Raw genomic sequence first — 57,671 nt, 5'->3', positions numbered from 1 at the left:
TCACAGGGGTGAATAATGGCGATGCAGAGTCAGGAATAATAATGGACCGATTTTTAGCGCTTAACGTTTTTATCCGCGTGGTCGAAGCTAACAGTTTTACGCGTGCCGCCGACTCGCTGAATATGCCCAACGCGACAATTAGCAAAACGATTCAACAGCTGGAATCGCACCTGGGCATTCGCCTGCTGCAACGGACGACACGGCGTATTACGGTCACGCCTGAAGGTGAGGCGTATTATGAAAAAGCGAGGGAGATCCTTAATGCGCTGGAAGAGGTCGATGCCGCATTTAAGACATCGACAAACAATATTAAAGGTCATCTGCGAATTGCTATTGGCGGCTCCACCGCCCGGGATGTCCTGATTCCGCTGCTGGCCGATTTTATGGCGACCTATCCCGATATTCGCATTGACCTGGTCGTGGCGGATAAACCCTCAGATCTTATTAGCGGTAATATTGACTGCGCAATCCGGGGCGGCGCGCTGGAAGACTCAACGCTGATCGCCCGTAAAATAGGTGAAGCGACGTTGATCACCTGCGCCACACCCGATTACCTTCGGCGCTACGGCACGCCTGCCTATCCTGATGAACTCAAAAACGGGCATCGCCTGATTAGCTACCTTTCCCCCGCCAGCGGCCGCGCATTTCCTTTTCGCTTTAAGCACAACGACATCTTGACCGAGATGAAAACGGAGCATCACCTGGGCATCAACGAAAGCAACGCGCACATTGCCGCCGTCGAGGCGGGGTTAGGCATTATCCAGACGTTCACCTATTCACTGAGAAATCAGCTCGCCAGCGGTGAAGTCGTGGAGATCCTCCGTCCCTGGCGACCCGCTTCGTATCCCTTTTATGTGGTGTATGCGCAAAACCGGCACCTTCCTCATCGGCTGCGGGTGTTTGTCGAGTGGCTGAATGACGCGTTTCCGGGGGCGGTAAAGGAATAGATCACTCGATCACACCGAGCAAACCACCAACAATTACCGAATAATCAGCATAGTGAGTAAATAAATCAGACATTCGTCGAGTTTTTGTGGGCAAAAAAGATAGTTTAGCCGCGCAATTACCCCTATCATCCCCGATGATACATTCAGACAAATTATGAAACACTTTGTCAGTGTTAAGGGAAGCGAATGAGTACACACACCACAACACCAGGGAACGGGGCCGGTGAAAGCCGTCTGATGAGCGGTTTCCTCAATGCGATTGAACGCGCCGGGAATAAACTTCCTGAACCGGCGCTGATCTTTTTCTACTTTTTACTGGTCGTGATGGGGCTGTCAGCCGTCCTGTCGTTAATGACCTTTGATGTCGTCAATCCCATGACGCAGGAGACCGTTCAGGTCAACAACCTGCTCTCTGCCGAAGCACTCACCAACACGCTGGCCAATATGGTGACGACGTTCACCACCTTCGCCCCGCTCGGTATTGTGCTGGTGGCGATGCTCGGCGTCGGCGTAGCGGAAAGCTCCGGCTTTATTAACGTGGGCCTGAAGAAGATGCTGCGCGTAACGCCAAAGAAACTGCTGACGCCGATGCTGATTTTTGTCGCGATGTTCAGCCACGTGGCGGCGGATGCGGGCTATGTGCTGGTGATCCCACTGGGCGCAATTATCTTTATGTCCGCCGGGCGTCACCCGCTGGTCGGGATCGCCGCAGCGTTCTCGGGCGTCTCGGGCGGGTTTGCCGCTAACATGGTGCCCACCGGAAACGATGCGCTGTTGCAGGGCTTTACCCAGGCCGCAGCACAACTGCTCGACAGCACCTATACCGTCAACACCCTGTGTAACCTCTTCTTCGGGATTGCCTCTTCGATTCTGATTACCCTGGTCGGCTGGTGGGTCACCGAGCGCATCGTTGAGCCGCGCGTCAGCAAAATGACCATCGACGGCGATTATAAACATGAAGAAGATATGTCCAGCGTCTCAGAAAAAGAGAGCCGCGCCTTTAATCGCGCGTCGCTGGTGATGCTGCTGGGCCTCGCGGCGCTGGCGGCAGCGGCCTGGCCGGAAGGCTCGATGCTGCGCGGGACCGACGGATCGCTCACCTCTTACAGCGCGCCCATTATGAAATCCATCGTGCCGCTGATTTTCCTTATCTTCATTCTGCCGGGGATTGTGTACGGCTTTGCATCCGGCACCTTTAAAACCGGGAAAGATGTCATCGCGTCGATGAATGACTCGATGAGTAAAATGGGCTCATACATGGTGATGGCGTTCTTCTGCGCCATGTTTATTAAAGCGTTCAGCGACTCGAACATTGGCACACTGCTGGCGCTGGTCGGCGCGGATGGCCTGAAAGCGATGGAGCTGCCGGGCGAAGCGACGATTATCGGCATGATCCTGCTGACCGCCGCCGTGAACCTGCTGATTGGTTCCGCCTCGGCCAAATGGGGCCTGTTATCACCGATTATGGTGCCGATGCTGATGGCCGTGGGGATCTCACCGGAACTGACCCAGGCAGCGTTTCGTATCGGCGATTCCAGCACCAATATTATCACCCCGCTGATGGTCTTCTTCCCGCTGGTGGTGGTCTATTGCCAGCGCTATGTGAAAGGCGCGGGCGTCGGCACGCTGGTATCAATGATGATGCCTTACTCCATCGCCTTCTTTATTAGCTGGAGCTTGTTCCTGCTGGCCTGGTGGGGGCTGGGGATGCCGCTCGGCGTCGCCGCGCCGTATACCTGGAGCGCCGGTTAACCGCAACATTGCCTGATGCGCTGCGCTTATCAGGCCTACAAGGTTTCTGCAACACACTGAGTTTCAGCGATTTTGTAGGTCGGATAAGGCGTTTACGCCGCATCCGGCAAGAACAAAGCGCACGCTGTCAGCAATCTGAAGGGCGCATTGTGCGCCCTTTTTAATGTCCCTGTTGTCTATTTTCCTCTCTTACTCACATAAGCTCATTTTTCTCTAAGTTAATCTTAATTATGACTTTACGGGAAAATAGTCTCGGCGCTAAGGTGGCGGGATAACATCATAAAATACGTTTTCACAGGGATTGATCATGGTTAAAAAATTACTGCCACTGCTGGTGCTGACTGCACTGACCGCCAACGTTCACGCCGCTACGCCACCCGATACGCTGATTGTGGCGCAAGGGCTGGATGATATTGTCAGCCTTGATCCGGCAGAAGCGAACGAGCTTTCCAGCATCCAAACCGTGCCGAGTATTTATCAACGTCTGGTGCAGCCAGACCGCGATAACCCGGAAAAAGTAACCCCCGTTCTGGCCGAAAGCTGGCAGGCCGATCCGGCAGCGAAAACGCTGACCATCAAGCTGAAAAGCGACGCTAAGTTTGCATCCGGCAACCCGGTTCGCCCGGAAGATATTATTTTCTCCTACAGCCGCGCGGTGACTCTCAATAAATCCCCGGCATTTATCCTCAATGTACTGGGCTGGCAGGCGGACAATATTGCCAGCCAGGTGAAAAAAGTGGATGACCACACGGTGCTACTGCACTGGACGGCAGATGTCAGCCCGGCAGTAGCACTGAATATTATCTCTACACCAATCGCTTCAATCGTCGATGAAAAGCTGGTGTCTGCCAATGTGAAAGACGGTGATTTCGGTAACGCCTGGCTGAAAATGCACTCTGCGGGCAGCGGCGCGTACAAAATGCGCGTCTATCAACCACATCAGGCCATTGTGCTGGCGGCGAACCCGGGCTCACCTGCCGGGGCGCCAAAACTGGCGAACGTGATTATCAAAAACGTGCCGGACCCCGCGTCGCGTCGCCTGCTTATCCAGCAGGGTGATGCGGATATCGCTCGCGATCTCGGGGCGGATAACATTAACGCGCTGTCAGGCAAACCAGGCGTCAAAATTATCAGTATCCCGTCCGCTGAACAGAACTATCTGGCGTTTAACACCGCCAACAGCGCCAATCCGCTGCTTAACAACCCGGCGCTGTGGGAAGCATCACGCTGGCTGGTCGATTACGAAGGTATCACCAAAGATCTGCTTAAAGGACAGTACTTTATTCACCAGAGCTTCCTGCCTGTCGGCTTCCCGGGCGCACTGGAAACGCAGCCGTTCAAATTTGACCCGGCAAAAGCGAAAGCGATCCTTGCCAAAGCAGGGATCAAAGACGCCCACTTCACGCTGGATGTAGAGAACAAGCCGCCGTTTATTACCATCGCCCAGTCCATGCAGGCAAGCTTTGCGCAGGGCGGCATTAAGATTGACCTGCTACCTGCCGCAGGCAGCCAGGTTTACGCCCGCGTGCGTGCGCATCAGCATCAGGCCGCCATCCGCATGTGGCTACCTGACTACTTTGATGCGCACTCCAATGCCAGCTCCTTCGCCTGGAATGACGGTAAATCGAGCACCGTAGCAGGCCTGAATGGCTGGAAAAATCCCGAACTAAACAAAGCCACGCTGGCTGCGGTAGCGGAACCCGACCCGGCTAAACGTCTTGATCTGTATAAAAAAATGCAGGAAGAGCTGCAACATAACTCCCCTTATGTTTTCGTCGATCAGGGGAAAACGCAGATTGTGGTACGGGATAACGTGAAAGGCTATCAGCAGGGTCTGAACGCCGATATGGTCTGGTACGATCGCATTACCAAGTAACAACCTGTCCTGATGCGGGCCCGGTGGCCGTGAATCTGCCGGGCCTTCTGCTGATGAATTACAATACGGAATCGTCATGTCTGTCGTTTCTCCCAACAGAACAAAAAGCGCGCTGATTGCGTTATCTCAGGGGCTTCTCACCCTGTGCCTGACGCTCTTCGGTTTACTGCTGATCACTTTCGCCCTGTCGGCCCTTTCGCCGGTGGATCGGGTTTTGCAAATCGTCGGCGATCACGCCAGCCAGTCAACGTACGATCAAATGCGCCACCAGCTCGGGCTCGATCAACCTTTAGTGATCCAGTTCTGGCACTACCTGGTGAATCTGGCTCATGGCGACCTTGGCATCGCCAGTTCAACCGGGCAACCGGTATTGCACGATTTGCTCTCGGTTTTCCCCGCCACGCTTGAGCTGGCCACACTGGCGCTGATTGTTGGCGCCCTACTCGGCGTGGTCGCGGGCGTGCTTTGCGCCCGCTATGCCGGTTCACCGTGGGACCTGGCGGTTCGCACCTTCACCCTGCTGGGGAATTCTGTACCCATTTTTTGGCTCGGCCTGCTGATGCTGGCGTTGTTTTATGCGCGGCTACAGTGGAGCGTCGGGCCGGGACGGCTGGACGATATTTATCAATATACCGTTGAGCCTCGTACCGGGTTCGCGCTCATTGACACTGCTCTTTCCGGCGATGCAGGCGCGTTTAAAAATGCATTAAGCCACCTGGTGTTGCCGGTCTTGCTGCTGGCCTATTACGCGCTGGCAAGCATTACGCGTTTAACCCGCTCCGCCTGTCTTAGCGAAATGAACAAAGAGTACATTTTGCTGGCGCGCGCAAAAGGTGCGGGTGAGATGACCATTTTACTGCGCCACGTTCTGCCCAATATTCGCGGGACATTGCTGACCGTTATCGCCCTCGCCTGGACCAGCATGCTGGAAGGTGCCGTGTTAACTGAGACGGTTTTCTCCTGGCCAGGTATTGGTCGCTATCTCACCACTGCACTTTTCGCGGGCGACGCCACGGCGATTATGGGCGGTACGCTGCTGATTGGCGTCTGCTTTGTGTTAATTAACAATCTTACGGACCTGCTGGTGCGCCTGACTGACCCGAGGATTCGCTAATGCCGCTGACTCGTTTTTTGCGCCGTCTGCGCCGTTCGCCTGCCGCTTTTGCCGGGCTGATTATTATCGTTTTACTACTGCTAACGGCGCTATTTGCCCCGTGGCTGGCACCTTTCGATCCAAACTGGCAGGATGCCGCCGCACGCTTACAGGCGCCGTCCGCGCAGCACTGGCTGGGAACGGACAGTTACGGGCGCGATCTCCTTTCGCGCCTGATTTACGGTAGCCGCCCTGCGCTGGGCCTGGTGGCGCTGGTTACCGCCATTACGCTTCCGCTTGGGTTGTTGGTGGGCATTCTTTCCGGCTATTACGGCGGCTGGCTGGAGCGTATTCTGATGCGCATTACGGACATCGTTATGTCAATGCCGAGGCTGATTCTGGCTTTTGCGTTCGTCGCCATGCTGGGGCCGGGGCTGGTGAATGGCGCACTGGCGCTGGCGCTCACCACCTGGCCGGCTTACGCGCGTCAGGCACGAACGGAAATACAGCGTCTGCGTCACAGTGATTACCTCGCCGCCGCCGAAATGATGGGCATTCGCGGCGGACGCTTGCTGTTTGGCCATATCCTGCCACTGTGTCTTCCTTCCGCGATTGTGCGTCTGGCCCTTGATTTAGCCGGGATAATTTTGGCCGCAGCGGGGTTAGGTTTCCTCGGGCTGGGCGCTCGCCCGCCCATGTCGGAATGGGGAGCCATGATTGCCGACGGCATGCAGGTTATTTTCGACCAGTGGTGGGTTGCCGCCGCGCCCGGTGCCATTATTTTACTGGCAAGCCTGGCGTTTAATCTGCTGGGTGATGGATTACGCGATATTCTGGAGCCGCAACATGATTGAACAACGCCTGAATGTTCAGGGATTAACCATCGACTACCCCGGTGCCCGCGTGTTGAATAACGTCAGTTTTTCCGTTGGTAATGAACGCCTTGCACTGGTGGGCGAGTCGGGTTCCGGTAAATCGATGACCGCCCGCGCGCTGATGGGGCTGGTGCGCCAGCCGGGGCGAATTCAGGCGGATACGTTACATGTGCTCGGGCATAATCTGCTGGATCTCAACGCGCGCGGTTGGCGACATCTGCGCGGCAATGACATTGCGATGGTGCTTCAGGATCCGCGCTACGCGCTGAATCCGGTAAAAACGATTTATGCTCAAGTTGAAGAAGCGCTAACCCTGCATCAATCACTCAGCCGACGTCTGCGGCGTGAGAAAATCCATGAGGCCATCCGCGCGGTGGGGCTGGATGACAGCGTACTCAACCGTTATCCCGGAGAGCTTTCCGGCGGAATGGGTCAGCGCGTCATGATTGCTATTGCCTTAATTAATGACCCCAAGGTCCTGATTGCCGATGAACCTACCTCTGCGCTGGATGCGCGCCTGCGCAATCAAATCCTCGAGCTTCTGGTGGAACAGTGTGAACAACGGCAAATGGCGATGCTACTGATTAGCCACGATCTGCCGCTGGTGGCTGAACATTGCCAGCGTGTGTTGGTGATGTATCAGGGCGAAAAAATAGATGAGCTGGAAGCCAGAGAGCTCCCGCATGCGACGCATCCCTATACCCGTACGCTCTGGACCTGTCGCCCGAATGCGCAGACCTATGGCCAGATGTTACCCACGCTGGATCGCAGCGCTTTGCTGAAGGAACAGACCCATGTCGATCGTTGATATTCACGATGTTCAGGTGAAATTTAGCGCAAAAACCGCCGTTAGCGCCGCCACTTTCAGCGTCGAGGCCGGTGAAACCTTCAGCCTGATTGGCGAGTCGGGCTGCGGGAAATCCACTCTTCTGCGCGTCATTGCCGGGTTGCAACGCGAATGGCACGGTCGCGTCTCGTTATTCGAAACCACCATCACGCCAGGACAACTTTTTCAGGGGATATTGCGGCGTAATGTCCAAATGGTTTTTCAGGACCCTTACGCCTCGTTACATCCCAACCACACAATCTATCGCACGCTTGCCGAACCATTGCAAATCCACGGTGAAACGCAACCAGACACGCAGGTCAGCACCGCGCTGATGCAGGTGGGTTTACCCGCCGATGCAGCTACGCGCTATCCGCATCAACTTTCTGGAGGCCAGCGCCAGCGTGTCGCCATCGCACGCGCCCTGTTACTTCGTCCACAGCTTCTCCTGCTGGATGAACCTACTTCGGCGCTGGATATGTCGATTCAGGCGGAGATCCTCAATCTGCTGAATCGCCTGAAAAAAGCGCATGGGTTAACCTATTTACTGGTGAGCCACGATGCCGATGTAATAGCGCATATGTCCGATCGCGCGGCGTTTATGGCGGACGGTGTGATTCAGCGATTTTACGATCGCCCGGCCCTGCAAAACGGCGAACACAGAATGTAAAGGTCAGCCAGGCGCAAGATTTTTCGCCACCTATACTAAAGGCACCAGTCACCACCGTGAGACGACTATGCCTTTACCTGACTTTCATGTTTCTGCGCCTTTTACGCTCGGCATTGAGCTCGAGCTTCAGGTCATTAACCCGCCAGGTTACGATCTTTGCCAGGACTCTTCCGCCCTGATTGCCGCCGCCAGTCGCGGTGTGACGCAGGGGGAAATCAAGCATGACATCACTAATAGCATGCTGGAGGTGGCAACGGGCGTGTGCGACGATATCCACCAGGCCGCCACCCAGCTTGCCGCCATCCAGCGCGCCGTGCTACGCGCGGCGTCAGAACAGCATGTCAAAATTTGCGGCGGTGGGACGCATCCGTTCCAGCGCTGGCAAAGTCAGGAAGTCGGGGATAATCCCCGTTATCAACATACCCTGGAAGCCTATGGGTACCTTGCCCGCCAGGCGACGGTGTTTGGTCAACACGTGCATATTGGCTGCACCAACGGTGACGACGCGCTTTATCTGCTGCATGGCCTTTCGCGGTACGTTCCACATCTGATTGCGCTCAGCGCCGCATCGCCCTATCTGCAGGGTGCCGACAGCAGCTTCGCCTGCGCGCGGCTCAATATTTTCTCGGCTTTTCCCGATAACGGCCCCATGCCCTGGGCAGCAAACTGGCAGGAGTTTACCCGGCTGTTTCGCCAGCTCAGCTATACCAGCATGGTCGAAAGAATTAAAGATTTGCACTGGGATATTCGCCCCAGCCCGCATTTTGGCACGGTGGAGGTGCGCGTCATGGATACGCCGCTCACTCTCGGCCATGCGGTCAACATGGCCGGTCTGATTCAGGCGCTGGCGCACTGGTTACTTGAAAAACGGCCACATAAACCTGGCCCGCAGGATTACCTGCTGTATAAATTCAATCGCTTCCAGGCCTGCCGTTATGGTCTACAGGGTGTGGTCACCGACGTGACCAGCGGCGAGCAACACACCATCGCCCATGAACTGGAGACGCTGCTGGAACAGTTGCAACCGTATGCCGATCAACACCGTGGCGGAAGCGCGCTCGAAGAACTGGCGCTGATGGTGAAACATGGGAAAAGCGAAGCCCAGCGCATGCGCGAGTTCATCGCCGGTGGCGGCTCGCTGATAACCCTGGTACAACAGCACTGCGACACCTGGGCGGCGTAAGCACAGAAAGCCTTTGCATGAGCGGGATTACGCGCTATTTTGCCCTCCCGCTCATCGCACAAGGAAAGAAGATATGATGCGTCTTTGGCTGTTGTCCGCCCTGCTGCTTCCACTTACGCCTTTCGCCCACGCCGCCTGCACGCTGACCGACCCATCTCTTCAGGTACAAAGCTATGAAGTCGATCTACAGCAAGAAAACATCACCCTGCGCTGGAAAAAACCGGACGGCAAAGCCTGGGGCTCGCTCTATTCGCTGCTGGCAGATATCAACGGCAACGGGCAGGTGCTGATGGCGATGAACGGCGGGATTTATGGCAAAGATTATGCGCCGCTGGGGCTCTATATCGAAAAGGGAAAAAAGCTCGCGCCGATTAATCGCGCATCCGGCGGCGGCAACTTCTTTATTCGCCCGGGCGGCGTGTTTTATCTCAAGGATCGGAAAGCGGGCATTGTGACCCTCGATGCGCTGAAAAGCACCAAAGGCATGGATTACGCAGTGCAGTCCGGCCCGATGCTGATTGATAACGGCACTATCAACTGGCGTCTGAAACCGTCGGCCAGTTCGAGAAAATTACGTAATGCGGTGGGCATTAACCGTCAGGGTCGCGTGGTGTTTATGCTGAGCGCCAAAGAAACCAATTTTTATGATTTCGCCTGCTATGCCCGGTCGAAACTGGATATCCGGCAGATGCTGTACCTTGATGGCACCATTTCGAAGATGTATCAGAAGGGAAGTTCGGTACCGTGGCAGTATCATCCGTTTGTCACGATGATTACGGTGGAGAGGAAAACGTCGTCCTGAAAGATGCCGGATGGCGGCTACGCCTTATCCGGCCTACAAGTGAGTAGGCCCGGTAAGCGAAGCGCCACCGGGCATTTTTTCAATTAAGCAGCTTTGCGGAATCTGCGCGTCAGGCGCTTCTCAATCTCGACGATGAAGAACATCACCGCACCCATTGCCAACGTCACGAACCAGTAGCGAGCAGGCAGCGCTTCGGTACCGAACATCATCTGCATCACCGGCAGATAGATAATCGCCAGCTGGAGCAGCAACAGAACCCCCGTCACCATCCAGATACCTTTGTTCTTCAGCAGGCCGCGGTTGATAGAGAAACCGTCGGTGTTACGGCAGTTAATCATGTACAGCCACTGCGCGGTCACCAGCATCTGCAACAGCACGGTGCGGACAAACTCTGCACTGTGGCCGCGTGGCGCCAGCCAGGCCTCAAGAATGAAGGCGCTGATGGCAATCATCGAGCCGACAAACGCCACACGCCAGACCGCAAACGCATCCATGACGTGCTGGCCAGTTTTACGCGGCGGGCGATTCATCACGTTACGCTCGGCGGCTTCGAAGGCCAGGCCGAAGGAAAGCGTCGTGGAGGTCGCCATGTTCATCCACAAAATCAGCACCGGCGTCAGCGGGATCATATTCCCTGCCAGCAGGGCAATCACCACCAGCAGACCCTGCGCCAGGTTGGTTGGCATAATAAAGAGGATCGTTTTCTTCAGGTTGTCATACACCCGACGCCCCTCTTTGACCGAACTGGCGATGGTCGCGAAGTTATCGTCGGTCAACACCATGTCCGCCGCCTCTTTGGTGACTTCGGTGCCTTTAATCCCCATCGCAATGCCGACGTCAGCCTGACGCAGCGCTGGCGCGTCGTTTACGCCATCACCGGTCATCCCGACCACTTCGCCGTTTTTCTGCAACGCCTTAACCAGACGCAGTTTATGCTCCGGGCTGGTACGGGCAAAGATGTCATACTCCACGGCTGCTTTTGCCAGCTCGTCATCATCCATGTGCTCCAGCTGGTAGCCGGTCATCGCTTCGGTGCTGTTGTGAATGCCCAGCATCTGGCCAATACTCATCGCCGTTTGCGGGTGATCGCCGGTGATCATTTTCACGCGGATCCCCGCCGTCTGGCAGGTGTGGATCGCATCCACCGCTTCCGGGCGCGGCGGGTCCATCATCCCGGCGATACCGAGGAAGATAAGGCCCTGCTGGAGGTCGTTGTGATCCAGCGTGGTCGCGCCGATGTCAGCGGGTTTAATGGCTGCCGCCACCATACGCAGGCCCTGACGGGCAAAGCGCTCCATCTCTGACTCCCAGTAGGTGCGGTCAAACGTCGCCAGGCCACGTGCGGTCTGCTGCTGCTCACACAGTGCAAACAATACATCCGGCGCGCCGGTGACCATCACCCACTCTTCGGCATCCAGCTTGTAGTGCGTTGCCATGTACTTGTACTGTGAATCAAACGGGATCTTCGCTACCAGCTGCGTGGTCACCGGCTCCAGCGACGCTTTCGTTGCCAGTACCTTCAGCGCGCCTTCGGTCGGCCCGCCGGTAATTCCCCAGTGGCCCAGCTCATTGCGTACCAGTTGACTGTCGTTACAGAGATCAATCGTGCGCAGATATTTTTCCAGCACCGTGTAAGGCTGTACTTTTACCGGCTCGTTGCTGCCCTCCAGATAGAGATTTCCGACCGGCTCGTAGCTGTCGCCGTCCACGCGGTAGCAGCTATCGGCGGTGATCACCGCTTTCACGGTCATCTCATTCATGGTCAGGGTGCCCGTTTTATCAGAGCACACCACTGTCATCGCGCCCAGCGTCTCAACGGTTGGCAGCTTACGAATAATCACCCGCTTACGCGCCATCGCCTGTACGCCCAACGAGAGGATAATCGAGATGATCGCCGGTAACCCCTCGGGTACCGCCGCAACAGCCAGGCTAATCAGCGACAGCAGCAATTCGCCCATCGGCATATCGCGCAGCAGGACGCTGAACACGAACAGTACCGCCATCATCGCCAGAATAATGACGAAAATCGCTTTGCCAAGTTTGTCCATCTGCACCAGCAGCGGCGTGCGGTTAGTTTCGACATCAGCCATCATCTGGTTGATACGGCCAAGCTCGGTCGCCTGCCCGGTCGCCACAACTACGCCTACGCCGCCGCCCGCGCTCACGGTGGTGCCCGAGAACAGCATATTGGTGCGATCGCCCAGCGGCAGGTCGCCGGTCAGCGCGTCGGTGTGCTTATCGACAACCGTCGACTCACCGGTGAGAATCGCCTCTTCCACCCGCAGGTTATGCGCTTCAATCAGACGCATATCTGCCGGAATACGGTCGCCCGCGCGCAGCACCACGATATCGCCAGGCACCAGATCGGTGGTCGGGATGGTGGCGTGTTTGCCATCACGGATCACCTGCGCATCGCTGGAGAGCATATTGCGAATGCTTTGCAGCGATTTCTCCGCGTTGCTCTCCTGGATATAACCAATCAGCGCATTGATGACCGTAACGCCGAGAATAACGGCGGTATCCACCCAGTGCCCCATCACCGCCGTCATCACGGCAGCGGCCAGCAGGATGTAGATCAGGACGTCGTTGAAGTGCGCAAGGAAGCGCAGCCACGCGGGCTTACCTTTCTTCTGCGGCAGCGCATTAGGGCCAAGCTTCTGCAAGCGCTCTACGGCCTCGGCCTGGTTGAGGCCTTCCGGCTGGGTTTGCTTTTGCTCAAGGATCTGGGCAATGGTTTGCTGATAAGCCTGCCGGTGGGTGTTACCGCCCGTTGGCGGTATGTTCTGCGGGTTCATCATTTTAGACACGATAAATTTCCTTCTAAATTCCTGTATACGGAAGGCCTGAAATCATTTCTGGCCAAGGCTAAGACGGTTTAATAATTATTAATCCTTGCGGATGAAAAAATTGATCTCACGCAACATTCGCTATCCAATAAAATTCAAAGATGATGCCAGTTGATTTAATAATATTAATATTACAGAATGTTCTTAAACTCAAACTAAACGGAGGTGAATTATGTTCGGAATCTACCGCGGACGCCGCCTGGCGCTGTACATCGCCGCTGCAATCATCGTTGCAACGCTGATCGGCTACAGCACCTATACATTTGTAAAACTACTGGGTTAAACATGACGATTATTTACGTAAATTAGCGTTCGTTTAAACCCAGGAATATTTATTTAATTCATCTACGAATTAATACGTAGTGGTTGTTTTTTATATTTTAAAATATGTTTACCAAGAGTTATTGCGTTATGCCGCCTATTGCCGGAAAATATAGTTTTTAACTTAAGATTAACATCGCATGAAACACCCGCTCGAAACCCTGATTTCTGCCGCCGGTATTTTGCTTATGGCACTGCTCTCGTGCCTGTTGCTACCGGCGCCTTCCCTCGGCTTAACGCTGGCGCAAAAACTGGTCGATACCTTCCATCTGATGGATCTCGACCAGTTCTATACCCTGCTGTTTTGCCTGTGGTTCTTAGTGCTGGGCGCTGTAGAGTACTTTGTTCTGCGTTACGTCTGGCGTCGCTGGTTTGCCGTGCGCTAAGCCGGTTAAATCACGCAGTCCCAGCACCAGCGCTTCACTCCATCCGGCGTAATCGTGGCCGCTGGATGATGCATGAAAACTGACCGGATACCCTTTCTCACGCAGTACCTGCTCAAACGCCAGCGTGTGGCGATAGTTGCCGCCGCCGGGCCCGCTGCTCTCAAACTGCCCGGCCTGTAACCAGAAGCGTAATGGGTAGCGCGGCGATTGCGCATATTGCCTGGCGAGCCAGTTCACCGGTTCGCCTTTCGGCGTCCACCAGTACGAACCTGACAGGCTCAGCACATTGCCAAACAGACGCGGATAGCGCAGTGCCACCCATGAGGAGGCCAACCCTCCGTAGCTCGACCCGGCAAGGATCGTTTTCTGCCGTGTAAGCGTAATGCCCTGTCGTTGCAGGAACGGCACCAGCTCGTGGGCCATAAAATCAGCAAAATGGGGATTAGGCGGCAGCTCTTTTCCGCGTCTTGCGTGGTCCAGGCTATCAATGAAAACAATATTAATCGGCGGCAGCAGATGGCGAGCAATCAGGCTATCCAGCACGTTAGCAGTGCGATACTCATCCTGCCAGTTTTGCCCATCAAACATAAACAGCGTCCAGCGTGCGGGCTGCGCGACGCGGGGGCGATAGATTTTGATTTCGCGGCTATTACCAAGATGGTGGCTGCTCAGCGTATGGCGCGTCAGGCTGCCGTAGCGGATCGGCTGCGCCATACGTTGGGCGGAAAAGTAGCGGGAAGCAGGCAGCGCCAGCAGGGAAAAGCGGTTCCAGCGATCGAGGCTCAATGGGCTCAGCGTCTGCGGGTTGAGCGGGTCCGCCTGCGCGCTGACCTGAATGGCGCGCTGTTGCTCGCGCAAACTCCCCGCGACTTTAGGTACATCCGGGGCGAGTTTGTATTGCATCAGCGTGTCGGCAGGCACGATATAACTGCGAAACCAGACGTCCGACTGCCCTAAGCGAAACAGCGCATCATGATCGCCACCGGGCGAGCCCAGCAGATAAACATTGCTGCGCGCGCCGCGCCACAGAAAAGTCACCCGTTTATGCTGCGCGTCGACGGGCTCTACCATCGGCGTACCTTCCTGCTGGCGAGCCAGCCAGAACGCGTCAGTATTCCCGCCTGCGGCAAGTTCACGTGAGAGTTTTTGTAGCTGCGGGCTGGCGGGCGATTGCTGTTCTTCCACTGCCAGCGCATGAGTTTCATTGATTTGCCACTGGAAATGCCAGGCAGAGCCGGCTTCACCGTGTAATACCAGCGAAGAGGCCTGTTTAACAGGCAGAGAAAACAGCAACATATGCTGCCCGTCCGCCGGGCCACCGGAAACCAGCGTGCGGATGGCCCTATTTTGCTCATCCAGCAATCGGGCATCGGTCACGCCCGATAAGCGCGCCGATACATAATTCTCCCCCAGTGTCGGCAGAGTAAAACAAACCTCGCCGCTGGCATCAAATTTCCCCTTCTGCTCGCCCCGGTTGGGAGAGGTTTCACACTCCATCGCCGAGGCAGGCAGCGCCGTCAGCCCAATCAGTAATCCACTCCACGCCAGTTTCATCGAACACACATTCCCGTTGAAATTTGTTAACAACGCTAATGCAAATGGGAATTGTTTTCAATAGATAGTCACGGGTGGAGATGTTGCACTAATGCATCTGACTACAATAATTCTCCCGACGATACGCCCCCGGCGACTGGTTAAACGTCCGGGTGAAAACGCGGGTAAATGTCTGCTGCGAATCAAAGCCATATTTCAGACAAATATCATACACACGCTGATTGGTCGTCCTCAGCTCCTGCGCCGCCAGGCTGAGTTTGCGCTGGCGAATATAGCGCCCCAGACTCTCGCCTTTGTACTGCAAAAAGAGTCGTTGCAGGTGCCATTTCGAGTAGCCCGCGTGACGTGCGATATCGTCAATGCGAAGCGGTTGGTGCAGGTTGTCATCGATCCACTCAACGATAGTGTCGATAACCTGAGCGGAAATAGTCATGCTTCCCTCTCCTTCTTTTTTTTATTACTGCTGGTGATTATTCCCACCAGGCCCGGAATTGTTGTGTACGGTTGGCTAGCGCTACGGGCTCGCCCTGCATCGGTGTCAGCAGACGATAAGCCTTACCCTTGCTGGCTTGCGCAAGCCGCTTGTACGGGTCATCCCACGTGTGCTTCGCCAGCACAAAGCGCCCGGAGTGGCCCGGCAGCACGGCAGCGGCGTGCAGGTCAACGGCGGCCTGCGCGGTCTCCTCAGGATGCATATGGATGTAGCGCCAGTCCTGGTCATACTGACCATTTTCCAGAATCGCGACATCGACAAAACCAAACTGCTGACCAATTGCTTTGAAGTGCGGCCCATAGCCGGAGTCACCGCTGTAGTAAATTTTTCGCTGCGGCGTGACGAACATAAAGCTGGCCCACAGGGTCTGGTTGCGCTTAATACCGCGCCCGGAGAAATGCCGCGCGGGCAGCACATGCACGCTCAGCGACGGGCTGATTTCAACCTGTTCCTGCCAGTCAGCCTCGGTCACCCGCTCCTCATTCATTCCCCAGTAACGCAGATGCGACCCTACGCCCAGCGGAACCACTGCCCTTTTTACCTTCGGGATCAGCGCCTTAATCGTCGCGTAATCCAGATGGTCGTAATGATCGTGCGAAATGATCAGCAGATCGATTTCCGGCATATTTTGCGCACGCCACGGATAATCCCCGGCAAACGCTTTATTCAGAAACGAAAACGGTGCGGCGTAGCTGCTGAATACCGGATCGATCAGAATGCGTTTCCCGGCCAGTTGCAGGTACCACGACGAATGGCCCAGCCAAACCGTAACGTCTTCCTGCAACGGAATGTTTGCCAGATCGGTAGCGACCATCGGCAACGATTGCGCCGGGCGCGCGTTCTCGCGTTTGACCGTCAGAAACTCCCACCAGGCCACCAGCATGTTTTTGTCGCTGGTAAACCCCGGCGTTGGCAGCTGATTATTGAATACACCGTCGCGGTAGTTTGGCGACGCCTCTACCCGACTTTTCTCCGTACCTTGCGGAGCCTGGCCGAAACCGGCATTCAGAACAAATGGCAGACTCGCTGCGGATGCAATAAGCATGATGACAACCACACTGATGATGAAAGGTTTCATTTCCTGACCAGACAGATGCCTCATCCTGAAGCAGCGTGAAAAACTTGATTATGAGTGAGTAGGCACTCATTATAGAGAGAGGAAGAAAAAATCGTCAAGCCGATTTTCGAATTTTGACCTGCCTCGTTGAAGTGAGGCCGGGTTGCGTGTTTCAATCTCTTCTTTTGTTCGCAGTGAGGTAAAGTGTAGTGGCTCGTCCCAAGAGTGAAGATAAAAAGCAGGCGTTACTGGATGCCGCAACGGTGGCTTTTGCCCAATCCGGCATTGCTGCCTCGACGGCGCTTATCGCCCGCAACGCGGGGGTCGCTGAAGGCACCCTGTTCCGTTATTTTGCCACCAAGGACGATCTGCTTAATGCGCTTTACCTGCATCTGAAATACGACCTTTGCCAGGCGATGATCGCCGGGCTTAGCGAGTCTGAAGCGCCGAAAGAGGTGATTCACAGTATCTGGAACAGTTACATCGACTGGGGCGTGCGTAATCCGGTCGGCAACCGCGCGATGCGTCGTATGTCGATGAGCGAGAAAATTACTGAAGAGACAAAACTGCAGGTGAAAGAGATGTTCCCGGAACTCAACCGCCTGTGCCAGCGTTCGGTGCGCCCGGTTTACCTGTCCGGCGAGTTCGAAACCTTCGGCGACGCGCTGTTCCTTTCGCTGGCGGAAGCCACCATTGAATTCGCCAGCCAGCAGCCCGCGCGTGCGGATAAACTCAAAGCGCTGGGCTTTGAAGCGATGTGGCGCGCACTGGCCGAGGAAAAGCCTTAACGTCATCCGCCAGATAGCGGATTCCCCCATGTTGACAGCACGATATTCTGAAAATTAAAAAGCTGCGGCCATTTCGCCGCAGACTGTTTTATAGTAGACCCTCTTCTCATCATCAGAAATCAGGGTCATTATGTTCGAACATCAGCTGGCATCGCGCGCCACAGGGCTGAAACCTTCCGCCGTCCGCGAACTCCTCAAACACAGCAAACTGCCCGGCGTTATCTCGCTTGGCGGCGGTATTCCTGCGCCAGAACTGTTTGATAACGAAGGTATTCAGCTCGCGGTACAGCAGGTTATGGCGTCACAATTTCAGGAAGCGATGCAGTACAGCCTGAGCGAAGGTTACCCGCCGCTGCGTCAGGCGATTGCCGATATTTGTCGCGCGCGCGGCGTGGCCTGTGACGCGTCACAGGTTTACATCACGTCCGGCTCTCAGCAGTCGCTGGATATTGTCGCCCGTACGTTACTTAACCCTGGCGATGTGGTGGTTGTCGAACGCCCAACTTACCTGGCGGCGTTGCAGGTCTTCCAGCTGGCGCAGGCCAACATTCAGAGCGTCGATACTGACGAAGACGGCATGCTGGTTGAACAGTTGGCCGATTTAGTGCAAACCAGCCCGGTCAAAGTGGTGTATCTGGTGCCTACCTTTGGCAACCCTGGCGGCAAAACGCTCAGCGAACCGCGCCGCCGTCGCCTGGTTGAGCTGGCCAAACAGCACGGTTTTATCATCGTTGAGGACGACCCGTACGGGGAAATCAGCTTTACCGATGAACGCCCGCAGCCGCTTTATCAACACGCCATGGCGCTCGGCTGCACTGACCAGGTTATCTATACCTCCACCTTCTCCAAAATTCTGGCGCCGGGGATGCGCGTGGGCTGGCTGGTGATGCCGGAATGGCTGGCAAGCAAAGCCATTATCGTGAAGCAGGCGACCGACCTGCATACCAGTACCCTGTCGCAGCAAATCACCGCACAGTACTTATCGCTTAATCGACTGCCCGCACAAATTGCGCTGATCCGCGAAGATTATCGTAAAAAATGCGACACCCTGGCGAGTGCGCTGGAAGCCAAACTGGGCGATCATCTTGCTTTCAGTCGCCCGAAAGGCGGGATGTTCCTGTGGGCCCATTTCCGCTACCCGTTCAATGCTACCGAATGGCTGAAAAAGACGCTGGAAAACCGCGTGGTCTTTGTACCGGGCGAAGCCTTTTATAACGATGCGCCTGACGTCACGACGCTGCGTCTCTCCTACTCCACCGTGTCGCACGAGGGGTTAGTTGAGGCGGTCGATCGCCTGGCAAAATCACTGTAAGCGTAACGGGAACGGTACCGCCGTTCCCGTTTTGCACAACGGAGGAGCTATGGACAGTGAACTATTACACGCCAGCGCAAAACGCCTGGCGCTGGAGATGCCGTTTGCCGAGCTGACCTGGCCTTTTGGCCCGGAGTACGATGTGTTCTGTATCGGCGGGAAAATCTTTATGATCAACCTGTGGACACGCGGCTTGCCCGTTGTAAATCTCAAGTCAGATCCGGAAATTTCGCTGCTCAATCAGGCTATCTATCCCAGCATCAAACCGGGATACCATATGAATAAAAAGCACTGGATCTCCGTCTATCCGGGTGATGATATTACGCCTGAGTTACTGGAATCGCTGATTACCGATTCATGGGAGCGCGTTGTCGATAAGTTACCAAAACGCGAGCAAAAACGGTTTCGTCCTCAATGATTTTCCGTTTTTATCAATAACTGTTATCGCATTTTTCACACTTCTCAAATCGCCTCCTGCGCTGTACCCTTTTCCGACTTAACGCACCGCTTGAGCGGTGCTTTTTATCATTCAGGAGTTGTTATGGATATCATTTCCGTTGCCAAAAAGCGCTATTCCACTAAAGCCTTCGACGCCAGCAAAAAACTGACCGCTGAGCAGGCAGACAACCTGAAGACGCTGCTGCAATTCAGCCCGTCCAGCACCAACTCTCAGCCGTGGCATTTTATCGTTGCCAGCACCGACGAAGGCAAAGCGCGCGTGGCGAAATCCGCTGCCGGTAACTACGTCTTCAATGAACGCAAAATGCTGGACGCCTCTCACGTGGTGGTTTTCTGCGCCAAAACCGCAATGGATGACGCCTGGCTTGAGAAAGTGGTCGATCAGGAAGAGGCCGATGGCCGCTTCGCCACCCCGGAAGCAAAAGCCGCTAACCACAAAGGCCGTACTTTCTTCGCCGATATGCACCGCGTCGATCTGAAAGATGACGATCAGTGGATGGCAAAACAGGTTTACCTGAACGTCGGTAACTTCCTGCTGGGCGTGGGCGCGATGGGTCTGGACGCGGTACCGATTGAAGGTTTTGACGCCGCCGTACTCGACGCCGAGTTTGGCCTGAAAGAAAAAGGCTTCACCAGCCTGGTAGTCGTGCCGGTGGGTCATCACAGCGTGGAAGATTTCAATGCTGCTCTGCCGAAATCGCGTCTGCCGCTGTCAGAAATCTTGACTGAGATTTAACTTATCCCCCTCACCCCGGCCCTCTCCCACAGGGAGAGGGAGAAAACCAGCACCAAAATTTAACCTGGCGCGATCGGTTCCCTCTCCCTGTGGGAGAGGGCTAGGGTGAGGGCACCAAACCGCACCGTAATTCCCCCAATTTGCATAATATCCCCCCAGCCGCCATTATAGGCACTGGTTATAAAGGAGATGTTATGCAGGAATTGATAGCTCAGGTCGAAGAACTCGGCATCGAAATAAATCACACCAGTTCCCTGGTGATTATCTTTGGTATTATTTTACTTACTGCAATTGTCGTACATATTATCCTGCACCGCATTGTGCTACGGACGTTTGAACGACGCGCACAGGCCAGCAGCAAATTATGGCTGCAAATCATTACCCAGAATAAACTTTTCCATCGTCTGGCGTTTACCCTGCAAGGGATTATCGTCAACGTACAGGCCGTTTTATGGCTACAAAAAGGCAGTGATGCAGCACAAATTCTGACAACCTGCGCCCAACTGTGGGTCATGCTTTACGCCCTGTTGTCTTTCTTCTCATTATTAGATGTCATCTTTAATCTCAGCCAGAAATTATCCGCAGCATCTCAGTTACCGCTCAAAGGCATATTCCAGGGGGTGAAACTGGTCAGCGCCATTCTGGTCGGCATTCTGATTATTTCTCTGCTACTGGGGCAATCTCCGGCGATTCTGATTAGCGGCCTTGGCGCGATGGCCGCCGTGCTGATGCTGGTGTTTAAAGACCCGATTCTTGGCCTGGTCGCCGGTATTCAGCTTTCAGCTAACGACATGCTGAAGCTCGGCGACTGGCTTGAGATGCCGAAATATGGCGCTGACGGCGCGGTAACGGACATCGGCCTGACCACCGTAAAAGTGCGTAACTGGGATAACACCATTACCACCATTCCTACCTGGTCGCTGGTCTCTGACTCTTTTAAAAACTGGAGCGGCATGTCCGCGTCCGGTGGTCGTCGAATTAAGCGCAGCATTAATATCGACACCACCAGCGTGCATTTTCTCGATGAGCAGGAACAGCAGCGTCTGATTCAGGCCAAACTGCTGAAACCGTATATGGATTCGCGCCATCAGGAAATCGATGAATGGAACCGTGAGCACGGTAGCGAAGCTTCGGTACTGAATCTGCGCAAAATGACCAATGTCGGCACGTTCCGCGCTTATCTCAACGAATATTTACGCAACCACCCACGTATTCGTAAAGATATGACGCTGATGGTCCGCCAGCTTGCGCCAGATAATAACGGCCTGCCGATGGAGATATACTGCTTTACCAATACGGTAGTGTGGGCGGAATATGAAAGCATTCAGGCGGATATCTTCGACCATATTTTCGCGGTGGTAGAAGAGTTTGGTCTGCGCGTATATCAGTCGCCTACCGGGAACGATATTCGTTCACTGGCAGGCGCCATTCAACCGCAATAATCAGGCACTGGCGCGCGAAATAAAGCGCCAGTCCATCATCACCCGCTCGGCCATTGAGGCCGGGTTTTCAATTCTTTTCAGCAGCAATTCTACCGCTTTCGCGCCTATCTCGCGCGAAGGCTGCTGCACCGTCGTCAGTTGCGGAGAGACCATCTCCGCAAGCTCGGTACCATCGAATCCCACTACGGCGATATCCTGCGGAACGTTCAATCCCGCCTGTTCAATCGCGCGCATCGCCCCGGCGGCCAGGGTATCAGAAACGGCAAATACCGCATCCGGCCTCGGCTGTTGCGCCAGTAATTTTTCCATTGCCGCTTTCCCCGCCGCAGAACTCAGCTCGGCCGCGTACTCTACGGTCTGATAATCCAGCTCGCGTACATGTAGCACGCTTTTGTATCCACGCTCACGCAGGCGAGCATACTTATAGCTCAGGTCGTGGTTAATCAACGCAATGCGCTGCCGACCGCTGTCAGCCAGATGACTCACCACATGCTGAGCGGCATCAACATCGTTAATTCCCACACAGGAAACCGAGCCGGTATCGGCATACTCCGCGCACTGTACCCATGGCGCATCGCCGATAATCATTTTCAGCTCCGGCAACTTGCTGAATGCATCCATGGTGATAATGCCGTCGACCATCTTACCAGTCAGCAAGCGCAAACCGGATTTCGAACGCTCGATATCAGAACCGGAATGGCACAGCAAAATGCGATAACCTTTTTTCTCGGCCTGTTCTTCGATGCCCTTCACCACCTCGGCGCAAAACGGGTTGGCGATGTTAGAAACCATCACGAGGATCATCGAACTGCGCGCCGTGCGTAGCTGACGCGCCAGCAGGTTTGGCTGATAGTTGCTCTCTTTAATCGCCTGGAGTACCCGCTCGCGGTTTTTCGGTTTTACAGTGTCGCTGTTGTTCAGCACGCGCGACACCGTGGCGACCGACACACCGGCCAGCCGCGCAATTTTCTGAATGGACATAGGAAGGAGATATCCTGCTATTAACGCGTTGGTTGCAGGCTATCACAAAAACGCCGCCCGGCGAACCGGGCAGACGCTTAATCCGCCACGCGCACCCAACGCTGTTGCTGATGGCTTTTCATAATTGCGTCAATGATATACATCACATTTGCACCATCGTGGAAGGAAGCAAATCGACGCGCCCCGGCTGGCGGCATTTCCCCCTGCGCCACCGCGCGATAGAAGTTCTGCATCATGTTTTTGAAGGCGTCCGGCCAGCCCTCAATATGGCCACCGGGGAAATGAGCGCTGTCAGCAATATCCCGATTCAGTAATCCAGGGTCGTCACTGAGCAGTTGATTCGCCCCTTCACGCTTGCCAATCCACAGCTGCTGCGGCACTTCCTGATCCCACGCCAGCGAGCATTCACTGCCGTTGAGCTCAAAGCTGAGGCGATTTTTACGCCCAGCGCTGACCTGCGAGACGCTAAAGCAACCTTTACTGCCATCGTCAAATCGAAACAGTACCGAACCCGCATCCTCCGTAGTGACAGGATAATCCGCGTACTGCACGGCCTGCGTCTGCTGGCTAAACGTTGAGGAACCTGCAACATTAGCTTTGCGCGTCGGCCAAACAATTGCGAGATCCGCCATCACTTCTACGATGCGCTTGCCGGTTACAAACTGCACTGTATCGCACCAGTGAGAACCGATATCCGCCATCGCCCTCGACGCCCCCCCCTGTGCGGCATCCACGCGCCAGTTGAAATCCGTCTCGTTGAGCATCCAGTCCTGTAAATAGCTACCGTAAACCGAGAACAGCCGCCCGGTTGCGCCGCTGCGCTGCATACTTGCCGCCTGCTGCACCATCGCGAACTGGCGATAAACAAAGCTGACGCCATGCACGACGCCCGCATCCTCCGCCATCGTCACCAGTTCCCGCGCCTCATCTGGCGTCAGGCACAGCGGTTTTTCCGAGAAGATATGCTTCCCGGCGGCAAGAATTTGCCGGTTAATCTGCGCATGCAGATGATTGGGCGTGCAGTTATGAACCACCTGCAAGCCCGGATGCGCCAGAAAGGCGTCCACGTCGCCATACGCGTGCGGCACCGAAAGTTCATCTGCTTTAGCCTGCGCGTGCGCCAGGCTGCTGTCGCACAACGCCACCACCTGCACGTTACCGAGGCGACGTAGCGCTTCCAGATGCGCCGGGCCAATAAATCCGCTGCCGATAATTCCCACCTGAATCATTTCTTTGCCTCGCTGCCGGCGGCAAAATCATCAAACGCCCGAGTGGACACCGGGATGATGTGCCGACGAATAAACTCGCTTCCCTCGCGTGCCCCCACTTCTGCGGATTTCAGGCAACATTCCCACTCCAGCACCGCCCAACCGTCGTAATCATGCTGGGTTAATTTGCTGAAAATCCCTTTAAAGTCGATTTGCCCGTCGCCCAATGACCGAAAGCGTCCGGCTCGGGTGAGCCAGTTTTGATAACCGCCGTAAACGCCGCTGCGCCCGTTGCGCTCAAACTCGGCATCCTTAACGTGAAACGCTTTAATGCGTGAATGATAGATATCGATCCACGCCAGATAGTCGATATTTTGCAGGTGCAGATGGCTGGGGTCGTAAAGCATATGACAGCGCGGATGGTGTCCTACGCCTTCCAGAAAACGCTCAAAGGTCAGGCCGTCATGCAGATCCTCGCCGGGATGAATTTCATAGCACAGGTTCACGCCGTGCTCATCAAACACATCCAGAATCGGCCGCCAGCGACGCGCCTGCTCAGCAAAGGCGTCCTGCAACAGGGCAGCATTGTGCGGCGGCCAGGGGTAAAAATAGGGCCACGCCAGCGCGCCAGAAAAGGTCGCGTGCGCCGATAACCCCAGCCGGGCGGATGCCTGCGCGGCTTTCTTCACCGTCTCTACCGCCCACTGCTGACGCGCCTGCGGGTTGCCGCGCAGCACAGCGGGCGCGAAGTGATCGAACGCATCATCATAGGCCGGATGCACCGCCACCAGTTGCCCTTCCAGATGCGTAGACAACTCGCTTACCTCCAGCCCTTTTTCAGCCAACCTACCGCGAATCTCATCGCAGTAAGTCTGGCTGGCAACCGCCTTTTCCAGGTCAAATATCGCCGGATGATTGCAGGGAATTTGCAGTGCTTTATAACCCAGCCCGGCAGCCCATTCCGCCAGGCCATCCAGGGTATTAAAGGGCGCATCGCCTGCGATAAACTGAGAAAGAAAAATTCCCGGTCCTTTGATTGTTTTCATACCACCTCCTTAAACACTACGCCTGCGTCTTATCGTCATACTTAAACGAGAAGAGGAAAATAATGGCAATAACGGCGGCGGCAACCGCCGGGATCCACCAAAAGGTTACCCATGCCTGCGGCACGCTGTGCCCGGCGACCAAACGGTTGTAGAGCGCCCCGGAAATCTGCGAGCCCAGCAGCATGCCGATACCGTAGGTGAACATCACCACCATACTTTGCGCCTGCCCTTTCACCTTCTCGCCCGCCAAGCGGTCGGTGTAGATAAAGCCCACCACAAAGAAGAAGTCGTAACATACGCCGTGCAGCAAAATGCCGAGATACAGCAGGAAGCGCCCCTCTTCGCTGACGCCCAGCGCAAAGAAGGCATAACGCACAAACCACGCCAGCATGCCGATGAGCAGCATGTACTTCACGCCCAAACGGCGGAACAGCAGGGGAATAACCAGCATGAAGAAAATCTCGGACATCTGACCGAAGGACATCGCTGTACTGACATCTCCCACGCCCGCATCGGCAAGGTAGGACGCGGTATACGCGTAATAGGTGCCCAGCGGAATAGAGATCAGCGTCGCGCAGATAGCAAAGACCAGGAAATGACGCGTTTTCAGCAGCGCGAAAGCATCGGCGCAAAAGAGATCGCGTAGCTTCACCGGCAACCCTTTTGCCGGAGCCGGTGTATGCGGTAACGTCAGGCTGTAGACCGCCAGCGCCACCGAGCAAATCGCCGCCAGGGTAAAGATACCCGTGGTATCGGAAATTCCCGTCACGCCGATAAAAATACCCGCCACAATCCAGCCAATAGTGCCGAACACGCGCACCACCGGGAACGTTTTATCGACATTCGCCAGGCTGTGGAAGGCAATGTTATTGGTCAACGCCAGGGTCGGCATATAGCAAAGCGTATAGCCAAACAGTAGCGCAATCAGCAGTGAACCGTTTTGCGCGACTAACGCCTGCGGCACAAACCAGAGGATCGCCGCGCCCAGCAGATGCATCACCGCCATCACTTTCTGCGACGCAAAGAAGCGATCCACCAGCATACCCAGCACAAACGGGGAAAGAATAGACGCAATGGGGCCTGCGGAGAACGCATCGCCAATTAACAGCGACATGTTGTGCTGAGTCATCACCAGCCCCAGCGTGACCGACCAACTGCCCCAGATAAAGAACTGCATAAACATCATTAACGACAGCCGTGGAACCAGCATACGATGCTGAACGGCGAGGCCATTACTACTTTCGGTTGTTGACACCATGTTTGCCACCCTCAAAAAGTAATCGATTACATTTAACCCTAAAAAGAAAAGTAATCGATTACAAACAGAAGATCGCGGATCATGAGTAGGATCTGGGAGATAGGTCACGATTAAAATAGAGGGCGCGGGATCCGCACGGGTGCGATGTTTGTAGGCCCGGTAAGCGTAGCGCCACCGGGCAATAATGCGTGCACGAAAACAGAGACGTTTTCGCCGACTGAGCTTTACCCTTTGCGCCGCAACGTCTTAAACGCAACAAACAGGAACACCACCCACACTGGCAGCAGAATTGCCGACAGGCGCATGCCGTCCATGGTACACATCAGGCCGAGGATCATCAGCAGGAAGGCGATACAGATGTAGTTGCTTGCAGGCGACAGCAGCGCTTTAAATTTCGGCTCACGGCCTTTGCGTCGCATCGCTGCACGGAACTTCAGGTGCGCCATGCAGATCATCACCCAGTTCAGCAGCAGCGTGGCAACAACCAGCGCCATCAGCAGGCCGAAGGCCTCTTTCGGCAACAGATAGTTCACCAGTACCACCAGCGAGGTGATCGCCCCGGAAAGCAGCAGTGAATTCACCGGCACACCGCGACGGCTGACTTTGGTGAGGAACTTCGGCGCATTGCCCTGTACGGACAGCCCAAACAGCATACGGCTGTTGGAGTAAACACCGCTGTTGTACACCGAAAGTGACGCCACCAGAATAACGAAGTTCAGCGCCGATGCCACGATGTTGCTATCCAGATTATGGAAGATCATCACGAACGGGCTGCTATCGGACTTGATCTCTACCCACGGGTAAAGCGCCAGCAGAACCACCAGCGAGCCGATATAAAACAGCAGGATACGGTACACCACCTGATTAACCGCTTTTGGAATCGTGGTCTCCGGGTTACGCGCTTCTGCTGCGGTAATACCAATCAGCTCCAGCCCGCCGAAGGAGAACATAATCACCGCCAGTGAGGTAATCAGCCCATTCCAGCCGGTGGCGAAGAAACCGTTATAGCGCCACAGATTATCAATGCTGGCGCGATCGCCGCCGTGATCGGTGAACAACATCCACAGGCCAAAGCCGATCATGCCGATGATAGCCAGCACCTTAATCAGCGCAAACCAGAATTCTGTTTCGCCATATAAGCGAACATTCACCAGGTTGACGGCGTTAATCAGCACAAAGAAGCCTGCCGCCCAGATCCAGGTAGGCACATCCGGCAGCCAGTACTGCATATAGATGCCCGCTGCGGTGAGCTCCGCCATGCCGACCAGCACGAACATCACCCAGTAGTTCCAGCCGGAGAGGAAGCCCGCAAACGGCCCCCAGTATTTAAAGGCGAAGTGAGCAAACGACCCGGATACCGGTTCTTCCACGACCATTTCGCCGAGCTGGCGCATGATCAGAAATGCGATAATCCCGGCAACGCCGTAGCCCAGCAGTACCGCCGGGCCCGCCATCTGAATCGCCGGGCCAATGCCGAGAAACAGACCGGTGCCAATCGCGCCGCCGAGGGCAATCAATTGAATATGTCGGTTTTGTAAGCCGCGTTGCAGCGTCGGAACCTGTTCCGACGAAGCATCCTGAATACTCTCGGATGCTGAGGACGTGTCTTTCACGTCAAACCCCTGTAGCTTTTTTATGAAGGCGCATCTTTTAACACTTCGATGCCGTTGTCGCAAGGCAATACATTCAGAGTGGTAATTAATGAAACGCCCCGATAAGCCAGGCTTACCGGGGCGCTAGACCACAAAATGGCGCGATTAGAAGTCGTACGTCATTGAGACTTTCAGCGTTCTTGGTTCACCCTGGAACAGGTAAACGCCGGTATCATCCACGCCAGACCAGTACTTCTCGTTGGTCACGTTGTTCACACCGACGCGCCAGACCATTTCGTTTTGATCCGCGTTCAGGCGCATGCGGTAGCGCATACCGAGATCGAGGGTGGTATAGCTATCCAGTTTCTTGGTGTTTGCCGCATCAGCATATTGAGAGCCTGTATGATTCACGCGTGCGGTGGCGGTTAAGCCCTCTACCGGTTTGATATCGTACTCAGCGCCCAGCACCATGTAGAAGTTTGCCACGCCCACGGCATCTTTGCCGTCGGTTGCGCCATTAGCCGTTTTACGCTGTTCCGCGTTCAACCACTGGGTGCTGCCGTTCAGGCGCAGGCCCAGCATCGGTTCACCAAAGACATTTAACTCAACGCCACGGTTGCGCTGTTCGCCGTCCATTTTGTAATAATTCTGCGCATCGGAAATGGCGTTTGGTTTTTTGATTTCAAACAGCGCCAGCGAGCCGCCGACGTTGCCGTAATCCACCTTCACGCCCAGCTCATTCTGTTTGGAATGTGCGATACCGGTGCTTTGCCCGGCGTTGGCGGCGGTGCTCGGTGCGTTAGAGCCCGGTTGCAGTGCTTCGGTATGGTTAGCGTAGAACGAGACTTCTTCCCACGGCTTGTAGACCAGGCCCACGGTTGGCGTCCAGCGGCTTTCCGTGTAGCGACCAGAAAGGTCTTCATTGCCCGTGGCATTGCTGTAGTTACGTACCACTACTTTCTGGTAGCGCGTTGCCGCCGTCAGCAGCACGCTGTCGTCAAAGAAGCCCAGCGTATCGCTGAACAGCCAGCCCTGAACGCGGCTGCGCGAGGTGGTCAGCGGGTCGGTATAATTACCGCCAAACCACGCGTTATCTGGCATCGCAACATCATGATTATCATAGATGTTCGTGGTCGGGTTATTGGAGGACATGCGCCATGCCGTCGCATCTTTGCGTACCTGTGCGGCATAACCGATATTCACCTGATGACTGACCGGCCCGGTATCGAAGTTACCGCGCACGCCGCCCATTCCGCTGTAGGTATCGATCAGACGATTAGTATCCAGACGACCAACCGTCGCATCACCATTGGCATTGACCAGCTTCGGCGCGCTGTAGGTCCCCTGCTCGTGACCATGCTGCATGCCCCAGGCCGCGTAGGTCGTCCAGTTATCGGTGAGATCGTACTCGGCTTTCGCCATACCGAATTCGTTTTCGATATCGCTATAGCCCCATTTCTGGCTGTAGTTTTTGGTGGTATCCGGAACGGAAGGAACGAAATCGACGCCGCTGATGTTGACGCCCATAGTGCCGCCGTGGAAGGTTTTCTTCTGGTAGCCAAAATCAAGAGATGAACGGAATCGATCGCCGCGATAGTCCAGCCCCACCGACGCCAGCGTCGTGCGGCGTTTGTCATTATCGACCGCCCCCTCTCCTTCGCGGTGCAGCACGTTCACGCGCGCGCCGAACTGGTTGTTATCACCAAAGCGACGCCCCAGATCCAGCGAACCACCCACCTGAGAGTCAGAGGTGTAGTCCACGCCCACGCGGGTGATTGGCGTATCTTCAGCCCGTTTCGGCTCAAGGTTGATCATCCCACCGACACCGCTGCTCGCCGCGCCATTCAGCAAGGCGTTCGCGCCTTTGAAGACTTCCACGCGCTCCAGCATCTGGGTATCCATTACCTGACGTGGCACCACGCCGGCCAGGCCGCCCATGGTCATGTCATCGCCATCAAGCTTAAAGCCGCGAATACGATAGGTTTCCGCAAAGTTACCGTAGCCCTGCACCGTCTGCACGCCCGCATCATTGCTGACCACATCGGCGATGGTTTTCGCCTGCTGATCGGCCATCAGTTTTGAGGTGTAGCCAATGACGTTAAACGGCACATCCATCGCTTTCTGCTCGCCCAGCATTCCCAGACGCCCGCCGTGGGCGATTTGTCCATCGAGGTAGGCCGGAACCGGCTGGTCGCCGCCCGGTTTAAAATCGCTGCCCTCAACGGCCTGAACCACCATCGTCTCTTCCTGCGCTTTTTTAGCCGGAGTATCGGTGGTGGTTGCCGCGCTGGCGGAGTGCGCTACGCTGCCTATCGCTAACGCCAGCAGCGTTTTGCGTAATGGAGAAGTGAAACCCTTTGTGTTGTGCATAATTCGCTCGTGAAAGACGCTGAAGATGACGTTTGCTGCGATGCTTATTTATTTGCCTGTACGCCCGATGAACAGCGTCAGAACTCGTCGCAAACGATAAAGAGAACGAGAACTATACTCATTAAAATTTAGCAATCAAGCATAATTAGCCGGGTGATGAAAGGGATGACGCACGAAGCAGAGCCTGTAGAATGGAGCGCTTATACAGAGGGGGAATATCGGTGCTGTTGAAAATTATTCTGGCGATGGTCGCGTTCGCGGCAAATTCCCTGCTCTGCCGTCTGGCATTAAAGGGTCTGCATATGGATGCGGTCTCTTTCAGCAGCGTGCGCCTGCTCAGCGGCGCGATTGCGCTTTTTCTTTTGCTCCAGCTCCCCGCCCTTAAGAAGAAACCAGAATTTAACTGGCTGAACGCTTGCCTGCTTGCGCTCTACGTTTTCGCATTTTCTATTGCTTATGTCTCGATGGGCGCGGCAATGGGCGCACTGCTGTTATTCGGCACGGTACAGCTGGTCATGACCGGGTGGGGATTCCTGGGCGGCGAGCGCCTGACACCGCTGAAAACCGTCGGTATCATTGCCGCAATGGCAGGTCTGGTGCTATTGCTGCTGCCTGGCGCAGCGCGCCCTCCGCTCACCGCCGCGTTGATGATGATCGCATCCGGCGCCGCCTGGGGGGCGTACTGCATTACCGGGAAACGGGTACAAAATGCCGCCGCGGCCACCGCCGGTAATTTTATTCTGGCAGTGCCGATTGCACTGGTCGTTTTTCTACTGAACGGAATGACAGGCCATATGGATGCGAGCGGACTTATGCTGGCGGTCACCTCGGGCGCGCTGGCGTCAGGCGCCGCCTATTTACTGTGGTATTCCCTGCTCCCGAGGCTCAGCCCGGCCACGGCAAGCACGCTGCAACTGAGCGTGCCTTGTCTGGCGGCGTTGGGTGGAATGGTGTTTTTGGGTGAGGCATTAACCGCACGTATGCTTATGTCGATCGTGGTGACATTATCGGGGATTGGGCTGGTTATCTATGCCGATCGCAGCCCAACTATTAAGGAATAGACGCCACATCCCGCACCAGCGACCTGCCCCCTTCGCGAGCCTGGTTTACAATACCGTAAAAGGCCTCTTTATGCTGATACAGCAGCGCGACGATTTCACCGTCAATCGAGCCGTCTTCTACGGCTTTATCCATGATATCCAGTGCATCCTGAATACTCAGTGGGCCTCGATACGGACGGACTTCTGTCAATGCGGTAAAGAAGTCTGCCACCGCCACAATACGACTGGGGATATCGAGATAAATACGGTTCAGATGGTAAGGATATCCTGAACCATCAAGTCGTTCATGATGGTTCGCTGCCCATGCCGCAATCTCGCCTAATTCCGCCACAACGCTAAGAATTTCTGCGGTTTTATAACTGTGCTCTTTCAGCATGCTGTACTCTTTCCTCGACAGCGCACTTTTTTTCTCAAGCAGACTAATAGGAACATACAGTTTGCCAATATCATGAAGATAACCGGCAATTTCAATTCGCTGCTGATCGTAGCTGGTCATTCCGCTGTAATATGCCAACTCTCTCGCCACAAGCCCTACGGTCATGCTGTGGGCCGCTGTAAATCCGCTATGGGTATCGACAATACGGGCAATCAGCGTACAAATTTGCTGGAAGTCATCGATATCCAGATGAATGACTTTTATCGGCGAGATAACATTAACAACCCGAGGAATATTATCGGTTTGCAAACGGAACCAAAAATATTCCCGCTGGCTGACAGTATTCAGAAAATCATAAAACTCAGCGGGGAAATCACTGTAACGCTGAGCAAACCCATTGCAGATATCCTCGCTACAGGAAGCCAGGTTATCCGGGTACAGGCGCAAATCGTACTCAAATCGATCGCAGAAAGAGAGGATGGCCTTTTCCTGCTGATGCTTGTCTTCATACCCCGCACGACGCGTATAGACAATCGCTTTAGTCTGCTCAAAAATATCAAGACCGTTCAGCATGTTATAAGTATAACGTTGATGCAATTCATTATTAGAATGAAAATCACCGTACTCGCGACTGCGTATATCGATTAGCTCCCCAATATCATGGAGTAATGCAGCAATATAGACATTCTTCTGCTGCTCTTTACTCAGTTCAAGATAATCGCAAAGCTCCATCGCGACGATGGCCGTCCGCTCCATGTGTTTGACTAACTCCGGAGAGACGATTTTTATGAGTTCGTTAATAAACTTGATTGATAATTGCAGGGATATATCCATGATACGATTCTATTTTTCTCTCTTTTACCCAAGGTTAAACCCGCTCCACCCCGTGGCGGATTGAAGACCCTGCAATTTATAAATGCCACGATGATTTTAATTATAATTATTGCGTATATCCAGTAAAACCCAACCATCATCGTGTTTTTAAGTTATTTTATCCTGGTGCACCCCGCTGATTATACGTTATCGCAAATTAAAAGCGGGCGAACTATTGGTAAAACTAAATAATAACCTACCCACTTAGGCGTACTCTCGATTACAAGTAAAGTTATCGCTAATTTAGCGTAACAATTAATACAAAGTTCACTCAAGCCAGCCTGCATTCTTGCTGTCGTCGTCTGACTATAACCAAAAAACAGATAATCTATTCAACATTTGTTATTTCAAATTAGCGGAACTCCCTCGCTATTCTGGCCTCCAGGCGGAACATTCCGCATCCCATCAGGAGGTAAGGCACATGACTAAACAGATAAAGCTCGGCGCTTTTCTGCCCGGCGGTGGACAACACATCGCCGCGTGGCGTCATCCGGACCAGCCAGCAGATGGCGCGACCAATTTCGAGTTTCATAAACAGCTCGCGCAAACGGCCGAACGCGGCTTGTTTGACGCCTATTTTCTGGCTGACGGTCTGGCGGTCCCCGCAGCCGGAGGAACCGAAGGCGGCAGCGCCAAAGTGGCCGGTTTTGAACCCGTCACCTTATTCAGCGCCCTCGCCCCGTTAACCAAAAATATCGGCTTTATCGCCACCGCCTCCACCACTTATGAAGAGCCCTACAACCTGGCGCGAAAATTCGCCTCGCTGGATCTCATTTCCGGCGGCCGCGTGGGCTGGAACGTGGTGACGACCGCGACCGACGCCGCCGCGCACAACTTCAATCTTGATACGCAACATCCTCATGAATATCGCTACCAGCGTGCGGCCGAGCATGTTGATGTAGTGAAAAAGCTGTGGGACAGCTTCGAAGACGACGCATTCATCCGCGATAAAGCCTCCGGCGTTTTCTTTGATGCGCAGAAGGTGCATGCCACACATCACCGGGGAAAATTCTTCAAGGTGAAGGGCCCACTGAACGTGCCACGCTCGCCGCAGGGGCAACCGGTGATTGTCCAGGCCGGCCAATCCGAGAGCGGACGCGCGCTGGCCGCCGCCACCGCCGAGGTGATATTTACTTCCCATCAGCATCTGCACACTGCGCAGGCCTTCTACCGCGATATCAAAGCACGCGCCAGAGCGGCAGGCCGTAACCCGGATCACGTGCTGATCATGCCGGGTGTCGCACCGTTCGTCGGGCGTACGGAAGAAGAAGCGCAGGAAAAGTACCGCAAAATTACCTCGCTGATTGTCGAGTCTGACGGTATCGCCTTGTTAAACGGGCTGGCCGGGGGAGCGATCAATCTGGCGGAGTACGATCTCGATGGGCCGCTGCCGCCGCTGCCAGTGACCGAAGGGATGAAATCGCGCCCGGAGCTGATCCGCCAGATCGCCGATGAAAACAACTTCACCATTCGCGAGCTCTATCAGTGGGTCGCCACCGCCCGCGGTCACTTTACCATCGTCGGCAGTGCCGAACAGGTGGCAGATACGCTCCAGGAGTGGTTCGAGAACGAAGCCGCCGATGGGTTTAACATTCTGCCGCCGTGGCTGCCTGGCGGGCTGGATGACTTTATTGAACTGGTGCTGCCCATCCTGCAACAGCGCGGGCTGTTCCGCACGGCGTACGAAGGGACGACGCTGCGTGAAAACCTCGGGCTGCCGTTTGCCGAGAATCGGCATTCCACCCTGAACCGCGCCAAAGTCGCCTGAGGAGTGAACCATGAGCATGTTATATCCCTCCACCGGGGCCGCCCTTTCCCGCCCGCGCGCGGCGGCGAAAACCGCGGCGCTTTGGTCAAAGCGCAGCCTGAATTTCTTCGCCCGTTACGGCCTGTTGATGCTTTTCTTCGCGGGCTGGCAGGTCGCCAGCAGCGTCGGCTGGCTGAACCCGGCGGTGATCCCACCGCTCGATAAAGTGGTGCTGGCATTATGGAACGGCGTCCATTCCGGCGCGCTGTTGGGGGATATCTCCATCAGCCTGCAACGCGCCGGGTTGGCGTTTTTCTCGGCGGTGATTATCGGGATTCCGCTGGGCCTGTTTATGGGGCAAATCCGCCCGATTGAACGCGCGCTGGATCCGATTCTGCAACTGTTCCGTCAGACCTCCGCGCTGGCGCTCTATCCGGTCTTTATTCTGCTGTTCGGCCTTGGCGAAACCTCGAAAGTGTTCGTCATCTTCTGGGCCGCCCTCTTCCCGGTGCTGTTATCGACCATTAGCGGCGTGAAGCAGGTCGATGGCAAGCTGCTGGAGATGGCGCGAACTTTCGGCGCAGGCGAACTGACGCTGTTCCGCCGGGTGATCGTTCCGGCGTCGATCCCGGGCATTTTCGTCGGCCTGCGTCTATCCGCCACTACCGCCCTGCTGCTGCTGATTGCCGCCGAGATGATTGGCGCAAATCGCGGAATTGGCTTCCAGGTGATGAACGCCCAGTACAATTTCCAGATCCCGCTCATGTTTGCCGCCATCTTCCTGCTGGCGCTGGCCGGGCTGCTCGCCAACACCATTCTGGTGTTCCTGCAACGCCGCCTGTGTCGCTGGAATCCGCGTGACCAGTAACGTTTTGCACCACCCACTATAAGAAAACACTCATCGCAGACAGGAACAGATCATGAAAAAAATTCTTCCGCTTTTTTGGGCGACCACGCTGATGCTTATTGGCGCCTCCTCCGCAGCACAGGCGCAGGATGCCGTAACGATGCGCTATATGACCAGCCACGGCGGCATTTCCGCCCATGAACTGGCGGATGCGTTAGGTTATTTCAAAGACACGGGCATCACGTTTAAAAGCGCCGGTTACGCCAGCGGCGGGCCAGAGTCGCTGTTTGCGCTGGCTTCAGGCAGCATTGATATCGGTTCTGCGGCAACGCCTGCGGTGATCAACTCCATCGCCGGGGGCAACCAATTTGTCGCGGCGTATCCGACCAACGGCATCGATAACACCACCAAATCGATTTTCTATGTTCGGGAGGACAGCCCGATCAAATCAGTGAAAGATTTGGCAGGGAAAAGTATCGCTATCAATACCTTAGGTGCACATCTCGATTACACGGTTCGCGAAGCGCTGCATAAAGCCGGGCTGCCGGAAAAAGCCGCGCGCCTGGTGGCCGTACCGGGCCCGCAGCTTGAGCAAACCCTGCGCTCCGGCCAGGTGGATGTTGCCGCATTTGGCTACTGGCAAACCACCTTTGAAGGCGTGGCCCGTAGCCACGGCGGCCTGCGCCCGATCCTTAACGATACGGAAGTTCTTGGCCCTATCGCGGGCGGGTTTACCGTTCTGCGCGCGGATTTCGTAAAAGCGCACCCGCAGGCGGCGCGTGACTTTGTGCTGCAATCCCCGCGCGCGCTCGATTTCGCCCGTGAGAATCCGGAAAAAACGCGCGAAATTCTGGCACAGAAGCTGAAAGAGCGCGGCGAAAATCCGGAGCTGGCGAAATATTTCACCGGCTACGGCGTGCGTAAAGGTGGGCTGGCGGAAGATCACGACGTGCAGTTCTGGCTGGATGTTCTGCAACGCGGCGGCGTGCTGCAAAAAGATCAGCTGAAAACCAGCGATATTCTGTTAAAAGTCTGAGGAAACCGCCATGACGATGCCACATACTGATTTACCGCGCGGCGATATCGCCATTCGCCGCCTGCATAAAGCATTCTCTCTCGACGGCCAGCCGTTTGATGTATTTCGCGATTTGAATCTGCATATTGAAAGCGGGCAAAGCATTGCCATCGTCGGGCCCAGCGGCTGCGGTAAAACCACCCTGCTGCGTATTCTTGCCGGGCTCGAACAGCCCGACGCCGGAGAGGTGGCCATCGACGGGCGCGCAGTGCAGGGAATGAGCCGCGAGCGCGCGGTGATTTTCCAGGAACCGCGCCTGCTGCCCTGGCTGTCGGTGCTGGATAATGTCAGCTTCAGCCTGGACGTGCAGGGAAAATCAAAAGCGCAGTCGCGCCTTCGCGCGAAACAATCTATTGAGCTGGTCGGCTTGAGTCAGTATGAAAATGCCCTGCCCGGCCAGCTTTCCGGCGGCATGGCCCAGCGCGTCGGTATCGCCCGTGCGCTGGCGATCGACCCGGAAATTCTGCTGCTGGATGAACCGCTCGGCGCGCTGGACGCGATGACCAAAATCACCATGCAGGAAGAGCTGGAACGCATCCGCACCACGGAAAATATCACCATGGTACTGGTGACGCACGACCTGGAAGAGGCGATTTATCTGGCTGACCGGGTGTTAATTTTGCCGAAAGTGAAAGGCAACCCCATCAGAATTATCGATGTGAATCTCCCCCGCCCGCGCGAACGCAGCGACGGCGCATTTGTGGAACTGCGCCAACAGTTGATGGCGGAGTTTGGCCTGCACTGAAATAACGCCCGGCAAAAGGCCGGGCGAACCTCACAACACTTTACTCAGAAATGCTGCCGTGCGCGGGTTTTGCGGCGCGGTAAAGATCTGCTCCGGCGTTCCCTCTTCCTGAATAATGCCCTGATCGATAAACAGCACGCGGTCAGCCACTTCCCGCGCAAAGCCCATTTCATGGGTGACGATCACCATCGTCATCCCCTCCTGGGCGAGATTTTTCATCACTTCCAGCACTTCGCCCACCAGCTCAGGGTCCAGCGCGGAGGTCGGTTCATCGAACAGAATAATCGACGGTTCCATGGCCATAGAACGCGCAATGGCCACGCGCTGCTGCTGACCGCCGGAAAGGCTGGAGGGCCAGGCGTCGATTTTGTCGAGCAGCCCAACTTTCTGTAACAGCAATTCCGCACGGCTAATCGCCTCGGAACGCGACAGCCCTTTCACCGACATGGGCGCCATAATCAGGTTTTCCAGCACCGTCATGTGCGGGAAAAGATTAAAACGCTGAAACACCATGCCGACGCTTTCGCGCATCTTGTTGAGGTTGGTTTTGGGCTCATGAATATCAAAACCATTCACCGACACCTTGCCGTCATCGGGTGTTTCCAGCGCATTCAGACAGCGCAGGAACGTACTTTTCCCGGAGCCGGAGGGGCCGATAACGCACACCACTTCCTGAGGCTTAATCTCGCAGGAGATCCCGCGCAGCACGTGAGTCGCACCAAAACGTTTTTGCAGATTTTCAATGTGAATCACTTTTGCTCAACCTCTTTTCCATATGCTGGACCAGCAGCGACAAGATAAACGTCAGCACCCAGTAAATAATCGAGATCGCCAGATACGGTTCCCAATAGGTGGCATACGCACCAGAAACCGTCCGCGCGGCGTAGGCGAGATCGGCCAGGCCAATCGCCGAAGCCAGCGAAGAATCTTTCACAATGGCAATCGCGTTATTGCCAAGCGGCGGCAGAATACGTTTAAACGCCTGCGGCAGGATGACCTTGCGCATGGTTTTGCCCCACGTCATTCCCAGCGCGCGTGAGGCTTCCATCTGCCCACGGTCGATAGACTGAATGCCCGCGCGGAAGATCTCCGAGACATACGCCCCGGCATTGAGGGTAATCGCCACAATACAGGAGAGAAACGCGCCGTAGTCCGAGCGCAGCATACGGGCGAAATCGACCGACATGATGCCGCTCGTCACCAGCACGCCGTCGCGCGGGTTGATGAGCAGCGGCACCAGCGCGAAGTGCACGACCATAATCTGCACAAACAGCGGCGTACCGCGAAATGCGCTGACGTAAACGCGCACCGGCAACTGCACAAAGTAGCGCAGAATAAAACGCCATGGGCCATGTTCGGCTTTTGCCATCCGCCCGAGGCCCAGTAATAACCCCCACAAGGTGCCCAAAATCACGCAGATAATGGTGCACTTAATGGTCATCCACGCGCCTTCAACAAAGAGCGGCGCATACTCCTGGATGATTTCCCAACGAAATCCGGTCATGACACATCCTGTCCGTTTTTAAAATAAGTATCCGCGTTGTTATTGCGCAGGTAAGACAGGCACATCGGCATCAAACCACTGGGTGTAAATTTTGGCATAAGTGCCGTCGGCGACGATTTTCTTCAGGCCAGCGTTGATTTTGCCCAGCAGTTCATCGTTCCCTTTGGCGACTGCGATCCCGAAATATTGACGCTGGAACTTATCGTCCTGCACCAGTTTGAAAGCTTTTTCCGGGTGATTTTTGATGTAATACTTCACAACACCCACATCGCCTACCGCCGCGCCAAGGCCGTCTTCATACAGCTCCTGCAACATCAGCGGGGTATTATCAAAACGTTTGATATCGGTGCTGTTTTTACCCAATACATCCGAAACCACGATATCGCCGGTGCTGGAGTTCACCACGCCCACTTTCTGGCCTTTCAGCGCGGCGAGGGAATTCACCGCAGAATCTTTCGCCACCACAATGGACTGATCCGCCGGGAAATAAGGCGCAGAGAAATCGACCATTTGCTGACGTTTGTCGGTGATGGTAATGCCGGAAATAATGATGTCACGATCGCCGGAGTTCAGGGTGGCGAAAATCCCTTCCCACGGCGTATTCACCAGCTTAATGTCAAAACCTTCCGCTTTAGCGATCGCTTTGATGATGTCGATATCAAAGCCTTCCAGCTGTTTTTGGCTATTTTCAAACTCAAATGGGCGATAGGTTCCGCCAGAGCCCACGACATAGGTTTGTGCCGCCGCGACAGTTTGCGCTGCCAGCGCCGCCAGTAAACACCCCGCCAGTGCGATTTTCTTCAACATGATTCATCCCCTAAATAATCAATTTTGTTAATTATGCGATTTTAGTGAATAAAAATACACTAACAGTTTTATGAACTCAACCATGCGCGGGTTCGCAAAAAGACTTTTCGCATCGAAAAGTGTCAGTCTGCTTTCTTTTCGTCCATTCCCTTTTTCCCGTGCGCATCAAACAATTAACTGACTTCTGACACCTGCCTTCATCACATAACAAGGGAGTAACCCCATGCGCGAATCACATCAAACTCACGACTGGTTAGGCCTTGCCGGACATATATTTGCCGTTAGCGGCGCGGCAAGCGGAATTGGCGAAGCCATCGCCACGGCACTGGCGCAACAGGGAGCGGATGTCGCCCTGCTCGACCGTAACCCCGAAGGCTGCGAAGGGGTAAAACAACGACTGTCGGTATATCCGGGGCGGCGTTTAGTCGTGGCCTGCGATGTCAGCAGCGAAGCGCAAATCAAAGAGGCGGCGTTGAGCGTGCGAGAAAAACTGGGGCCGTGCCGCGGGCTGGTGAACGCCGCCGGGATATTGCGCCCGGCTGGGCTTGCGGACATTAGCGTTGAGCAATGGCAAGCTCAACTGGCGGTCAACCTGACCGGATATCTGCTGTGCGCGCGCGAGTTTGCCCATGACATGCGTCAGGCAGGTAGCGGCAGTATTGTGCATATTGGCTCCATCTCCGGGCGCATTCCGCAGCCGTGGAGCGGCGCATACAGCCCGGGCAAAGCGGCGGTAGGCCTGTTATCACAACAGATTGCCGTGGAATGGGGTACAGATGGCATACGCAGTAACGTGGTCGCGCCTGGGATGATCGAAACGGCATTGACCGCAGATTATTATGCGCAACCGGGCGTACGCGAGAGCCGCGAAGCCTTTACCGCCAGCCAGCGCATTGGCCAGCCGGAAGATATCGCGAATGCGGTATTGTTCCTGCTGAGCGACAAATCAGGGTATATCAACGGCGCGGAACTGGGCGTCGATGGCGGCCTGCCCACCATGCTGATGGGGAAACTGCCGCGACCAGGGTTTAGCGGAAAATAAAAACAAATGCCTGCTCGCGACTAGGCGTGGGCAGGTATCTCGCAGACTGCGGTCGGTTTGTCACGAAATCCTCGAGGGGAGGCGCCCGTTGCGCGACGGAAAAAGCGCGAAAAATAGGTCGCATCGCTGAAGCCAAGATAATCTGAAATCTGACTCACCGTCATGCTGGTGTACAGCAGGCTACGTTTGGCCTCCAGCAGCAGGCGCTGATGTACTACGCTCAGGGCGCTACAGCCGTGAAACTCCCGGCACAATGTGTTGAGATGAACGCCTGACATGCCAATTTCACTGGCGTAATGCGCCACCGGGAAGTGCTCCCGGTAATGATTCTCCACCAGTTGATTGAAACGACGAATTGCGGCGCGCTTGCGCTCTACTTTGTCGCTGGCGCTCGGCTGCGGTGCGGCCTGGCGGTTCAGCCATACCATCAGGGCGCTGAGCAGGGAGTGGATCATCATATCGCGCGCATCGTTATCAGACTGATATTCCTGCTGGAGCGTCTCGAAGAGTGACTGAATTTTTTCCCGCGAATTACCGACCGGGACGCAGGTGGCCTGATTTAACACCTGTAGCGGACGGCCAAACTGCTGCTCGAACTGCGCCACCAGCGGCGCGGCAAGCGAGAGAGAAAACCCTTCCGTTCCGGGTGAAAAACGAAAACCGTGCACGCAAAGCGCGGGAATTATCTGGATGCAGGCGTCTGCGAAAGTGTGCGTCACGCCTTCGATTTCAATTTCACCCTGCCCTTTGTGGACGTAGAGAAGCTGGATGAGATCCGTATGCTGATGCACGCGGATACACCAGTCATAGAGGCTGCTACGGCTGTGAATAGATTCACAATGCAGCAAATCCGGCGTCGGCCAGTGCAGGCTTTCACCGTAGAGCTTAAAGACCGGAATGCTGTTGCTCAGGTTCATGGTGCCTCCATTGGATGGAAATCATGGGGAACATTGGCGCGAGCATTTCCCCCTCACCCTAGCCCTCTCCCTCCAGGGAGAGGGGACCGATAGTGCTCAGTTGCCAAATCCTGCGCCGGTTTTCCCCCTCTCCCCGTGGGAGAGGGGACTGATTGTGCTCAGTTGCTAGTCCCTGCGCCGGTTTTCTCCCTCTCCCGGTGGGAGAGGGCCGGGGTGAGGGCATCAGCGCGCACATGCCATCGTCGCCCGAATCAGCCGCGTCTCCTGCGCCACAATAAACGGTTCCGACGCTTTTAAATAGGCGGCAAATCCTGGATGCGCGTCGCGCAGCCGGCTACGGCGTTCATACTCCGCCAGGCTTTCGTACCCCCACAGGTGAACAAACTGGTTCTGCGGGCCCACAAAGCTCGTGTAGAATCCCAGCGGGTGCCCCAGCGTTTCCAGCAATATCGGCATCGCCAGCGAATCAAAAACCTCGATGAACTCGTTCATCTTACGCAGGCGGATGGTGTAAATGCGGTGATCGACAATCGGCATTGTATTCATTTGGCCTCCTGGGTCTGGTGCGTCGGCCAGCCAAGCGGCCCGAAGCGGTCATACGGTTTCGGCCAGGGCGGCGTTTCGCCGAGGGCAATCGCGGCATGAATCGGCCAGTTCGGGTCGTCGAGCATCCCGCGTCCGATAGCGACCAGATCCGCCCTTCCCTCCTGCAGGATATCTTCCGCCTGCTGCGCTTCATAAATCAGGCCTACGGTGATCACCACCGCATCCGGCAATGCCTCTTTTACCGCCGCCGCAAACGGCACCATGTAACCGGGCTTATCCGCCGGCGGCGTTTGGTTGTAGATATTGTAGCCGCCAGAAACATGAAGATAATCATAGCCCAGCGCATGAAGTTCGCGAGCAAACTGCACCACCTCTACCAGGCCTAACCCCCCTTGCGCGAATTCGCCGCCGTTGAAACGCACACCCAACAGGTGCGTTTTCGGCCACGCATCACGCAGCGCTTTTGCCACCCGCAGCGGGAAACGCATCCGGTTTTCCGGACTGCCGCCGTACTCATCCTGGCGCTGGTTGCTAAGCGGCGACAGGAACTGATTCAGTAAATAACCGTTGGCGGCGTGCAGCTCAACGAAATCGACGCCCGCTTCCAGAGCACGAGACGCCGCAGCAACAAAACCGTCGATAATGCGCGTCATGCCCGCTTCGTCGAGTTCTTCCGGCACGCGCCAGCCGGGTTTGTAAGGAATGGCAGAGGGCGCGACCGTCGGCCAGCCGCCCTCTTCGTCAGACAGTGAGGCGCCCTGATTGCGCCACGGCGGATTGGTGCCCGCCTTGCGCCCCGCATGGTTAAGCTGCACGCCAATTGGCGTGGCGCTGTAGGTGCGAATATCCGCTAGCAGCTTTTTCAGTGCCTGCGCCTGTTCGTCGTTCCACAGGCCGAGGCAGTGCGGCGTAATACGTCCATCCGGCGTGACGCCGTTCGCTTCACAAATCACCAGCCCGGCGCCGGAAATCGCCAGGCCGCCAATATGCTGGGCGTGCCACGGCGTAGCGATGCCATCGCTGGCGGCGGAATATTGCGACATCGGCGGGACGACAATACGGTTGGTCAGCGTTAACGGCCCTACGGTAAGGGGCGTAAAGAGTGTAGACATAATTATCTCCGAATTCAGGATGCTTCACGCTGAGGCAGCGCTGTGGTTTCACCGCGTGCGGCAAGGGAGTTGGCGGCGATATACCCGAAGGTCGCGGCAGGGCCGAGGGTGATACCTGCGCCCGGATAACTACCGCCCATGATGCTTGCCATCTCATTTCCGGCGGCGTACAGGCCGGGAATGGGCAAGCCCTGTAAGTCGAGCACGCGCGCTTCACCATCGGTTTTCAGACCATGGAACGTGCCAAGGTCGCCCATAAACAGCTTCACGGCGTAAAACGGCCCTTGTTCAATGGGCGCAACGCAGGGATTAGGCTGATGATTGGCATCGCCGAGATAGCGGTTATACGCCGACTCGCCACGGCCAAATTGGGTATCTTTCCCGCGCCGTGCATCGGCATTAAAGGCGGTAACCGTATGATTTAACGCGGCAACGGGGACCCCCATCTTCTCCGCCAGTTCCGTCAGCGTTTTGCCCTTCAGCAGATAACCGTTGCGGGTATACAGCGAAACGGGCAATGGCGCAGGTTTGGCGAATCCCATGCCATATTTACGCAAGGCTTTGTGGTCGCAGATTTGCCACGCAAAGGTTTCATTATCGTCGCGGCAGGTTTCAATCATGGCGATGCCGACGTCATGATAGGAGTCCGCTTCATTGCAAAAACGCACACCGTGTCGATTGACCATGATAAAACCCGGCTTGTAGCGATCGACCAGATGCGGGAAGACAAATTGCTGGCGGCCAATCTGCACTTTCGATGCCGGGATCCATGCCGCACCGTTCGGATAACTGTTATCAAAACGCGCGCCAATGCGTTCGGCCATCGCAATGCCATCGCCGGTGTCCGCGCCCGGCGGCGTTGGCGACAGCTGAATGCCGCCGCGTTTAACGTGCGGATAAAGATTTTTCAGGCGTTCATCATCGCGGGCAAAACCGCCAGAAGCCAGCACCACGCCGCGCTTCGCATACAGAGACACCCGCTCGCCGTCGCGCTCAGCCACTACGCCGCGTACCACGCCATTTTCCACAATCAGCTCTTTGACGGCCATCCCGGTATGAATCGGCACGCCCAGATCACGCGCCGAGCACGCCAGCCGTGCGACCACCGCATTGCCGCCGTTCGCGGTAATTCCGCGACCATAGCGAGCAATTTCCAGCAGATGGCGACTCAGCCGTTTCACCACATAGACGAAAGATTTGAGCGAACGGGTGGCATTAAAGAAGTGTTTGAGATCGTTGTTTGATGAGCTGAACATCATTCCCATAAAGGTGATAGTGCGTAACGGTTTACGCAGACGTTTCATGTCATCGCCCAACTGGCGGATATCGAACGCTTCCGGCACCACCGAGCGCCCGCGCATCACGCCGCCCGGCGTATCCGGATGGTAATCGGGATATTGATAGAGGTTGCAGCAAAAACGGGTTTTCTCTTCAAAAACGCGCAGCATCTGCGGGGCCTGTTGCAGGAAAGCGTCCACCAGCTCCGGGCGATAGCTTTCGCCCGCTTCGCTACGCAAATAGGTACGCGCCGCATCGGTAGAGTCCTCAATGCCCTGTTGCTGCGCCAGATGATTGTTTGGTATCCACAGCACGCCGCCGGAAAACGCCGTCGTGCCGCCGAAAACAGAATCTTTTTCAATGACCTGTACATCCAGCCCATTCAGGCCCGCCGTCACCGCAGCCGAGAGACCGCCTACCCCGCTGCCAACCACCAGAACGTCACACTCGCGTGCCGGTTGCTTCATCGTCATAAGCCCCTCCCCTTATCCCTAAGAAGAAGACACTCGCCAGGATTGTTCATAGGGTACCTCGCAGATGAATGTTTTAATTTGTTTAATTTATGTTTTAATTTTGTTTCATCTGCATTTTTGACAGGCTGAAAGCGAAAAAGAAGGCCAGTTTGTAAGTAAAACTTGCACTTTTCGACAATGACGCAGAAGTGTGGAGTGAATCAAAGTTTTGACAGTGATGAGGAGAACGACCAGGTGAGAGTTCCGATCGGTGCGATCGGAACGAAAAAATAAACAGAGATTAGAAAATAAACACCAATATAAAAATGTTCATCAACGCGATAATCAATAAGAAGCCATATAACGCAAACCCGTCATGCATATGATAAATAATACTTTTTATAAAAAGTCCCAGACTTACAATGATAACGTTAAATGTTATAGAAACTATCGTTAAAAAATGTCAAAACAGAATAGAAAACATTTACACCGCATAGGAATAACGGAAAAGATCATTAATATCAGCGCCCATTTTTTTCTCCACCCGCTGCTTTGCCGCATAGACGCTACGTATCCCCAGATTAAATGCCTCAGCCACCACGACACAATCCTGGCCCGCGCTTAAATCATGCAGGATGTTAAATTCAAGTCTGGATAAAACTTCACCACGAACGGACATTGCATGATGCCCGAGAAACTTCCTTTTGATTTTTTCAGCGACAGCATCGATTTTGTCTCCAGGATACAAAATCAAAAAAATATTATCGTCGTTTTTAAACCAATAGTTAGCCAATGCCTGCAGATGCCTGTCACAAACAAGAATTATTTTAAGCTTGGTTTCTATCAACGTCTCCAGCCAGACTCTGTCTAAATAACTCCTGAAATAACTTATTGAAAAATCAACAAAAACACAACCAGAGTAGATCCAGGTGTGGCTTTTTTTCAACACCCCCTCTGCTATGCCCAGTGCAAAAAATCGACTGCCTTCTGGCCAGGTGCTAAAACAAAAGCTCTGGCAAAAAGAAATGCGTACAGATGTTGTAGGTTTTATCTCACAATTTAAAGGGCATGTAATACAGCTTAATTTGTTTAAATTAACTTCAGATAACATTTTGCCACCCTCCTCCCTTTTGTAAATATATAGTTCCATTGACATAAATCCTTGTCAACGGCTTCCCTGCCCGGCCAGAAGCATACCAATACAGCTAAAACCAACATATACGACAATATTCCTGGTTTAATAAATAAACGCAAAAAAACACGCTTTAAAAATCAACACTTAAATAATAAACATTCTTATAACACAGACATCATCCAGGACAATTGCGGCTATCACTAAGAATTTTACCACGAGAAAAAAGTATCAAATATGTGATACCACTTCTTATATCAGAGGTAATACCTAATGATAATTATTTTAATATAGAGGTTGTTTGTAAAAGACTGAAATGACCACAAAATAAAAATGAAATATTGTTTCCACATGTAAGTGGAAATTGATTATCATTTGTTATTATCACTATCGCGTGAGATTTTCATCTAACTAAAATCTCAAATTCAAAATAAATTTCTGCCTTTAAACCGCTTTGCGTTTTTTTTGCATTGTTGCGCAAAAAATTTTTACTGCCGCGCAAGCGCTTGAAAGCCAGCGCGCCCTGGTTCACACTACACGTAAGGTGATGGCGTTCCACCTTCCCCAACCGCCTCGTTCTGAGGCTAATGACGCCTGATATGACTCTCATTCACGATGGGGCGTGTCAGGCTGGTCTTTCTTCTCCAGCTCAACATGCTTCCCTGAAAAGGTTTAAGCAATGATAAATGTACTTGGCCACCTCCACCCGGATAGCGACGCCGTTTGCACCGCGTATATGGCAAGCCGCTGGCTTACGCTGCGCGGTCTTCAGGCACAGGCCTGGCGTTGTGGGGAAATTAACCGTGAAACCCGGTTTATATTTGAACAGGCAGCACTGCCGGTTCCCGCCTTACTCACCGACTCTCTCGCCGATCGCGATGTCTGGCTGGTCGATTTTACCGAGCCCACTCAGGGCCCTGCCTCTTTAGCTGAGAGTAACGTTGTCGGCATCATCGACCACCACCGTCTTGGCGGCCTGGTGACGCGCCTGCCGCCGGAAGTGTGGGTGAAGCCGGTGGGCAGCAGCAGTACGCTACTGTGGCAATTGATGACGCCAGAGATCCGCCGCATGATAACGCCCGCCGAAGCGCTATTAATGCTGGGAGCCGTGATCAGCGACACCGTCGCGCTTCGCTCCCCCACCACGACGCCTGATGACAAGCTTGCCGTTGAAGAACTGTCAACCCTCGCCGGTATCGAGAAAGATGCCTTTATCGCCGGGCTACTGACCGCGAAAACCAGCATTGAGGGGTTAAGCGGGAAAGCGCTGTTGAATAAAGATATTAAAACGTTCCAGATTCAGGGCGTGAAGGTTAACGCCGCACAGATTGAGCTGTTTTCATTAAATCAGGTGGATGCAGTACTGGATGAGTTGCAGGAAGAGATGGCGCTGAATATCCAGGAAACCGGCGCGCAACTGGTGGTGGTCATGCTGACGGATATCAATGCCGGGTATTCGACGCTCTACTTTGCCGTGCCGAAAGGCCAGCAAGCAGACGCACCCTGCTTAGTCGAAGGGATGCTGAGCCGTAAAAAACAGCTGTTACCGTGGCTTGAGAACTATCTTGCTAAGGGAAAATGACGGTTTGCAGTGAAATGGTACGCCCTACAGGATTCGAACCTGTGACCCACGACTTAGAAGGTCGTTGCTCTATCCAACTGAGCTAAGGGCGCACTGAAGAAGTTGTTACTTCATGGGGTGAAACGCGAGGAATTATACGGTCACCGGGCGGTGAGTCAATCCATTTCAATGTGAAATCAGGGTTGTTCGTTAGGATGAGCATAACGCGAACAGCCCTTGTCTTTTTTTTAACCACTCTTCTTACAGCAGCCCTGGTGCTGCGAAAACCCTTACCTAACTTTAAGTATTGCCTTAGAGAAGAACCTGCCTCTGGTGTCACAATGTCTGCAACTGGCTGTTTGACCGCATCGTTAGATAAGCTATAAGTGAAGACGCGCGTGACGGCGCCAGGAAGAGAAGCATGCGCATCGCAATTCGCAGAGAAAGGAGGCGTCGTTCAGGCACCGATCACCCCGGATTTAAGAATCCACACGCCTGGCCCCCGTTTTTTGATAGACTCGAACGCCTGACTCACTCACTTGCCCTCACGCACAAAACCGACTCCCCTCATTTTATTCTGGTCAGCAGCGATCAATTCTTGCGGCAAGGATTTCGTTTCGCCCCTTATCCGTTAAGCAACGGCTGGGTAACGTCAACGCTGGATAATGCGCTGGACCTGCTCCCCAAAGCACCGGGCGTGCAGTTGCTGGTCGATATTTACTACACCGATGCGCCAGCCATCGAAACGTTGGATCGCTTGCGCCGCATCAGTTTCGAGTATCCACAAAATTATATTCATCTGATTGCGCCGACACAGGATAAAAAAGCCCTGCGCTTTATGAAAGCAGTGACGGCACTTCGGATAATCAGTCGACATTCGCCGTTTCGTACCCTGCGCAAAAAACTGCTCATGCCTCAGCCGATACAGTTCAACCGGAAAAGCCATTTTTCGCGCGATGAGTGGCTCATTCTGATGGCGCTGACCCAGGGGCGTTCGTTGAAATCTATTGCCAGCGATCACGACAAAGATTACCACAGGATTATCTATCGTCTGGGGCGCATGGTGGAACGGCTCAAGCTTCAGCATCGCTCAGAACTTATTCACTTGCTGCAAAATCTTTCTGCTAGTTCAAACTGACAATTTCATTAACCTCTTAAATCTTAGATTGTTTTAAGAAATTACTTAATCAAAATGATCTTTTTTTGTTAAATTTAAACAATATTGCAAAGTTTATAACTATTCCTAAGACCCGGATTTGGATAGCAAAAATCACTATGGAAAAAGGTCTCTAAAGAGCATTACTCTGTCGCACATTCAGGCAGGAACCTCCTGATTAGCGCTATTTGTAGGCCTGTCAGTCGGTAACCACCAGATATAGTAGGGTTTTGCATTGTGCTGATAAAATATTTTCCTTAAGCCCTCCCCATAGCTTGAGTTGAGATCAAAAGGAATTTTTTGTGGAATAATCGTTGAATTGCGCCATTCCGGATATGTTTACCGATCGATTATTCCCCAATAATTGCGCCATATCAATTAACACGTTTTCAACATTTAGCATCTATTTATATTTATGCCAGAGAAAAAAGTTAACTCCTCTACAGGATTTTAAACACCTGGAGGTAAATACCAAAAATAATTTGAATAAACTTTCTGACTAGAACATCATATTAATTACTGATTGTTGCGACTTTAATAATGCTTTTCGGACAATTCATAGCAAGTATAATAGCCATGTACTTATCGTGTTATAAGAAAAGCCTTTTTCAAGGGTTGAGGCATTGTTTAAGTACCGGACAGAATTGTCACTTTATAATGGTACAAGTAGGGATAGATAACTCCTCTGGAAGTAAGCTAAAAATTAAAACTTTTTATTTATCCATTCGACTTGTAATAGTTTCCGTAAAGGAATCCCACGTAACTATTCCACCAGTCTGAGGCATATAAAGATGAAACCGGCATCCGTTATCATTATGGACGAACACCCTATAGTCAGAATGTCGATCGAGGTCCTGCTGCAAAAAAACCTACAGGTACAGGTTGTTCTTAAGTCAGACAACAGTCATGAAGTCATTGAATATATTAGAAATAATAATGTAGATATGGTGATACTCGATATCGAACTTTCCGGTTCAGACGGGTTTTCATTACTTAAGCGGATAAAGAACATCAGTGAAAGCACTAAGGTTCTTTTCTTGTCATCCAAATCTGAGTCGTTCTATGCGTGTCGGGCGATCAGGGCTGGCGCAAATGGTTTCGTCAGCAAACGGAAGGATCTGTGTGACATCTATAAAGCGGTGGAGATGCTTCTCGCCGGATATTCGTTCTTCCCGGCAGACTCTATGAATATCTTCGGTGGCGGGAACATGCGTAGTAATAAGTTTACCGACATGCCGTTATCTAACCGAGAAATTACCGTACTACGTTATCTTGCTAATGGTTTATCTAATAAAGAGATAGCAGCCCAACTATTGTTGAGCAATAAAACTATTAGCGCGCATAAATCAAATATTTTCACCAAGCTTGGCGTACATACTATCGTTGAATTGATTGATTATGCGAAAGCCCACGAATTACTTTAGCCTTTCATGAATCCCGGCCCCGAAACGGGCCCGGGAAGTCAGTTATAGTTAAGCGTAAAGGTCGCATCCGCATCGGCGCTGCCCGGCTGAGGGTTATCTGCCGTGGAGATGTAATTAGCGTAAAACGCCAGTGTGGCATCCCCTTGTGCGTCAATGGTCACCTCTTTACTCTCCTGTTGTAACGGTAAGCGAGTTTTGTCCTCATCGAGGATCTCCACCGCAACACGACTGGCCTGGCTTGCACCATTCAGCGCCAGCAAAGTGTTGTCCTGATCGTCGGGCGTTCCGGCAAAAGTTATCGATACGGCACCCGGCGGGCAGCCGGTTAAGCGAATCGAAAACGGCATCGCCTGGGTTTTGCTGCCCGCGGTTTGCAACTGTTTCGTTGGCCACGATCCCAACTGCACTTCTTTTGCGCTGTCGCTGGCGTTGACCACGCAGCTTAAGTCCACGATATTACCGCGCAGTTCTATGTTGATTTCGCCCAATGGCGTTGCCGCCTGCACAGTACTCATCATCGCCAGCAATGACAGGGCATAGGTGAAATGACGTGGCATCTTGCCTCTCTTAATCGTAATCAACACGCAGATAGCCTCGCGATGTAAATATCCCTTCTGCCGGTTTATTGCCGGTAATGCTGACCGGCCACGCACGAATACCCACCTGCGCCTGCGCAGCGTCATCCAGCCGGAACGGAATGGTGCTGCCCAGCGTATTCGGCGTTAGCGGAGTGCCGTTTGCATCGGCCACCACAAAGCCTAAATCGGGGTTGTCAGAAACCAGTGCATTACCCGAGACTTTCTCAGCCTCGATACGCATCGTCAGGTACGCATTGGCTTCCACGTTGGTGCATTTAATCCCAATAGTTTTGCTCTGCGCAGGTACGCTCGGCGGACGCTGCCCGGCACCCGCCTGCGAAAAGAGCGATGCGCCAATGTCGCCAAAATCAAATTCGACCACATTCCCGGCGTTAATTTCACAGCTTTGCGGCACTTCAATGGTGCCGCTATAGCTGATGGTGTAAACGACGGTGGTAAGCGGGTCCGATTTTGTGGTGGTGACGTATACCCGGAACATTGTCTGCTGCGGAATGACCACCATATTGATAAAGCGACGCGTCACTTTAAGGCGGAAAACCAACTTGGAGTCATTCACCGGGAAGGGCTGATTTTTGGAGACATTAGGGTGTGTCCCCATCTGGATGTAATCGGCTGGCGGATAAAAATCACCAGCGTAGTCATCGTTGATTTTCATCGCGCCGTCGAGATATTCATTCAGCTTTACATACTGAAAGCGGTCTTCAACGCTGGTGATAGGTAAATCCGTGCGATAGCTTCGCATCGTTGTATTACCGCTAGTGCCCTTTGGACAGGTGGCTTTCACTCCCACCAGCCCTGTTTTTTGCGATAGCGTCACCACTTGCCCCACCTGATTATTCGCACTCGTAAAAACATCGGTCAGATCATAGGCAATATCCTTTGAGATACCATCCGAGTTCGCGCACACCGTTGCCCAGGCAGGAAGCGCCGTCATTCCCAGACACGCCACCGCCAGTGCAAGGGTGCTTTTCATACTCTTATTCACGTTCACAGCGTGCTCCCATCATGGTAATCGCCTGATTTAAACTCTCCTGCGGGAGCGTATAGGTCGCCCGGCAGCGTTCCTGCGCACTGTCGCCCCATTGAATAAGCAACTCGCCGCTCAATGGCAGGCCGCTAAGGTAAATTTGCCCCTCTTCTCCCGCCATGCTGGTGACGCCGCTGTTGACTTCACGCACAATCGCGCCAAATGGCACCACGCGATCGCCTCGGCGTACGGTGATCAACGCACGCACGCCGATTCGCGTATCAAACGCTGCACGCACCAGCGCACCACGGGTTGGCACCACGCTGCTGACGTTGTTTTCCACGTCCGTATGGTCATTCATAGAGTTGGTATCGAGCGCCACGCGGTTATAGCGATACACCGTGGCGTAGGGCATGACGGCGTAACCGCGCCAGTCGGTTTTCACCCCGGTCTGGTTTTCGATTTTCACTCCGCTGGCGCCCGGCGCTTTGATAAGCACGTTGGTATCGCCCAGAGGCTGACTGAACGTCACGCCATCGGCATGACCGACCACGCCACCGGCCAGTTGCCAGTTGAAATCATGCTGGTCACGGGAGTAGTTGTAGCCTGCGCCAACCGTACCGTACGTCGCCTGCCAGTTAGCGGATGCACTGCCGCTGGAGCCGTTGTTGCTGGTATGGCCCTGCGTCACGCTGTAGTTCAGGTTGCGTCCTTCCAGGAGTGTGCCACTCACGCCGGTTTGCCAGCTGCTATCACCGTCTTTATTACGGCTGGCGGAAGCAGTGGCATAAGCGCGGTCCAGGACGCTATCGCGACGATAGCCGTTCGGCGTAAACAGGCTGAACGGAATAGAGACGTTCGCAGAAACAATACGATCGGTGCCGTCAATACCCACCGCGCGGTTCCAGGACCAGCTCAGCGAGTAGCTGATGCCTTTCCAGCCGCCGGCATAGCCAAGCTGATACCAGATATTGGAATCGCTGGTTCCCCAGTAGGTTTGCTCGCTACCGGAGAGATACACCGAACCGTAATCCCCCAGCGATTGCGAAATATTGACCTGGAAACGCCCTTTTTTACTCCAGGTGAGGTTGTGATAACTCACAACATCCGGCACGCCGTTTTTATCGTTTTCCGTTTCGGAATACTCATACCCGGACATCCGTTTCCACGCCACGTCATCAAGGGTATAAAAACCGCGCGTCGAGTAGCGATAGCCCAGAAGCTGGAAGTTAGTGCCGTAGCCGTTCAGGGATTTCGCGTACAGGAAACGCAGCGACTGCCCTTCATGCCAGCTGTCGTCTGCTAACTGGCTGCGTGCATGGGTCACATCGAGAGAAATCGCGCCCCAGTCGCCGAGATTTTTCCCCGCGCCAATGGCTGCTGCCGCGTAGCGCGATGCCATCTGCGTACCGCCGTAAACCGTATAACCGCCCGGCAGGCCGACAATCATCGTGCCCTGGCCAAAGAACGGCGTATCTTTCTGGCTATTACCGCTGCGATACTCCCCGGCGACCAGGTCATACTTCAGTCGTCCTTCACGTTGCAGCAACGGCACCGTGGAATAGGGTACGGTGTAGCGCTGCTGGCTACCGTCTTTCTCCTCCACGGTCACCTCCAGGTCACCGCTCGAAGAGGTTGGGTTCAGGTCGCTAATCGCAAAGGCGCCCGGCTGGACGTAGCTTTGATAAATCACATAGCCGTTCTGGCGAATCACCACCTTTGCTGGCGTACGCGCAATCCCGCGGACGGTCGGCGCATAGCCCTGCAAGCTGTCCGGATACATACTGTCTGAGGAGTAAAGCCGGCCACCGCGAAAGCCGATACTGTCGAACACATCGTTGCCGGTATTACTGTCGCCCAACACCATTTCGCTTTTCAGCGGGATAATCGAGCGCTGCAGCCAGGTACCGATATTCTCCCATTCGCTGTGGCGCTGCCCGTTATTGCGGGTATAGCGCCACGCGCCGTTATTACGCAGCCGCCACGGGCCGTAGTTCAGGCCGCTTTGCAAATTGAGATAGTGACTGTCGTCATCGCTGCCTTTGTTACCGGTCAGGCTATAGTTCAACAGCAGCGCTGGAATGCCTTCATCCCACTCGTCCGGTGGAATATAACCGCGCGCGCTGTTGCTCATCGCCGCCTGTGGCAGGCTCAGTCGCAGGCGTAGCGAGGCGAAATCAAAGGCCACGACGCTACCTGGCAGCAGGTTTTCCAGCGCCACGCAGCTTTCTTTCGGTTCACTCGCCAGCGCCGGGAAGGCCGTCATGTTGACGCCCAAACGCTGTAAGAAATCACGCTGAATACAGGGCGCGAGGCCCGCAGCGGGAGGGGCCGCCCCTTCGGCGGCGACAAAGGTAAGATCCTGGGTGCCGATAAATTCATCGTTACGCCAGATATCGACGCGATACACGCCCGGCGCTTGCTGATGCCCCTGCTCAAAACGCGAAAGATCGGCCACGGTGGCCGTATCTTCCGACAAAAATGCGGGGTTAAAGTAGCTCTCGCCGCGCCCGTTGGGTGACCAGAGCGCCGCCATCACAGCCAGCGTCAGCATACTGAGCGGGTGAAGGTTTTTCATGGTGTCGGCCTGCCCTGGCTTCATCAAAGGTTTACGCGGTGAACGGGCGTGATAGCCCCGTAATCATTCACGCTCTGCCACGAAAGCGTACCGCTCGCCGAGGCGGGAATCGCCTGCTGGGCGCTGTTTTTCGGCGCAATCATCAGGTTATTGATGCGCTGACCGCCAAGCTGCAAATTGACAAGCGTAACGTAATAAGGCGACGCATTGGTCACCTTCAGATGCGTGCCGCTGCGCTCAAAACGCAGGTGCGACAGGGCCTCTTCCGGCGGCATCGCCAGATTTTTTGGGCGAACGAAAAGTTTGATGCGCGACAAAATCGCCAGTTGCAGAACGTTCTTCCCTTCGATATTCGCTTTATTGACGGACGGAATCGCCTTCACGTTCATCCAGAACAGCGACTCGCGATCGGACGGCAAAGGCTGCCCGGCATAAATAATCCGCAGAGTGTTTTCACTTTTTGGCTCACTGACGAACAGTGGAGGCGTCACGACAAATGTGGATTCTTTTTTCCCAAGGTCGTTTTCAATCCATGCGTTAATTAAATAACGTTCTTTATCATTGCTGTTAGTGATGGCCAGCGACGTCTGTTTGGCGTCTGCCGGATAAATAACGCGCGTAGCGCCCAATGCCACTCCCCCGGATGCCTGCGCAGGCAGCGAGACACACAGCAGTAAAAATGACAGGGCCATGCTTGATTTAATAATTGCGTTAATCACAACAATACCTTTTCTCTTTTTGACGCTTCAGGGATAAAGCAACGTAAACCAGACATCAGACTGAATAGCGCCTGGCATAACCTGGCCGGAAATAGCCCGATAGCGCGCGCTGAAATGAAATATCAGCTCATCATCATTAATAGGAAAATAGGAAACCGGCTGGGCGTTCGGAATAATGTGCCGCTGGCTATTATCAAATAATGCCAGCCCTACCCCGCTGTTTGGTTGACGGCCATCGACGCGCGACGTGGTCATAAACACCAGCGGATCTTCCGTTGGCGTCAGCCCCTGGAAGGCAATCCCCACGGTCTGCGAGACATCTTTTCGGCAGTCGACCAGGCGTAGCGTAAACGGCACCTGGGTGGTGGCAAAGCTTCCCGGCCCGGTAAACGCGTTGGTCCGGTACTGCCCCATCTCGATGCGCATATTCTGGCTTTCAGTGGCGACAGCACAGGCGCTGTTAACCAACTCACCGCGCATTTGTACCTTTCCACCTTCGATGACGACTCTGTGCGCCAGCGCGGGCAGAGAAAGCATCAGCGTGGCCAGCAGGAACACAATCCCTCTCATTCGTGGCTCTCTTCAGGTGATTCGAGCCTCATCCCTGAGGCAAAGTCACTCCCTGTATTAGCGATTACTCGTACTTCATCACAAAGGTCGCGTCCGCATTCGCCTGACCCGGCTCAGCGGTATCCGCCGTTGCTTTGTAGCGCGCGGTGAAGTTCAGGGTGTTGGTGCCCTGCAGCAGAGTCTGCGCAGAAGAGAAGGTTGCGCCATCCGGGCTCAGGGTTTTCGATTTGCTGTCGAGGATCTCGATACCCACGCCTTTCGCCGCGGTATTGTTGTTGGAAGAGTTCACTGCCAGCAGGGTTGCGTCGGTGGCGTCAGCCTGGCCGCTAAATGCAACAGCAGCGGTAGCTGATACGCTTGGATCGCAATCGTTCAGAACGATGGTGAACGGCATATTGGTGGTGGTATCGCCGACTGCGGTAAATTTCGCCGTGCGATACTGGCCCAGTTCAACAATTTGATCTGAAGACTCAGTATTTACCGCACACGCTGCGTTGACTAATTCACCTTTAAAGTGAACGCTGCCGCCATTAACGGAAACCGGCGCAGCCTGTGCGGCACCCGCCATTAATACGAAAGACGCCATCACAGTAGAGGCAATAGTACTCAGTTTCATAGGTATTCCTTGATGAATTAAAACATTGTGACGAACCGAATATCCTGTACGACTCGCATGACATAGCACGGCAAATAATTGCCAGACCGCATAACCTCAGCGTCCCTGAGAGAGTTAAAAACACTGCCAAATAATGGACAGCGAGATATTCCGGCGAGAACACCGGAAGAACTTTATTTCGACGGTAAGGTACAGAAATTAAATAAGAGAAAATACGTATAAACACTGAGCCCAGGCTAAGCCGCGTCCTAATTTTCACCAGAATAAAACCCTGCAATCCGTAAGACTATCGTCAGCGGGAAGGGCTTTCGCGCGAAAACTCGTAAAGGATGACTGACAGAAAGCCCCGCATCTGACAAAATATAGCCATCCCCCTTTCGAAAGTGACAGATGGAATCTTCTCTCTGATGGCAGCTAAGATTATTGACGGTAAAACGATTGCGCAGCAGGTGCGCTCTGAGGTTGCGGAAAAAGTGCAGGCGCGCGTTGCAGCAGGAAAACGTGCACCCGGGCTTGCCGTTGTGCTGGTTGGCAGCAACCCGGCCTCACAAATTTATGTCGCAAGCAAACGCAAAGCCTGCGACGAAGTGGGGTTCGTCTCCCGCTCTTATGACCTGCCGGAAACCACCAGTGAAGCCGAGCTGCTGACGCTTATCGATACCCTGAATGCCGACAAAACCATTGATGGCATCTTAGTGCAGTTGCCGCTTCCGGCGGGCATCGATAACGTGAAAGTGCTGGAGCGCATTGCGCCCGATAAAGACGTTGACGGTTTTCATCCGTATAATGTGGGCCGCCTGTGCCAGCGCGCGCCGCGTCTGCGCCCGTGTACGCCGCGTGGTATCGTTACGCTGCTTGAGCGCTACAACATCGACACCTATGGGCTGAATGCCGTCGTTATCGGCGCATCTAACATCGTAGGTCGCCCGATGAGCATGGAGCTGCTGCTGGCCGGTTGTACCACCACTGTGACTCACCGTTTCACCAAAAACCTGCGTCACCATGTCGAAAATGCCGACCTGTTGATTGTCGCCGTCGGTAAACCCGGCTTTATTCCAGGCGACTGGATCAAAGAAGGCGCGATCGTCATGGATGTCGGCATTAACCGACTGGAAAATGGCAAAGTGGTGGGCGATGTGGTCTTTGAAGATGCGGCAAAACGCGCGTCTTACATTACGCCGGTTCCGGGCGGCGTCGGCCCGATGACCGTTGCAACACTTATTCAGAATACGCTTCAGGCCTGTGAAGAGTATCACGACGTCGAGGAAGCATAATGGCCACATTCTCTTTAGGAAAACACCCGCACGTTGAACTGTGCGATCTGCTGAAACTGGAAGGCTGGACCGAAAGCGGCGCGCAGGCGAAAATCGTCATCGCCGACGGCCAGGTGAAAGTTGACGGCGCGATTGAAACGCGCAAGCGCTGCAAAATCGTCGCCGGACAAACGGTGAGCTTTGCGGGGCAGAGCATTACCGTTACGGCGTAAGCCCTTTCATTCTCTGGCTTACTATGAAACGTAGGCCTGATAAGCGAAGCGCCATCAGGCAAAAATAAGAAGGGAGCCAGTCGGCTCCCTTCTGTACTTCCGGCCTTACCAGCCGTATTTCACGCCCAGCATCCCCTGGGTATCGCTGTAGCCCTTGTCGCCCAGCTGCACGCCCACGTTGCCCCACACGCTCAGGTTTTGACTCAGCTTGCCTTCCACACCCGTGCGCACTTCGCCCAGGTTGCGCGAGCCATCGCGGCTGACGCGTACCCCGTCCATCCGCACGCCGTAGGTTTCACTGTTGTAAATCCAGTTCGCTTCCACGTACGGCTGGAACTCGCGACCTTTCCCTTCATCCTGCTTGTGATGGCTGTTGAGGAAGGTCTTCACGCCCAGACGCGTCTGCACGTTGCCGTCGCCTTCGCTGCGGATGCGCGTGCCGTCATGACGGGTGTGCGCATCATCCTTCACGCCCATCCAGGTCACCTGCGCCTGCGGCTGTACGTACCAGCTGTTCAGCGTACCCGCGCTGCCGCTGAACTCGCCCGCCTTCAGCGTATAGCCCGCTTCCAGCGAGGCCGTCAGCCCCTTCGACCGGTAGTCGTCGC

General features: G+C 54.4%; 52 protein-coding genes, 1 tRNA gene and 1 riboswitch. Of the genes, 26 read left to right on the top strand and 27 right to left on the bottom strand.

The window, feature by feature from the left end; all coding sequences use genetic code 11:
• Positions 1-41: 41 nt before the first annotated feature.
• The 9 genes from ACWWFX_RS10725 to ACWWFX_RS10685 all read left to right on the top strand — a co-directional run bounded on the left by ACWWFX_RS10725 (position 42) and on the right by ACWWFX_RS10685 (position 10,024).
• Complete coding sequence (locus tag ACWWFX_RS10725) at positions 42-947, top strand: LysR family transcriptional regulator (protein ID WP_456147366.1); 906 nt, start codon at positions 42-44, stop codon at positions 945-947.
• A 186-nt stretch (positions 948-1,133) separates the two neighbouring features.
• A complete protein-coding gene (locus tag ACWWFX_RS10720; RefSeq protein WP_276218531.1) occupies positions 1,134-2,699 on the top strand; it encodes an AbgT family transporter in 1,566 nt (521 codons plus the stop codon).
• A 307-nt stretch (positions 2,700-3,006) separates the two neighbouring features.
• Positions 3,007-4,575: an ABC transporter substrate-binding protein gene (locus ACWWFX_RS10715; RefSeq protein ID WP_473223778.1), complete on the top strand. Its 1,569-nt coding sequence runs from the start codon at positions 3,007-3,009 to the stop codon at positions 4,573-4,575.
• Positions 4,576-4,651: 76 nt separating this feature from the next.
• Positions 4,652-5,689: an ABC transporter permease gene (locus tag ACWWFX_RS10710; protein ID WP_456147364.1), complete on the top strand. Its 1,038-nt coding sequence runs from the start codon at positions 4,652-4,654 to the stop codon at positions 5,687-5,689.
• Entirely contained in the window at positions 5,689-6,522 is an 834-nt protein-coding gene (locus ACWWFX_RS10705; RefSeq protein ID WP_231828246.1) for an ABC transporter permease, read from the top strand. Before ACWWFX_RS10710 ends, ACWWFX_RS10705 begins: the two co-directional genes overlap by 1 nt.
• Entirely contained in the window at positions 6,515-7,351 is an 837-nt protein-coding gene (locus ACWWFX_RS10700) for an ABC transporter ATP-binding protein (RefSeq protein WP_473223777.1), read from the top strand. The genes ACWWFX_RS10705 and ACWWFX_RS10700 overlap by 8 nt, the downstream gene beginning before the upstream one ends.
• Positions 7,338-8,039, top strand: a complete 702-nt coding sequence (locus ACWWFX_RS10695) for an ABC transporter ATP-binding protein (RefSeq protein WP_473223776.1) — start codon at positions 7,338-7,340, stop codon at positions 8,037-8,039. The genes ACWWFX_RS10700 and ACWWFX_RS10695 overlap by 14 nt, the downstream gene beginning before the upstream one ends.
• A gap of 67 nt (positions 8,040-8,106) precedes the next feature.
• Positions 8,107-9,222 (top strand): YbdK family carboxylate-amine ligase, encoded by a 1,116-nt coding sequence (locus ACWWFX_RS10690; protein ID WP_473223775.1) that lies wholly within the window; start codon positions 8,107-8,109, stop codon positions 9,220-9,222.
• A gap of 73 nt (positions 9,223-9,295) precedes the next feature.
• Positions 9,296-10,024, top strand: coding sequence for a phosphodiester glycosidase family protein (locus ACWWFX_RS10685; RefSeq protein ID WP_473223774.1), 729 nt, complete (start codon positions 9,296-9,298; stop codon positions 10,022-10,024).
• Positions 10,025-10,107: 83 nt separating this feature from the next.
• Here ACWWFX_RS10685 and ACWWFX_RS10680 read toward each other — a convergent pair whose 3' ends face one another.
• On the bottom strand, positions 10,108-12,822 hold the full coding sequence (locus ACWWFX_RS10680) for a cation-transporting P-type ATPase (protein WP_473223856.1): 2,715 nt from the start codon (positions 12,820-12,822) through the stop codon (positions 10,108-10,110).
• Between the two features lie 509 nt (positions 12,823-13,331).
• Between ACWWFX_RS10680 and ACWWFX_RS10675 the strand changes: the two genes are divergently transcribed.
• Positions 13,332-13,577 (top strand): DUF1158 domain-containing protein, encoded by a 246-nt coding sequence (locus ACWWFX_RS10675; RefSeq protein ID WP_015965438.1) that lies wholly within the window; start codon positions 13,332-13,334, stop codon positions 13,575-13,577.
• On the opposite strand, the gene ACWWFX_RS10670 is transcribed toward ACWWFX_RS10675, so the two are convergent.
• From ACWWFX_RS10670 to ACWWFX_RS10660, 3 genes are all read right to left on the bottom strand, one after another.
• Complete coding sequence (locus ACWWFX_RS10670; protein ID WP_473223773.1) at positions 13,509-15,131, bottom strand: alpha/beta hydrolase; 1,623 nt, start codon at positions 15,129-15,131, stop codon at positions 13,509-13,511. The genes ACWWFX_RS10675 and ACWWFX_RS10670 overlap by 69 nt on opposite strands.
• Before the next feature lie 88 nt (positions 15,132-15,219).
• A complete protein-coding gene (locus tag ACWWFX_RS10665) occupies positions 15,220-15,564 on the bottom strand; it encodes a RamA family antibiotic efflux transcriptional regulator (RefSeq protein ID WP_015965440.1) in 345 nt (114 codons plus the stop codon).
• Positions 15,565-15,601: 37 nt separating this feature from the next.
• Positions 15,602-16,717, bottom strand: coding sequence for an MBL fold metallo-hydrolase (locus ACWWFX_RS10660; protein ID WP_473223855.1), 1,116 nt, complete (start codon positions 16,715-16,717; stop codon positions 15,602-15,604).
• A gap of 173 nt (positions 16,718-16,890) precedes the next feature.
• On the opposite strand from ACWWFX_RS10660, the gene ACWWFX_RS10655 reads away from it, so the two are divergent.
• From ACWWFX_RS10655 to ACWWFX_RS10635, 5 genes are all read left to right on the top strand, one after another.
• The gene (locus ACWWFX_RS10655) at positions 16,891-17,469 is read left to right on the top strand and encodes a TetR/AcrR family transcriptional regulator (RefSeq protein ID WP_276218538.1); all 579 of its coding nucleotides are present in this window, start codon (positions 16,891-16,893) and stop codon (positions 17,467-17,469) included.
• A 130-nt stretch (positions 17,470-17,599) separates the two neighbouring features.
• The gene (locus ACWWFX_RS10650) at positions 17,600-18,781 is read left to right on the top strand and encodes an aminotransferase-like domain-containing protein (protein WP_276218540.1); all 1,182 of its coding nucleotides are present in this window, start codon (positions 17,600-17,602) and stop codon (positions 18,779-18,781) included.
• Between the two features lie 49 nt (positions 18,782-18,830).
• Positions 18,831-19,199 (top strand): MmcQ/YjbR family DNA-binding protein, encoded by a 369-nt coding sequence (locus ACWWFX_RS10645; protein ID WP_456147357.1) that lies wholly within the window; start codon positions 18,831-18,833, stop codon positions 19,197-19,199.
• 123 nt (positions 19,200-19,322) lie between these two features.
• On the top strand, positions 19,323-19,976 hold the full coding sequence (nfsB, locus tag ACWWFX_RS10640; protein WP_473223772.1) for an oxygen-insensitive NAD(P)H nitroreductase: 654 nt from the start codon (positions 19,323-19,325) through the stop codon (positions 19,974-19,976).
• Positions 19,977-20,170: 194 nt separating this feature from the next.
• Positions 20,171-21,418, top strand: coding sequence for a mechanosensitive ion channel family protein (locus ACWWFX_RS10635; protein WP_276218545.1), 1,248 nt, complete (start codon positions 20,171-20,173; stop codon positions 21,416-21,418).
• On the opposite strand, the gene ACWWFX_RS10630 is transcribed toward ACWWFX_RS10635, so the two are convergent.
• The 6 genes from ACWWFX_RS10630 to ACWWFX_RS10605 form a co-directional block, all read right to left on the bottom strand.
• On the bottom strand, positions 21,419-22,399 hold the full coding sequence (locus ACWWFX_RS10630; protein ID WP_473223771.1) for a LacI family DNA-binding transcriptional regulator: 981 nt from the start codon (positions 22,397-22,399) through the stop codon (positions 21,419-21,421).
• A gap of 77 nt (positions 22,400-22,476) precedes the next feature.
• On the bottom strand, positions 22,477-23,628 hold the full coding sequence (locus ACWWFX_RS10625; RefSeq protein ID WP_473223770.1) for a Gfo/Idh/MocA family protein: 1,152 nt from the start codon (positions 23,626-23,628) through the stop codon (positions 22,477-22,479).
• Positions 23,625-24,653, bottom strand: a complete 1,029-nt coding sequence (locus ACWWFX_RS10620; RefSeq protein WP_276218551.1) for a sugar phosphate isomerase/epimerase family protein — start codon at positions 24,651-24,653, stop codon at positions 23,625-23,627. The genes ACWWFX_RS10625 and ACWWFX_RS10620 overlap by 4 nt, the downstream gene beginning before the upstream one ends.
• A gap of 16 nt (positions 24,654-24,669) precedes the next feature.
• Positions 24,670-25,911: an MFS transporter gene (locus ACWWFX_RS10615; protein WP_473223769.1), complete on the bottom strand. Its 1,242-nt coding sequence runs from the start codon at positions 25,909-25,911 to the stop codon at positions 24,670-24,672.
• 224 nt (positions 25,912-26,135) lie between these two features.
• Positions 26,136-27,524: a phenylalanine transporter gene (gene pheP / locus ACWWFX_RS10610; protein WP_276218554.1), complete on the bottom strand. Its 1,389-nt coding sequence runs from the start codon at positions 27,522-27,524 to the stop codon at positions 26,136-26,138.
• A gap of 144 nt (positions 27,525-27,668) precedes the next feature.
• Complete coding sequence (locus ACWWFX_RS10605; protein WP_456147350.1) at positions 27,669-29,873, bottom strand: TonB-dependent receptor; 2,205 nt, start codon at positions 29,871-29,873, stop codon at positions 27,669-27,671.
• A gap of 221 nt (positions 29,874-30,094) precedes the next feature.
• On the opposite strand from ACWWFX_RS10605, the gene ACWWFX_RS10600 reads away from it, so the two are divergent.
• Positions 30,095-30,934: a DMT family transporter gene (locus ACWWFX_RS10600; RefSeq protein WP_276218558.1), complete on the top strand. Its 840-nt coding sequence runs from the start codon at positions 30,095-30,097 to the stop codon at positions 30,932-30,934.
• Here ACWWFX_RS10600 and ACWWFX_RS10595 read toward each other — a convergent pair.
• A complete protein-coding gene (locus ACWWFX_RS10595; RefSeq protein ID WP_276218560.1) occupies positions 30,924-32,144 on the bottom strand; it encodes an HD domain-containing phosphohydrolase in 1,221 nt (406 codons plus the stop codon). The genes ACWWFX_RS10600 and ACWWFX_RS10595 overlap by 11 nt on opposite strands.
• A gap of 460 nt (positions 32,145-32,604) precedes the next feature.
• On the opposite strand from ACWWFX_RS10595, the gene ACWWFX_RS10590 reads away from it, so the two are divergent.
• Genes ACWWFX_RS10590 through ACWWFX_RS10575 form a run of 4 tightly spaced genes read left to right on the top strand, consistent with a single transcriptional unit; the run spans position 32,605 to position 36,597 of the window.
• Positions 32,605-33,951 carry an LLM class flavin-dependent oxidoreductase gene (locus ACWWFX_RS10590; protein ID WP_276218562.1) on the top strand — a complete coding sequence of 449 codons (1,347 nt, stop codon included), beginning with the start codon at positions 32,605-32,607 and terminating at the stop codon, positions 33,949-33,951.
• Positions 33,952-33,961: 10 nt separating this feature from the next.
• Positions 33,962-34,798, top strand: coding sequence for an ABC transporter permease (locus ACWWFX_RS10585; RefSeq protein WP_276218564.1), 837 nt, complete (start codon positions 33,962-33,964; stop codon positions 34,796-34,798).
• A 52-nt stretch (positions 34,799-34,850) separates the two neighbouring features.
• Positions 34,851-35,813 (top strand): ABC transporter substrate-binding protein, encoded by a 963-nt coding sequence (locus tag ACWWFX_RS10580; RefSeq protein ID WP_473223768.1) that lies wholly within the window; start codon positions 34,851-34,853, stop codon positions 35,811-35,813.
• 10 nt (positions 35,814-35,823) lie between these two features.
• Positions 35,824-36,597 carry an ABC transporter ATP-binding protein gene (locus ACWWFX_RS10575; RefSeq protein ID WP_276218567.1) on the top strand — a complete coding sequence of 258 codons (774 nt, stop codon included), beginning with the start codon at positions 35,824-35,826 and terminating at the stop codon, positions 36,595-36,597.
• 30 nt (positions 36,598-36,627) lie between these two features.
• On the opposite strand, the gene ACWWFX_RS10570 is transcribed toward ACWWFX_RS10575, so the two are convergent.
• The 3 genes from ACWWFX_RS10570 to ACWWFX_RS10560 are packed head-to-tail and all read right to left on the bottom strand — an operon-like array spanning position 36,628 to position 38,908.
• A complete protein-coding gene (locus tag ACWWFX_RS10570; protein ID WP_276218569.1) occupies positions 36,628-37,350 on the bottom strand; it encodes an amino acid ABC transporter ATP-binding protein in 723 nt (240 codons plus the stop codon).
• On the bottom strand, positions 37,337-38,101 hold the full coding sequence (locus ACWWFX_RS10565; protein ID WP_015965460.1) for an amino acid ABC transporter permease: 765 nt from the start codon (positions 38,099-38,101) through the stop codon (positions 37,337-37,339). The genes ACWWFX_RS10570 and ACWWFX_RS10565 overlap by 14 nt, the downstream gene beginning before the upstream one ends.
• Before the next feature lie 39 nt (positions 38,102-38,140).
• Entirely contained in the window at positions 38,141-38,908 is a 768-nt protein-coding gene (locus ACWWFX_RS10560) for a basic amino acid ABC transporter substrate-binding protein (RefSeq protein ID WP_015965461.1), read from the bottom strand.
• A 223-nt stretch (positions 38,909-39,131) separates the two neighbouring features.
• Between ACWWFX_RS10560 and ACWWFX_RS10555 the strand changes: the two genes are divergently transcribed.
• Positions 39,132-39,950 (top strand): SDR family NAD(P)-dependent oxidoreductase, encoded by an 819-nt coding sequence (locus ACWWFX_RS10555; protein WP_473223767.1) that lies wholly within the window; start codon positions 39,132-39,134, stop codon positions 39,948-39,950.
• A 20-nt stretch (positions 39,951-39,970) separates the two neighbouring features.
• Here the strand turns inward: ACWWFX_RS10555 and ACWWFX_RS10550 are convergent, their stop codons facing one another.
• From ACWWFX_RS10550 to ACWWFX_RS10530, 5 genes are all read right to left on the bottom strand, one after another.
• Entirely contained in the window at positions 39,971-40,867 is an 897-nt protein-coding gene (locus ACWWFX_RS10550; RefSeq protein ID WP_473223766.1) for a helix-turn-helix domain-containing protein, read from the bottom strand.
• Positions 40,868-41,089: 222 nt separating this feature from the next.
• A complete protein-coding gene (locus ACWWFX_RS10545) occupies positions 41,090-41,413 on the bottom strand; it encodes an NIPSNAP family protein (protein ID WP_276218577.1) in 324 nt (107 codons plus the stop codon).
• Positions 41,410-42,525 (bottom strand): NADH:flavin oxidoreductase/NADH oxidase, encoded by a 1,116-nt coding sequence (locus tag ACWWFX_RS10540; RefSeq protein WP_473223765.1) that lies wholly within the window; start codon positions 42,523-42,525, stop codon positions 41,410-41,412. Before ACWWFX_RS10540 ends, ACWWFX_RS10545 begins: the two co-directional genes overlap by 4 nt.
• 14 nt (positions 42,526-42,539) lie before the next feature.
• A complete protein-coding gene (locus ACWWFX_RS10535) occupies positions 42,540-44,276 on the bottom strand; it encodes an FAD-dependent oxidoreductase (RefSeq protein WP_276218581.1) in 1,737 nt (578 codons plus the stop codon).
• 463 nt (positions 44,277-44,739) lie between these two features.
• Positions 44,740-45,405, bottom strand: coding sequence for a helix-turn-helix transcriptional regulator (locus tag ACWWFX_RS10530; protein ID WP_473223764.1), 666 nt, complete (start codon positions 45,403-45,405; stop codon positions 44,740-44,742).
• Positions 45,406-45,921: 516 nt separating this feature from the next.
• Positions 45,922-45,991: riboswitch (Fluoride riboswitch) on the top strand.
• A gap of 75 nt (positions 45,992-46,066) precedes the next feature.
• Here ACWWFX_RS10530 and ACWWFX_RS10525 point away from each other — a divergent pair.
• On the top strand, positions 46,067-46,969 hold the full coding sequence (locus tag ACWWFX_RS10525; RefSeq protein ID WP_473223763.1) for a DHHA2 domain-containing protein: 903 nt from the start codon (positions 46,067-46,069) through the stop codon (positions 46,967-46,969).
• 15 nt (positions 46,970-46,984) lie between these two features.
• On the opposite strand, the gene ACWWFX_RS10520 is transcribed toward ACWWFX_RS10525, so the two are convergent.
• Positions 46,985-47,061 (bottom strand) — tRNA-Arg (locus ACWWFX_RS10520).
• 308 nt (positions 47,062-47,369) lie between these two features.
• Here ACWWFX_RS10520 and ACWWFX_RS10515 point away from each other — a divergent pair.
• Positions 47,370-48,086, top strand: a complete 717-nt coding sequence (locus tag ACWWFX_RS10515; RefSeq protein ID WP_276218586.1) for a DNA-binding response regulator — start codon at positions 47,370-47,372, stop codon at positions 48,084-48,086.
• An 809-nt stretch (positions 48,087-48,895) separates the two neighbouring features.
• Complete coding sequence (gene fimZ, locus ACWWFX_RS10510) at positions 48,896-49,528, top strand: fimbria biosynthesis transcriptional regulator FimZ (RefSeq protein WP_276218588.1); 633 nt, start codon at positions 48,896-48,898, stop codon at positions 49,526-49,528.
• Between the two features lie 38 nt (positions 49,529-49,566).
• On the opposite strand, the gene sfmF is transcribed toward fimZ, so the two are convergent.
• The 6 genes from sfmF to fimA all read right to left on the bottom strand — a co-directional run bounded on the left by sfmF (position 49,567) and on the right by fimA (position 55,577).
• A complete protein-coding gene (gene sfmF / locus ACWWFX_RS10505) occupies positions 49,567-50,085 on the bottom strand; it encodes a fimbria assembly protein (protein ID WP_473223762.1) in 519 nt (172 codons plus the stop codon).
• Positions 50,086-50,095: 10 nt separating this feature from the next.
• Positions 50,096-51,100, bottom strand: coding sequence for a type 1 fimbria D-mannose specific adhesin FimH (gene fimH / locus ACWWFX_RS10500; RefSeq protein WP_473223761.1), 1,005 nt, complete (start codon positions 51,098-51,100; stop codon positions 50,096-50,098).
• A gap of 4 nt (positions 51,101-51,104) precedes the next feature.
• Entirely contained in the window at positions 51,105-53,672 is a 2,568-nt protein-coding gene (locus tag ACWWFX_RS10495) for a fimbrial biogenesis usher protein (protein ID WP_473223760.1), read from the bottom strand.
• Between the two features lie 23 nt (positions 53,673-53,695).
• Entirely contained in the window at positions 53,696-54,388 is a 693-nt protein-coding gene (fimC, locus tag ACWWFX_RS10490) for a type 1 fimbria chaperone FimC (protein WP_255690519.1), read from the bottom strand.
• Positions 54,389-54,418: 30 nt separating this feature from the next.
• On the bottom strand, positions 54,419-54,961 hold the full coding sequence (gene fimI, locus ACWWFX_RS10485; RefSeq protein ID WP_113858834.1) for a type 1 fimbrial protein subunit FimI: 543 nt from the start codon (positions 54,959-54,961) through the stop codon (positions 54,419-54,421).
• A 64-nt stretch (positions 54,962-55,025) separates the two neighbouring features.
• Positions 55,026-55,577: a type 1 fimbrial major subunit FimA gene (gene fimA, locus ACWWFX_RS10480; RefSeq protein WP_113858833.1), complete on the bottom strand. Its 552-nt coding sequence runs from the start codon at positions 55,575-55,577 to the stop codon at positions 55,026-55,028.
• A gap of 407 nt (positions 55,578-55,984) precedes the next feature.
• Here fimA and folD point away from each other — a divergent pair, with 407 nt between their 5' ends.
• Both folD and ybcJ read left to right on the top strand, forming a co-directional pair.
• Entirely contained in the window at positions 55,985-56,851 is an 867-nt protein-coding gene (folD, locus tag ACWWFX_RS10475) for a bifunctional methylenetetrahydrofolate dehydrogenase/methenyltetrahydrofolate cyclohydrolase FolD (RefSeq protein WP_015965477.1), read from the top strand.
• Positions 56,851-57,063, top strand: coding sequence for a ribosome-associated protein YbcJ (gene ybcJ, locus ACWWFX_RS10470; protein ID WP_473223759.1), 213 nt, complete (start codon positions 56,851-56,853; stop codon positions 57,061-57,063). Before folD ends, ybcJ begins: the two co-directional genes overlap by 1 nt.
• Before the next feature lie 105 nt (positions 57,064-57,168).
• Here the strand turns inward: ybcJ and ACWWFX_RS10465 are convergent.
• Positions 57,169-57,671, bottom strand: a 503-nt coding sequence (locus ACWWFX_RS10465) for an autotransporter outer membrane beta-barrel domain-containing protein (protein WP_473223758.1), incomplete at its 5' end; no start/stop codon positions are given.

The organism is Pseudocitrobacter sp. 2023LY-00077 (assembly GCF_055796175.1).
The sequence above is the reverse complement of the archived record's forward strand: the minus strand, read 5'-3'. Positions and strand labels throughout refer to the sequence as shown.

What these genes read in the sequence shown, in the direction of transcription:
- ACWWFX_RS10525 (WP_473223763.1), top strand. Translation starts at nt 46,067, where the DNA reads ATGATAAATGTACTTGGCCACCTCCACCCGGATAGCGACGCCGTTTGC.
- ACWWFX_RS10555 (WP_473223767.1), top strand. Translation starts at nt 39,132, where the DNA reads ATGCGCGAATCACATCAAACTCACGACTGGTTAGGCCTTGCCGGACAT.
- ybcJ (WP_473223759.1), top strand. Translation starts at nt 56,851, where the DNA reads ATGGCCACATTCTCTTTAGGAAAACACCCGCACGTTGAACTGTGCGAT.
- ACWWFX_RS10590 (WP_276218562.1), top strand. Translation starts at nt 32,605, where the DNA reads ATGACTAAACAGATAAAGCTCGGCGCTTTTCTGCCCGGCGGTGGACAA.
- ACWWFX_RS10495 (WP_473223760.1), bottom strand. Translation starts at nt 53,672, where the DNA reads ATGAAAAACCTTCACCCGCTCAGTATGCTGACGCTGGCTGTGATGGCG.
- ACWWFX_RS10665 (WP_015965440.1), bottom strand. Translation starts at nt 15,564, where the DNA reads ATGACTATTTCCGCTCAGGTTATCGACACTATCGTTGAGTGGATCGAT.
- ACWWFX_RS10645 (WP_456147357.1), top strand. Translation starts at nt 18,831, where the DNA reads ATGGACAGTGAACTATTACACGCCAGCGCAAAACGCCTGGCGCTGGAG.
- ACWWFX_RS10545 (WP_276218577.1), bottom strand. Translation starts at nt 41,413, where the DNA reads ATGAATACAATGCCGATTGTCGATCACCGCATTTACACCATCCGCCTG.
- ACWWFX_RS10700 (WP_473223777.1), top strand. Translation starts at nt 6,515, where the DNA reads ATGATTGAACAACGCCTGAATGTTCAGGGATTAACCATCGACTACCCC.
- ACWWFX_RS10670 (WP_473223773.1), bottom strand. Translation starts at nt 15,131, where the DNA reads ATGAAACTGGCGTGGAGTGGATTACTGATTGGGCTGACGGCGCTGCCT.
- ACWWFX_RS10635 (WP_276218545.1), top strand. Translation starts at nt 20,171, where the DNA reads ATGCAGGAATTGATAGCTCAGGTCGAAGAACTCGGCATCGAAATAAAT.
- ACWWFX_RS10630 (WP_473223771.1), bottom strand. Translation starts at nt 22,399, where the DNA reads ATGTCCATTCAGAAAATTGCGCGGCTGGCCGGTGTGTCGGTCGCCACG.
- ACWWFX_RS10565 (WP_015965460.1), bottom strand. Translation starts at nt 38,101, where the DNA reads ATGACCGGATTTCGTTGGGAAATCATCCAGGAGTATGCGCCGCTCTTT.
- ACWWFX_RS10585 (WP_276218564.1), top strand. Translation starts at nt 33,962, where the DNA reads ATGAGCATGTTATATCCCTCCACCGGGGCCGCCCTTTCCCGCCCGCGC.
- ACWWFX_RS10625 (WP_473223770.1), bottom strand. Translation starts at nt 23,628, where the DNA reads ATGATTCAGGTGGGAATTATCGGCAGCGGATTTATTGGCCCGGCGCAT.
- ACWWFX_RS10705 (WP_231828246.1), top strand. Translation starts at nt 5,689, where the DNA reads ATGCCGCTGACTCGTTTTTTGCGCCGTCTGCGCCGTTCGCCTGCCGCT.
- sfmF (WP_473223762.1), bottom strand. Translation starts at nt 50,085, where the DNA reads ATGCCACGTCATTTCACCTATGCCCTGTCATTGCTGGCGATGATGAGT.
- ACWWFX_RS10720 (WP_276218531.1), top strand. Translation starts at nt 1,134, where the DNA reads ATGAGTACACACACCACAACACCAGGGAACGGGGCCGGTGAAAGCCGT.
- ACWWFX_RS10575 (WP_276218567.1), top strand. Translation starts at nt 35,824, where the DNA reads ATGACGATGCCACATACTGATTTACCGCGCGGCGATATCGCCATTCGC.
- ACWWFX_RS10540 (WP_473223765.1), bottom strand. Translation starts at nt 42,525, where the DNA reads ATGTCTACACTCTTTACGCCCCTTACCGTAGGGCCGTTAACGCTGACC.
- ACWWFX_RS10515 (WP_276218586.1), top strand. Translation starts at nt 47,370, where the DNA reads ATGCGCATCGCAATTCGCAGAGAAAGGAGGCGTCGTTCAGGCACCGAT.
- ACWWFX_RS10725 (WP_456147366.1), top strand. Translation starts at nt 42, where the DNA reads ATGGACCGATTTTTAGCGCTTAACGTTTTTATCCGCGTGGTCGAAGCT.
- ACWWFX_RS10535 (WP_276218581.1), bottom strand. Translation starts at nt 44,276, where the DNA reads ATGACGATGAAGCAACCGGCACGCGAGTGTGACGTTCTGGTGGTTGGC.
- ACWWFX_RS10680 (WP_473223856.1), bottom strand. Translation starts at nt 12,822, where the DNA reads ATGATGAACCCGCAGAACATACCGCCAACGGGCGGTAACACCCACCGG.
- ACWWFX_RS10695 (WP_473223776.1), top strand. Translation starts at nt 7,338, where the DNA reads ATGTCGATCGTTGATATTCACGATGTTCAGGTGAAATTTAGCGCAAAA.
- ACWWFX_RS10710 (WP_456147364.1), top strand. Translation starts at nt 4,652, where the DNA reads ATGTCTGTCGTTTCTCCCAACAGAACAAAAAGCGCGCTGATTGCGTTA.
- ACWWFX_RS10650 (WP_276218540.1), top strand. Translation starts at nt 17,600, where the DNA reads ATGTTCGAACATCAGCTGGCATCGCGCGCCACAGGGCTGAAACCTTCC.
- fimZ (WP_276218588.1), top strand. Translation starts at nt 48,896, where the DNA reads ATGAAACCGGCATCCGTTATCATTATGGACGAACACCCTATAGTCAGA.
- fimA (WP_113858833.1), bottom strand. Translation starts at nt 55,577, where the DNA reads ATGAAACTGAGTACTATTGCCTCTACTGTGATGGCGTCTTTCGTATTA.
- ACWWFX_RS10550 (WP_473223766.1), bottom strand. Translation starts at nt 40,867, where the DNA reads ATGAACCTGAGCAACAGCATTCCGGTCTTTAAGCTCTACGGTGAAAGC.
- ACWWFX_RS10620 (WP_276218551.1), bottom strand. Translation starts at nt 24,653, where the DNA reads ATGAAAACAATCAAAGGACCGGGAATTTTTCTTTCTCAGTTTATCGCA.
- ACWWFX_RS10530 (WP_473223764.1), bottom strand. Translation starts at nt 45,405, where the DNA reads ATGGAACTATATATTTACAAAAGGGAGGAGGGTGGCAAAATGTTATCT.
- ACWWFX_RS10675 (WP_015965438.1), top strand. Translation starts at nt 13,332, where the DNA reads ATGAAACACCCGCTCGAAACCCTGATTTCTGCCGCCGGTATTTTGCTT.
- nfsB (WP_473223772.1), top strand. Translation starts at nt 19,323, where the DNA reads ATGGATATCATTTCCGTTGCCAAAAAGCGCTATTCCACTAAAGCCTTC.
- folD (WP_015965477.1), top strand. Translation starts at nt 55,985, where the DNA reads ATGGCAGCTAAGATTATTGACGGTAAAACGATTGCGCAGCAGGTGCGC.
- ACWWFX_RS10690 (WP_473223775.1), top strand. Translation starts at nt 8,107, where the DNA reads ATGCCTTTACCTGACTTTCATGTTTCTGCGCCTTTTACGCTCGGCATT.
- ACWWFX_RS10685 (WP_473223774.1), top strand. Translation starts at nt 9,296, where the DNA reads ATGATGCGTCTTTGGCTGTTGTCCGCCCTGCTGCTTCCACTTACGCCT.
- fimI (WP_113858834.1), bottom strand. Translation starts at nt 54,961, where the DNA reads ATGAGAGGGATTGTGTTCCTGCTGGCCACGCTGATGCTTTCTCTGCCC.
- ACWWFX_RS10580 (WP_473223768.1), top strand. Translation starts at nt 34,851, where the DNA reads ATGAAAAAAATTCTTCCGCTTTTTTGGGCGACCACGCTGATGCTTATT.
- ACWWFX_RS10595 (WP_276218560.1), bottom strand. Translation starts at nt 32,144, where the DNA reads ATGGATATATCCCTGCAATTATCAATCAAGTTTATTAACGAACTCATA.
- fimH (WP_473223761.1), bottom strand. Translation starts at nt 51,100, where the DNA reads ATGAAAAGCACCCTTGCACTGGCGGTGGCGTGTCTGGGAATGACGGCG.
- ACWWFX_RS10605 (WP_456147350.1), bottom strand. Translation starts at nt 29,873, where the DNA reads ATGCACAACACAAAGGGTTTCACTTCTCCATTACGCAAAACGCTGCTG.
- ACWWFX_RS10715 (WP_473223778.1), top strand. Translation starts at nt 3,007, where the DNA reads ATGGTTAAAAAATTACTGCCACTGCTGGTGCTGACTGCACTGACCGCC.
- ACWWFX_RS10560 (WP_015965461.1), bottom strand. Translation starts at nt 38,908, where the DNA reads ATGTTGAAGAAAATCGCACTGGCGGGGTGTTTACTGGCGGCGCTGGCA.
- ACWWFX_RS10615 (WP_473223769.1), bottom strand. Translation starts at nt 25,911, where the DNA reads ATGGTGTCAACAACCGAAAGTAGTAATGGCCTCGCCGTTCAGCATCGT.